This window comes from Streptomyces sp. NPDC087422 (assembly GCF_044744145.1).
Lineage (GTDB): Bacteria > Actinomycetota > Actinomycetes > Streptomycetales > Streptomycetaceae > Actinacidiphila.
This window is the reverse complement of sequence record NZ_JBIUXT010000004.1, coordinates 57672-115342: the sequence shown is the minus strand read 5'-3', so window position 1 is coordinate 115342 and position 57671 is coordinate 57672. Positions and strand designations below refer to the sequence as shown.

Genomic DNA, 57671 nt, shown 5'->3' with positions numbered 1-57671 from the left:
GCGGCGTTCACCGGCGTCTCCATGTTGAAGTGCGAGGGCACGTGCCGCCACGCCTGCACGGTGATCCCGGCGACCTCCAGGACGCAGTCGGCCGCGAAGAGGGCGAGCAGCGTGGAGCGGGTCCGCTCGCCGATCCGCACGTACGAGGTCACCCGGGCGAGCGCGATCAGGGTCAGGCCGAAGGACACCCCGAAGGTGAAGGGCTTGCGCCAGGAGACCGGGCCGTCCCACGGTCCGCCGTCCACCGCGAAGACCCCCAGGTGGAACAGGCCCGACACGATGAGCGCGGCGCCGACCGCGTACGCCGCTCGCTCGGCGCCGCGTGCGGGGAGGCGGGCGGGCGGCGGGACGACTGCTGCTGCCGTGGCGGACATGGCGCGGGACTCCTGACCGAGGGGGCCCCGGCGGTGCTCCCGGCCGGGGAGTCCCGGACGCGGCGCGGCCGGGACGCGCTCACGGTAGGCGGCGGGCGGGGCGCGCCGCGTCGTCGCGCGGGAGGCGGTCGCGCTGCTCCCGGTGGAGTACGCGCCCGCCTTCAGGACCCGCGCACCGCTGATCGGCCGTCAGAAGGGTCCGGCGGTCGGGTGGTTCCGGGCGTGCCGCGATTGGGCTGGTCGCAGAACGGTCATAGCATCTGAAAATATGCTTAAAGGTCTCCCCGGGTCGCGCAGGCGACAGGGGCGGTAGGAGCGAGGGCGAGGAGTGCCATGACCCAGCAGACGGGCGGCCGGATCGCGGAACCGCGCGACGGCGCCGACTCCGCGGAAGCGGCGGACGGCGGCGGACGCACGCGCCGCAGACGACTGCTGCCGTGGAAGCACAAACGGGATCTGACCCCGACGCAGCTCCGCCGCCGCCGGCTGGTCACCCGCGGCGCGCTCGGCGTCTGCGTGGTGTGCGTCGGCACCGTGGGCTGGTCGGTCGGCCAGGCGCTGACCTACCCCGGCAAGGACAGCAACGTGGCCAGGCTCGCCGAGTGGGCCCGCGACCACGAGCTGGGCTTCGTGGTCAACAAGCTGGAGGACGTCCAGTACAAGATGAACCCGCCCAAGGTCGGCGGCTCGCTGTCGGCCGACGCGCTGGCCCGGATGAAGGCCACCGCGCCCGCCACCACCGCCGCGGGCACCGCCCCGGAGGGGGCGCCCGCGGCCCCCGCGGCGCCGGTCATCCCGCTGCGCGCCCCGATGCGCCCGCTGGTCACCCCCGGCCTGCCGGGCGAGGGCGTCTTCCGTACCCTGTCCAGCGCCCACGGCCAGCCGATCGTCCAGGGGACGTACGTCAGGCCGGACGGCGACCACACCTCGTACGAGGCGGCCGTCGCCTGGATCAGCGGCAAGCACGCGCGCTTCCAGCTCCACCCCGGATTCCGTGAGCCCGGCGGCACCTTCTCCGTACCGCCCAACATCCCCAAGGGACAGCGCACCGGTCTGGTCGCCACCTGGAACGGCGGCTTCCGGGTCACCGACGGCGGCTCGCGCGGCGGCTTCTACCTCAACGGACAGACGGCGGGCGACCTGCGCGACGGCACCGCGTCCGAGGTCTTCTACAAGGACGGCTCGATCCGCATCGGGGTCTGGGGCCGCGATGTACACATGACCAAGGACGTCGTCGGCGTACGCCAGTGCCTGGAGCTGATGGTCGACGACGGCCGGGTGGTGCCCGACATCGGCGACGACTCCAAGTGGGGTGTCACCGACCAGAGCAAGATGTTCGTCGAGCGCTCGGGCGTCGGCATCACCGCGCAGGGCGACATCATCATGGTGGTCGGCCAGGCCCTGTCCGCGCGGACCCTCGCCGAACTGATGCAGCACGCCGGGGCGGTCCGCGCCATGCCGCTGGACATGAACCGCGCGTGGCCGTCCTTCATGTCCTACGACAGCGGCAAGAATCCGACGGACCCGAAACCCACCAACATCCTCGACTTCGAGGACCCGCCGGACCGCTACTACACCCAGGCCACCCGCGACTTCGTGGCCGTCTACGCCCGCTGACCGTACGCAAGGCGGCGGCCCGTCGGCACGGCCCGCGCGGCCGGGTACGGCGCTACGCCATCTGGTCGGCCGCCGCCGCCTCGGTGAAGGCGCGGATCCTGGCAGTGGCGCGGGACGCCCGCCACACCGGACCCCAGTCCAGCGGCGGCGTGTCGTGGAAGGGGACGTAGACGACGTCGGGGCGGGCGGGGAACCGGGTGGCGTGCGCGCCCACCGGGAAGACCCCCTGGCCCGCCCCGACCAGGGTCAGCACCTCCTGGAAGGTCGCCGCCGAGCGGCCGACCGGGATCGCCAGGCCCGCCGGGGTCTGCTGCGGCGTCCCCGGCTCGCGCCAGTAGTCGGGCAGCGAGCACGGCGCTTGCAGCACCTCGGTGCGCGCCAGATCCTCCACCGAGACCGTGCCGCGCTGGGCGAAAGGATGCGTGGCGGGGACCGCCAGCATGCGCGGCTCCGACAGCAGCACGGGACCGTTGGCCAGATCCGGGCCCGACAGCGGCAGGCAGGCGATCAGCACCTCCAGCGCGTCGGCGCGCAGCCGTTCCAGCGCCTCGGTCATCTGGACCTCGCGGATCTCCACCTCGCAGCCCGGATGCCGGGTACGGAACCGCTCGGTCGCCCTGACCAGCAGCTGACTCGCCGCCGCGCCCACGAAGCCCACCCGCAGCAGCCCGGTCACCCCGCGCCCCTCGGCCACGGCCGTCGCCAGCGCCGCCTCCAGCCGCTCGAACGCGGGCCGCAGGTCGTCGTGGAGGCGCCGCCCGATCGGGGTCAGCACCACGCTGCGGCTGGTGCGCTCGAACAGCGGCGCCCCGACACGGCGTTCGAGCTTGCTGATCACCTGGCTGACCCGGGCCGTGGTCACCCGCAGCCGCATGGCGGTCCGCCCGAAGTGCAGCTCCTCGGCGAGGGTCAGGAACGTCTCCATCTCGTACCGCTCCATGCAGGCCCCCTTCCTGGTGCCGTCGAGGCATGTGTGAGCGCGCTGTTAAATCGTACTTAACGATCATTCCATGAAGTGGAGTTGATCCTCCCGCCCGCGTCAGGGAAGTCGGTTGACACCGGCCGCCCGCGCTGCCTAGCGTCGTGCCCGTATGTGACTGCTATTCAGATGAAAGAACGCCTCGGAGTGAGGCGGAGAGCGGGGACCGTGGCAGAGCAGCAGCAGCGTCGCGTGGTGGTGTCGGGCGGCGGGACCGGAATCGGACGGGCCACCGCGGCGGCCTTCGCCGCCGACGGCGACCGGGTGACCGTCCTCGGCCGCCGCGAGGGCGTCCTGCGCGCCGCCGCCGAGGAACTGAACGAGGAGTACGGCAAGGGGCGCGTCGACCTCTTCGCCGCCGACCTCACCGAGCCGGAACAGGTGCGCGCGGCAGCCGCGTTCATCACCGCCGAGGGCCCCGTGGACGTCATCGTCACCAACGCGGGCGGCAACGCCGCCTTCGACGACGACGGCACCCTGGAGGGCATCGCCGACGGCTACCGGCGCAACTTCGCCGCCAACGTCCTGACGGCCGTCCTGCTCACCGAGGCGCTGCTGCCGTCCGTACGGCGGCCCGGCGGGCGGATCGTCCACCTGTCCTCGATCGCGGCGGTACGCGGCCCCGGCTCGTACGGCGGCGCGAAGGCGGCCGTGCACGCCTACACCTTCGAACTCGCCCAGCGGCTCGGCAAGGACGGCATCACCGTCAACGCGGTGGCGCCCGGCTTCGTCGGCGACACCGAGTTCTTCGGCGACCGCGGCACCCCGGGGTTCATCGCCTCCCGCGTCGCCCAGACGCTGACCGGCAACCCCGGCAGGCCCAGCGAGATCGCCGCCGCGATCAAGCACCTGGCCGCGCCCGAGGCCGCGTACACCACGGGACAGATCCTGCATGTCAACGGCGGTGCGATGCTGGGCCGTTGACCGCTCGGACGCGCCCGGGCGGTCACGCGGCCGAGCGGACGCCCCCGCCGCGTCGAGCCGGGTGTCCGCGCCGTCCAGGATGCGGCGGGCGGTGTCCGCGTACCCACGACGGTCTGGTCGAGCGCCGCCAGCAGCATCCCCGGCATGATCGTGCCGAACACGATGTTGCCGCTGACGCACACTCGGAGCGGGCGGCGCCGCCTCCTCGGTCACGGGACCGGTCTCACCGACGGTACTCGCACCAGCACCCTCACACTGCGCCGCGCACCCCGCACGCGCAGCCGTCCGCCCAGGTGAGCGGGAAACCAGGGGTGACGGGAGCGGACCACGTCGTAGGCTCGGAGGCATGGCTGGTGACGAGGGGAAGCCCGCGGGCGGCGGGAGCGTGCGGGTGGACAGTTGGATCTGGTGCGTCCGGCTGACCAAGACGCGCTCGATCGCCGCCGCGGCGTGCAGGGCCGGACACGTCCGGGTGAACGGCGAGCGCGTGAAGCCCGCCCAGGCCGTACGCGTCGGCGACGAGGTACGGCTGCACCACGCGGGCCGCGAGCGGATCGTGGTCGTCTCCAAGGTGCTGAGCAAGCGGGTCGGCGCGCCCGCGGCGGCCGAGTGCTTCGTGGACAACAGCCCGCCGCCGCCCCCGCGCGAGGACGTCCTGGCGCTGGGCCTGCGCGACCGCGGCACCGGACGGCCGACCAAGCGCGACCGGCGCGAGCTGGAACGGCTGCTGCATGGCAGCGCGCGGCCCGGCGACGGCGGCCGGCCCGGCGGGACCCCGCGTCCGCGCGGCGGCGCCCGGCGTCCCGAGGAGGGGTGAGGGGTGGGCGGTCCCGAGGACGGCTGAGGGTGGGCGGCGTCCCGAGGAGGGGTGAGGGGTTCCCGGCGTCCCGCGGACGGCTGAGCGGCGCCCGTGTGACCCGCGAGTCCTGCGTTGGACCCTGGCTGATGGCTCAGAGCGTCTGAGCGCACTGAGCGGTGCTGGGCGGCTGAGGACCCCGGCGGGTCCGGCCGTACGCCGGATCAGTACGACTGGAGTTCCAGGAGGTTGCCGTCCGGGTCGCGCAGATGCGCGGTCCGCATCGACGGGCCCCACTCGGGGCGGTCGGCCGGGGGAGCGACCGGCCGTCCGCCGTGCCGCAGGCACAGCTCGTACCCGGCGGTGACGTCCGGCACCCGGCTGACCAGCACGGCCCGGTCCTGGGCGGGCGGCGGGTCGGCGGACAGGTCGGTGCCGCCCGTCACCTCGGCCATCGCGGCCCGGTCGAAGAGGGAGAGGACGCCCTCGGCGCCGACGTCCCAGCTCGCGTAGGGGCCGCTCTCGCCGCCGCGGGTCAGCGCGGCGCCGACGAGACCGGGGAGCACGGCGTCGTAGAAGCGGAAGGTGTCGGCGAACCGGCCGACGAGCAGGCGCGGGTGGAGCGCGTCCATCGGGAGACCTCACTCGGTGCGTACGGGATGATGAGTGACGGGATCATAGGTACTGACCCATCATTGGTGTCAGCCTACAATGAGGTCCATGAACGGAACACCGCCCACCCTCGCCGCCCTCACGACGTATCTGCTGTCGAAGACCGGCAAGGCCGCGCGCGGCAGGCTGGCCGCCGAACTGTCCGACGAGGGTCTGCGGCTGTGGCACATGGCGGTGCTCGCCGCGCTCGCCGACTTCGGCCCGCAGGTGCAGCGGGAGCTGGCAGGGCGGCTGGGCGTCGACCCCAGCGACATGGTGAAGGTCGTCGACGAACTGGCCGCGTCCGGCTGCGTCGAGCGCGCCCGCGACACGGCCGACCGCCGCCGGGTCCGCGTCGCCCTCACCCCGGCGGGCCGCGACCGCCTCGCCGCGCTCACCGCCCGCGCCGAGGCCGTACAGGACGACGTGCTCGCCCCGCTCGACGCGCGCGAACGGGCCCAATTGCACGCCCTGTTGCTGCGGGTGCACGACGGGCTGCCCGCCGGGGGACGGTGAAACCGCGGCAACGGCGGGGCTGGGGAGTGCCGGGAGCGGCCCTCGCCCCCGTAAACTTGCGGTGCTAGTTTACGGGGGCGGTACGTACCCACACCCGGGGCCGCCCGACCCGCACCATCGGGTCCCGCCAGGAGGAGCACGCGATGCGACCTGTCCACTTCGCCGCCGCCCGCCGCACCCCCATCGGGAAGCTGCGGGGAGCGCTCTCCACGGTCCGCCCCGACGACCTGGCGGCGACCGTGCTGCGCGGTCTGCTGGACGGCGTGCCCGCGCTCGACCCCGCCAGGATCGACGACGTCTACTGGGGCGCGGCGAATCAGTCGGGCGAGGACAACCGCAATGTGGCGCGGATGGCCGTGCTGCTCGCGGGCCTGCCGGACAGCGTGCCCGGCGCCACCGTCAACCGGCTCTGCGCGTCCGGGCTCGAAGCCGTCACCGCCGCCGCCCGTATGATCGCGGCGGGCGAGGCCGACATCGTGGTCGCGGGCGGCTCCGAGTCGATGAGCCGCGCCCCCTTCGTCCTGCCCCGCCCCGACGACGCGCTGCCGCACACGATGCCGACGTACGACACCCGGCTCGGCTGGCGGCTCACCAACGACCGGATGCGCGAACTGCACGGCGTGCTGGCGATGGGGGAGACGGCGGAGGAGGTCGCCACGCGGTACGGCGTCAGCCGCGCCGACCAGGACGCCTTCGCGCTGCGCAGCCACCGCAATGCCGCCGCGGCCCGTGGGAAGGGCCTCTTCGACGCCGAGATCCTGCCCGTCACCCGGCCCGACGGCGTGGTCGTCACGCGGGACGAGTGCATCCGCGAGGACACCACGGCCGAGCGGCTGGCCGCGCTCAAGCCGGTCTTCCGCAAGGACGGCACCGGGACGGTCACCGCGGGCAACGCCTCGCCGATGAACGACGGCGCCGCCGGACTGCTGCTGGTCAGCGAGGAGGCGCTGCGCGACCTCGGACTCGAATCCCTCGGCCGGTACGCGGCCGGGGCCAGCGCCGGAGTGCACCCGGACGTCATGGGCGTCGGGCCGGTCCCGGCGACCCGGCGCGTGCTCGCCCGGCTCGGCAGGACCGTCGACAGCGTCGAGGAGGCCGAGTTCAACGAGGCGTTCGCCGCCCAGGCGCTGGCCTCCGTGCGCGAACTCGGCGTCGACCCCGAACTGGTCAACCCCGACGGCGGCGCCATCGCCCTCGGCCACCCGCTCGGCTGCTCGGGCGCCCGTATCCTCACCACCTTGCTGCACCGGATGAACCGCACCGGCGCCCGCCGGGGCCTGGCCACCATGTGCGTCGGGGTCGGCCAGGGCACGGCGGTGCTGATCGACCGCGACTGAGCCGCGACTGAGCGGTGACGTACGCGCGACGGACTCGCGCTCGATCCGTGTCGGTGCGACGGTGCCGCCGCCCGGGCGAAACGGCGGCGAGGGTGACGGGAACCACCTCCGTGACACCCGCCCGCGGACCCGAAAGCCCGGTGCCGTCCGCCGCCGTCTGGGACAATCGATCGCGTGCCTACACCACTTAGCGGACGAGTTGACGCACGTTGACCGGCCCCGACAGCGGGGCGCAGCTACTCGCGATCAGTGACCTGCACGTCGGTTACGCGGCCAACCGCCTCATCGTGGAGCAGTTGCGGCCGGGGACGGACGAGGACTGGCTGATCGTCGCCGGAGACGTCGCCGAGAACTCCGAGGACATCATCTGGGCGCTGAGCACGCTCAAGCAGCACTTCTCCACCGTCATCTGGCTGCCGGGCAACCACGAGCTGTGGACCCCGCCGGACGACCCGGTGCAACTGCGCGGCGAGGCCCGCTACCGCCACCTGGTCGAGGAGATCCGCCGCCTCGGCGTCATCACGCCCGAGGACCCGTACCTCTTGTGGGAGGGCGAGCGAGGGCCGGTCGCGGTCGTGCCGATGTTCCTGCTGTACGACTACACGTGGCGCGACGGCACGCCCGGTGCCACCACCAAGGAAGAGGCGCTGGCGCACTCGCGGGACCTCGGCGTGATCTGCAACGACGAGCGGTTCCTGCACCCCGACCCGCTGCCGGGCCTCGATGACTGGTGCCGGGTCCGGGTGGCCGAGACCGAGGCGCGCCTGGAGGCGCTGGACCCGGCGCTGCCGACGGTGCTGGCCAACCACTTCCCGCTGCACCGCGACCCGACGCGCATCCTGCGCTACCCGTCGTTCGCGCTGTGGTGCGGCACCGAGCGCACCGAGCAGTGGCACACCCGCTTCCGGGCCGCCGAGGTCGTCTACGGGCATCTGCACATCCCGCGCGTGATGTGGCGCGACGGCGTCCGCTTCACGGAGGTCTCGCTCGGCTACCCGCGCGAGTGGGGGCGCCGCGACACCGGGCCCGCGGGGCCGCGGCGGATACTGGCCGGACGTCAGGGCGTCCGCCGGTGATCGAGCACCTGCTGCCCGCCGCCGTCCGCTCACGGGCCGTGTACGGCGCGGAGCTCGACAGTGCGCCGCTCTTCCCCGAGGAGGCCGCGGCCGTCGCCAAGGCGGTCGCCAAGCGCCGCGCCGAGTACGCGGCGGGCCGCGCCTGCGCCCGCGCCGCGCTGGCCGGGCTCGGGATCGCGCCGGGGCCGATCCCGCGCGACCCCGACCGGGGCGCGCCGGTCTGGCCGGCCGGCGTCGTCGGCAGCATCACCCACTGCGACGGCTACCGTGCCGCGGCGGTCGCCCGTACCTCCGACGTCCACACCCTCGGCATCGACGCGGAGCCCCACGGACCGCTGCCCGAGGGGGTGCTCAAGGTCGTCACCGCCACCGACGCGGAGGCCGCCGCGCTGGAGCGGCTGGGCGAGGAAGCACCCGAAATCCACTGGGACCGGCTGCTGTTCAGCGCCAAGGAGACCGTCTACAAGGCGTGGTATCCCTTCCACCGCAAGATGCTCGGCTTCGAGGAGGCCGAACTCCTCTTCACCCGCGACCCCGACGCCCCCGACCGCGGCGGCTACACCGCCCGCCTCCTGATCCCCGGCCCCCTCCTCGCCGAGGACATCGGCCCCGACATCTTCACCGGCCGCTGGACCACCCGCAACGGCCTCGTCACCACGGCGATCGTCGTCCCCAACCCAACCGCTACGCCTGCCGCTTGACCCCCGCGACACCCCGGCCCCAGCACCTCGCGCACCGGACCCGTGCGCGGCCTGGCGGCCCAGCCCAGAATTCCGCCAAGGCGCCCCGTCCGCCGAGCCAGCGCCGCAACCCGCCGAACCCCCGACCCAATCCGCCCAACGGCCTCCGCCGCCAGGCGCACCGCCGCTGAGTTCCGTACGACAGCCGCCGGGTGGCCGAGTCCCAGCAGACGCTCAACGGGCTGCGCCGTCCGGCGGATTCGTGGTGGACGCGAGCGCCGTCCGGCGCGGGGGCGGGCCAGATTGGCCCGCTGGCCGGTGCCGTGACGTGGCCTGCGGCGGAGTGTCGGTACCGAACGCCGGTGGGCGTTCAACGGGCTGCGCCGTCGGGCGGATTCGTGGCGGGCGCGGGCGTCGGCCACTGCGGGGGCGGGCCGGACTGGCCCACCGACCGGTGCCGTCATGCGGCCTGCGGCGGAGTGTCCGTGCGACGGGTGCCGGGCGGCGAAGTCCGGGCAGACGCCAAACGACCTGCACCGTCAGGCGCCGCGTGGCGGAGTGTCGGTACCGAGCGCCGGTGGGCGTTCAACGGGCTGCGCCGTCGGGCGGAATCGCGGCGGGCGCGGGCGCCGGCCGCTGCGGGGGGTGGGGGCGGGCGCGGTTGATGACCTCCGCCGTCAGGCGGATTCGCGGGGGATCAGGGTTGTTTTGAAGATCGCTGAGCGGGTCTGCTGAGCGGGGTCGTCGATGAGGGCCATCAGGAGCTTCGCCATTTCCGCCGCCATGTCCTCGACCGGCTGGCGGATGGTGGTGAGCAGGGGGCGGGAGGACAGGGCGGCGCTGCTGTCGTCGAAGCCGATGACGGCCACGTCGTCGGGCACGCGGCGGCCGTGGTCGCGCAGGACGAGAAGGGCGCCCTGGGCCATGAGGTCGTTGGCGACGAACACGCCGTCGGTGTCGGGTTGTTCAGACAGCAACTGCTTCATCGCCCGCTCGCCGCCCTCCTGCGTGAAGCTGCCCTCGACGCTGGGGACGTACGCGTAGCCGTGCTCGGCCATCGCCTCGCGGAAGCCCGCGAGGCGGTCCTGGCCCGCGGGGGAGTCGGCCGGGCCCGCGATCGTGGTGATCCGGCGGCAGCCGCGGGCCAGCAGGTGCTCGGCGGCGAGCTTCGCGCCCGCCTGCTGCGCGACGTCCACGAAGCTGATCGGGATCGGCGTGGCCGGCCGGGCGAACAGCACGGTCGGCAGCCCGGCCTCGGTGAGCAGGGACGGCAGCGGGTCGCCCGGCGCGATCGACACCAGCACCACGCCGTCGATGTGCTCCTGCCGCAGATTCGGCACCAGCGAGCGCCGCGCCTTCTCGGAGTCGGCGAGCATCAGCAAGGGGTGCACGCCGCGCGGGCGCAGCACCGTGAGCAGGCCGCCCACTATCCGGCCGAAGAACGGGTCGCTGAAGACCTGCCCGAGGAAGGGGTCGTCGGCCGCGTGGTGGTCGGGCACGGAGAAGACCAGCGCGACCGAGTCCGTACGCCGGGTGACCAGCGACCTGGCCGCGCGATTGGGGATGTACCCGGTCGCCTCGACCGCCTCCTGGACGACCTTCTGGATCTCCGGATCGACATTGCGCGTCCCGTTGACCACCCGGGACACCGTCGCCCGCGACACCCCGGCGGACCGCGCGACGTCTTCCAGTGTGGGCAGGCGGGGCCCGGCAGGACGGCTGCTCGTCATGGTCCAGTTATACCACGCACGGAGAGCGCTCTCCCTAAGTCCTGGTCGGACAACACGCAGATGGGGCGGGGTACGGCGGCCCCCCACAGGCCCGCCGCGCCCCGCCCCGGTCTCAACCGCGCGCCCCGGTCACCCGGGTCACGCGTACACCCCGAACTCGTACAGCGAGTACCCGTAGGCCGTGCCGCGCTGCGTCAGATTCAGCCGCACATAGCGGCCGGACCCGTTGACGTCGAACGTCTCCACGCCGCCGGTCGCGGTGGTCGTGCTGTAGATGTCCGTCCACGTGTTGCCGTCGTTGGACACCTGCACCTGGTACGACTTCCCGTAGGCGGACTCCCAGCCGAGTTGGATGTGCTTGATCGCGGTGGTCTGCCCGAGGTCGACCCGCAGCCACTGCGCGTCGGTCCAGTCGGTCGCCCACCGGGTGTCCCAGCGCCCGTCCGTGGTGTTCGACGGCGGGAACGGCGCCCCGTTGCCGGTCTGCTGGTACGAGGACGCGGTCGTCGGCTTGCCGAGCGCCACGTTCGTACCGCCGACCGTCGGCGCCACCACGCGGAACGACTTGGTCTCGATACCCACGTTCCCGTGCCCGTCGAAGGCGTACACGTACACCTTCCACACCCCGAGCGTCTTGGGCGCGGTCACCGTGAACCTGCCGTCGCCGGTCTGCGTGAACGTGACCTGTTGCAGACCGGTCCCGCTGTCCACGTACTTGGTGGAGTACATGAGCTGATACCGGATCAGATCGCCGTCCGGATCGGTCGCCGACGCCGAGACGTCGAAGGTGCCGCCTGCCGGGACGGAACCGCTGTTGCCGACCGTCATCGAGCTGATCACCGGCGGGGTGTTGGCCTGCGGCGTGCCGCCGTAGTCCTTCGCCACCGAGTAGTACATCATCCGGTTCCAGCTCGCCGGGCGGACGTTGAACCACACGCCGCCGAAGTCGTTCTCGTTGCCGTAGTGGAAGATCGTGGCGCCGAGCGCCACCCCGGTGTGGCCCGAGATGCAGTTCCACGCGGACAGGTACGCGTCCCGCTTCTGGATGTCCGTCGGCTCGGTGGGCACCCCGTTCGCGTCGTTCGGCACCTCCCACTCACCGGCCTCGCCGGTCTCGGTGACGATGTACGGCTTGGTGTAACCGCCGTTGATCCAGTCCTGCTTCACATTGCAGACCGCACCGTAGGAGTTGACCGCGTAGAGGTCGAGCGACGGCGTGTACTGCTTGTAGTACGGCCACGCGCCGGTCCACGCGTCCGTCGACGTCACCGGGTGGTTCGGGTCGATCGCGTGGATCGCCTGCGTCACCTGCTCGACGAACTTCGCGTAGGCGATGCGCTGTTGCTCGATCGCGGCGCCCGAGTAGTGGTCCTGCGTGGTGAGGATGACCTCGTTGCCGACGTCCCACATCAGCACGCCCGGGTGGTTCTTGTACGTCGTCACCCAGTTCTTGATGTCGTTGAGCGTGTTGGTCTTGTACGCCGTGTCGTTGACGTAGTCCGCGCCTTGGTTGAGCCAGAAGCCGTTGACCACCTTCAGACCGAACTGCGCGGCGGCGTCCAGCAGCGGCTTGGTGCCCGCGTCGGTGCCCCAGGTGCGCACGGTGTTGACGCCCATCGCCTTCAGGTCACGCATGTGCGCGTTCGCCGTGTCGTTGGACGGACCCCAGGTCATGCCCTTGACGGTGTACGGCGCCCCGTTGACGGTCAGCTTCCAGTTGCCCTGGCCGCCCGTGACGTGCACGTCGCTGGCGCCGGTCGGCACCGGCGGGTCGGTGAGCGGGGTCGGCACGGTGCCCGCGGCGATCTGGGAGACCGTCACGTTGTCGATGCTCAGCGCGCCGCCGGAGGAGGTGTCGGCGGCCGGAGAGGTGCAGCCGCAGACGGAGTTGGGGTAGGAGCCGCCGATCCGGAGGCTGAAGTCCACGAAGACGCCGTGGTGCACGGCCGCCTCCCAGGTCGCGACGCCGACCTGCGACTCGCTGACCTGCCAGATCTGCTTGCCGTCGAGGTAGTAGCGGATCTGCTCGTCGGACTTCGTGCGGTCGATGATCTCGGAGTACGTGTGGTAGCCGGTCTGGCAGCCGGAGCAGGTGGCCAGGCCGCTGGTCTTGCCGTTGTACTCGTCGCAGTTGCCGCCGGGCGCGGTGCCGCAGTGCAGCGTCGCCGAGAGCTGCGAGCGGCCGTTGACGTTCTCCATGATGTCGCTCTCGCCGACGGCCGGCCACGCGCCGGGGTTGCCCCGGAAGGCGGCGCCCATCGCGCGGAAGGACGGCCAGTAGCCCAGCGCCTTGGCCGGATTCGGCTGCTTGAGCGTGGCGGAGATCTGGAGCTGGCCGCCCGCGGGCGCCGCGAAGTCGGTCCGCTTGGACTCGATCCGGCCGGACGTCCAGGCCGTACCCGACTTCAGGGCCGTCAGGTTGAGGTGGCCGTTGCCGTCGAGGCCCACGTTCGCGGGGGAGTTGGTGGCGGTGTCGACCTCGCCGGTGCCCCAGTTGGCGGGGCCGCCGGGGTAGGCGGTGCCGGTGTCCGTGATCCAGTTGGCGGCGCTGGGCGAGGTGCCGGCCGCGCCGGTGAAGTCGTCGCTCCACACCGTGGTCCAGTTGCCGGGCGGCGGCGTGCCCGTACCGCCGTTGCCACCGCCGGTCGTACCGCCCGTGCCGCCGGAGCCCGCGGTGCCGTACACCTGGAACTCCCACAGCGAGTAGCCGTAGCCGTTGTTGCGCACGGTGCCGTTGATCCGGACGTACCGGCCGGTGCCGCTGACCGTGAGGGTCTGGGTGCCGCCGGTGCCGGTGGTCGTGGAGTAGATCGTCGTCCAGCCGCCGGTGCCGGTGTCGGAGACCTGGATCTGGTACGCCGTCGCGTAGTTCTCCCAGTTCAGCACGACCTTGCTGACGGTGGAGGTGGCGCCGAGGTCGACCTGGAGCCACTGCGGGTCGCTCCAGGCGCTGGCCCAGCGGGTGCCGGCGTCGCCGTCGACCGCGGCGGAGGCCGGGTAACCGGCGCCCTCGATGCTGGACGCGGTGGCGGGCTTGCCCTGCGAGAGCAGGGTGTCGGCGGCGTGCGCGGCCGTGGTGGGGACGGCGAGCGCGTACAGCGCGAGGCCCATGGCGAGGAGCACCAGAAGGGCCGCGCGCAGCGACGGTGGAAGGGATCTGAACCGGGCGGTCGGTGAGTGTGAGGCTCTCATGCCGATTCTCCTGCGGGGGGAGGTGAGGGAGGGAGGGTGCGGCTCTCCGGGACGGCGGGTTCCGGGGCATGGAGCATTCGGGAGAGCGCTCTCTCAGTGGGCAGATGGTTGCGTCCCGGTTTCCGGGGTGTCAAGGCATCGGACACGAGATGACGACATGTCCCGATCGTTATGCCCTCTAACATCCTGAATCGGCAGGTCTGTTCACCGTCGGAACGTGCGTATCCGGTGCGGATCGGAGTACCGGGTCTTGACACACGCCCGTGCGGGGCGTGAATGTACCGGCATTGGGAGAGCGCTCTCCAAGCGTTCTTTTCCTGCCTGCCCCGGGGTCCCTCCGGCCGCCCCGCCCGTCCGCCCAGAGACCGAGAAATCCGAGGAAGTCCCCATGAGCGACACAGGAAACAGACGCAGGACGTGGCTCGCGGGAGGGGGCGCCGTACTGGCCGCCGCGCTCCTGGCCACCGGCTGCGGAAGCGACTCGACGTCCAAGTCCGGTTCCGGCGACGACGCCAACGCCAAGACCACGCTCACCGTGAACCTGTTCTCGGACTTCGGCTACAAGGACCTCTACGCCCAGTACCACAAGCTCCACCCGAACATCACGATCAAGGAGAACCGCGCCGACCTGGGCGCCCACCACCAGAACCTGCACGCGCACCTGGTCGCGGGCAGCGGCACCGCCGACATCGAGGCGATCGAGATCGGCCAGGTCGCGGGCTTCCAGTCCGAGGCGAGCAAATTCGTCAACTTCCTGGACGAGGGCGTCGACAAGAACCAGTGGGTGCCGTCCAAGACCGCCCCCGCCTCCAGCCGGGACGGCTCCTCGCTCTTCGGCCTCGGCACCGACATGGGCGGCATGGCGCTCTGCTACCGCGCCGACCTCTTCCAGAAGGCCGGGCTGCCCACCGACCGGCAGGCCGTCTCCTCGCTGGTGTCGAGCTGGGAGTCCTACTTCTCCACCGGCAAGCAGTTCCTCGCCAAGAGCCCGGACAAGAAGGTCAAGTGGTTCGACGCGGGCAGCAATGTCTTCTCCGCGATGACCGCCCAGGCGCCGCAGGCGTTCTACGACGCGGACGGCAAGGTCGTCGCCGCGTCCAACCCGGCGGTCAAGCAGGCGTTCGACACGGTCGCGGGTGCCATCAAGGACGGTGAGTCTGCCGGTATCGCCGCCTTCACCCCCGCCTGGGACACCGGCTTCCGCAAGAGTCAGTTCGCCACCGTGACCTGCCCGGCCTGGATGAGCTACGAGTTCAAGGCCAACCCGCCCGCCGACGGCGGCAAGTGGGACATCGCCACCATCCCCGGCGGCGGCGGCAACTGGGGCGGCTCCTATCTGACGGTGCCCAAGCAGGGCAAGCACACCAAGGCCGCCGTCGAGCTGGCCAAGTGGCTCACCGCGCCCACCCAGGAAGCCTGGCTCTTCAAGAACAAGGGCTTCTTCCCCTCCGACCAGGCGCTGTGGACCTCGCCCGACATCGCGAACCTGACCGACCCGATGTTCAACGGCGCGCCCACCGGCAAGATCTTCTCCGACTCCGCGAAGAACCTGAAGCCGCAGCCGCTCGGCCCGCACGGCGCCGACATCGGCAACATCTACGGCAACGCCCTGGTCTCGGTCGAACAGGGCAAGGCGAGCGTGGACAAGGCGTGGAGCAACGCCAACGCCGAGATCAAGAACATCGGCGAGTAGTGCCCGGCCGGCGGGCACGGGTGCCGGGCGCCGCTCGCGCCGCCCATGACCCGCCGGTCCCGGCACCACCCTTCCGGCGTCCCGGAGCCGGGCCCCGAGCCCGGACTCCCGGACCGAAGTGGCCGCCGGATCGCGGCGGGCGGCCACCGGATCCCGCCGTCCGCGCGGACCGCTGTCCCGAGCGGGCCGCGCGGACGGTGGGGCACGACGGGAGCCGGCCCCGAACGTGAGGTCCTCAGATCCTCCGGTTCCCTGACCGCCCCGAGGTTCCCGTTCCGGGCCGCTCGCGCCACTCGACGGGCCGGCGGGGGTTGCGCACCCTTCCCACTCCCCGCCCACCGCGTACCCCCCGCCGGCCACCAACCAGGAGCAGATGCATGGCCGTCTCGACCGGCACCCCGCCCGCCGCCTCGCAGGACAATCCCTCGCCCGGAAAGACGGCGCCCGACTTCGCCCCCGCCAAGGGGGCCCGCTGGCACCGGGCCGAGCGGCGCCTGTCGCCGTACTTCTACATCTCGCCGTTCTTCCTCGTCTTCGGCGTCTTCGGCCTGTTCCCGCTGCTCTACACGGCGTATGTGTCGCTCACCGCCTGGCGGGCCGACACCGACGGCAGCAGGCACACCTTCGTCGGCCTCGACAACTACCGCACCCTGCTGCACGACCAGTTCTTCTGGAACGCGCTGCGCAACACCCTCGGCATCGGCGTGCTCTCCACCGTCCCGCAACTGCTGCTCGCGCTGGGCCTGGCCCACCTGCTCAACTACCGCCTGCGGGGCCGCACTTTCATCCGGATGGGCGTGCTGCTGCCCAACGTCACCTCGGTCGCGGCCGTCACGATCATCTTCGTCCAGCTCTTCGGCCGCGACTTCGGCCTGGTCAACTGGTTCCTCGGCCTCTTCGGCGTCCCGCACACCGACTGGCAGGCGGGCACCTGGTCCTCCTGGATCGGCATCTCCACCATCGTCACCTGGCGCTGGACCGGCTACAACGCGCTGATCTACCTCGCCGCGATGCAGGCCGTCCCCTTCGAGCTGTACGAGGCCGCCGCGATCGACGGGGCCAGCCGGTGGCGGCAGTTCAGGTCCATCACCATCCCGGTGCTGCGCCCCACCATCTTGTTCACCGTCATCACCTCGACCATCGGCGCGCTCCAGATGTTCGGCGAGCCACTGCTGTTCAGCGCCAGCCAGACCCCGATGGCGGGCGGCTCGCAGCACCAGTTCCAGACGATGGCGCTGTACTCGTACGACCAGTTCTGGGGGAAGTTCAAATACGGCTACGGCGCCGCGATCTCCTGGGCGATGTTCCTGGTCATCGTCGTGATCGTCGCCGTCAACTTCCTTCTGGCCCGCCGCATGAAGGGAGTCGAGGCCGCATGACCACCCTGCCGCTCACCAAGCGCCCCCGCCGCCGGTCCGGCCGGGACCGTCAGCTCTCGGCCGGCAAGGGCGTCTACGTGGCGCTCGCCGTCGTCGTCGGACTCTCGGTCTTCCCGCTGTACTGGACGCTGGTCGCCGCCTCGCGGGACAACGCCGCGCTCAGCCAGGTGCCGCCCGCGCTGCTGCCCGGCAGTCACCTCCTGGCCAACCTGCGCCGGGCGTTCGACCAGGCCGACATGCAACTGGCCCTGGTCAACTCGCTGATCGTGGCCGGCACGGTCACCGTCTCGGTGGTGCTGACCTCCACGCTCGCCGGATTCGCCTTCGCCAAGCTGCGGTTCCCCGGCCGGAGTCCGCTGCTGGGCTCCGTGGTGGCGACGATGATGGTCCCCACCCAGCTCGGCATCATCCCGCTCTACATCATGATGGCGAACTGGCTGCACTGGGCGAACCACCTCCAGGCGCTCATCGTGCCCGCCGCCGCCAACGCCTTCGGCGTGTTCTTCATGCGGCAGTACCTGGTCACGGCCATCCCCGACGAACTGCTCGACGCGGGCCGGATGGACGGCTGCACGACCCGGGGCCTGTACTGGCACATCGCACTGCCCGCCGCCCGCCCGGCGATGGCGGTGCTCGGCATGCTCACCTTCATGGCCAGTTGGAACGACTTCTACTGGCCCAAAGTGGTCATGACCCAGCAGAACCCCACGGTGCAGCTCTCGCTGTCCGAACTGGCCAGCGGCTACATCCAGGACTACTCCCTGGTGCTCACCGGGGCGCTCGTCTCCAGCCTGCCGATCATCGCGGTCTTCCTGCTGATGGGCCGTCAAATCCTGGACGGCATCATGCAGGGGGCCATGAAGGGATGACCATGATCACTCCCGAGTCCGAGTCCCTGCCCCTTCCCGGGCCCGCGACGCTGTCCGATCCCGCGTCGGGGAACGGGTCGGGGCCCGCGCCGGGGTCCGCGTCACAGCCCGCGTCGGAGGCGGAACCCGCCCCGTCCGACGCGGAGTTGGACGCGCTCGTCGCCAAGCTCGACCTCCCCGCCAAGGTCCGGCTGCTCTCCGGCGCCAGTTCCTTCAGGACGCAGGGCGAACCGGCCGTCGGCCTGCGGGAGATGGGTGTGTCCGACGGGCCCGCGGGCGTACGCGGCGAGCGCTGGGACGAACGCGACACCGCGCTCGTCCTGCCGTCGCCGACCGCGCTCGCGGCGAGCTGGGACGAGGAACTCGTCGCCGAACTGGGCGGTCTGCTCGCCGCGGAGGCCCGCCGCAAGCGGATCGACATCATGCTCGCCCCCACCCTCAACCTGCACAGGACCCCGGCGGCCGGACGGCACTTCGAGTGCTACTCCGAGGACCCGCTGCTCACCGGACGCACGGCCGCCGCGTACATCCGCGGCGTCCAGGCCGGCGGCGTCGCGGCCACCGCCAAGCACTACGTGGCCAACGACTCGGAGACCGAACGCCTGACGCTGGACGCCCGCGTCGACGAACGCACCCTGCGCGAGGTGTACATGGCGCCCTTCGAGGCCGCGGTGCGCGCGGGCGTGTGGGTGGTGATGTCCGCGTACAACGCGGTCAACGGCGTCACCATGTCCGAGAGCCCGCTGCTGGCCGAACCGCTCAAGGGCACCTGGGGCTTCGACGGGGTCGTGGTCTCCGACTGGGGCGCGGTCCGGTCCACCGAGGAGTCGGCGCTCGCCCCGCAGGACCTCGCGATGCCGGGGCCGCACCCGCTGTGGGGCGAGCCGCTGGTGGCGGCGGTCCGCGAGGGCCGGGTGCCCGAGACGGTGATCGACGACAAGGTCCGCCGATTCCTGCGGCTCGCCGCACGGGTCGGTGCGCTGGAGGGCTTCCAGGGGACCTTGTCACCCCTGGAAGCCCACGGCGAAACACGAGCGACCCCTCCGGCGACCGCCGCGCCGGTCGTGTCCGACGACGCCCGCGCCCTGCTGCGCCGCGCGGTCGCCGCCGCGAGCGTCCTGCTGCGCAACGAGGGCGGGCTGCTGCCGCTCGACCCGGCCCCCGGACGAGGGACCGGCCCGGACGGTCCGGACGGCGGGCCGCCGCGGATCGCCGTACTCGGCCCGAACGCCGCCGCCGCGCGCGTTCAGGGCGGCGGCAGCGCGGGCGTCTTCCCGATCGAGGTCGTCTCGCCGCTCGACGGCATCAGGGACGCGGTCGGCGACGGCGCCGAGGTCGTGCACGCCGAGGGCGTCGTCCTCACCACCCGCCCGACCCCGCTGCACAGCGGCAACTCCCGCGACCCGCGCAGCGGCGCACCCGGCGTCCTGGTCCGCTACCTCGCCGCCGACGGCGCCGAGATCCACGCCGAGCACCGGCTCAGCGGCCGGATCCTGGAGTCGGGCGACGCGCCGGAACTCGCCGCCACCGCGGCGGCCGTCGAGGTCAGCGCCCTGGTCACACCGGATGTCACGGGGGAGTGGCGGTTCGCCGTCGTCGGCCTCGGCGCGGTCACACTGCGGGCGGACGGCGAGACGCTGATCGACACCTATGTGCGGCCCGAATCGCGGGACCCCACATATGTCCATGTCACACCGTCCTTCCGGGTGGCGTCCCGGCAGGTGACGGCGGGCGGTGAACTGCTGCTGGTCGCCACCCGGCACTGGGAGGCGGACGACGGCTTCGCGGTCGCGCTGGCCGCCGACCCGCCGCGCCGCGACGAGGACGAGTCGATCGCCGAGGCCGTGGCGCTGGCCCGCGACGCGGACGTGGCCGTCGTGGTCGTCGGCACCACCGACGAGATCGAGAGCGAGGGCTTCGACCGTACGTCGCTCGCGCTCCCCGGCCGCCAGGACGAACTCGTCGCCGCGGTCGCCGCCGCCAACCCCCGTACCGTGGTGATCGTCAACTCCGGCGGACCGGTCGAACTGCCCTGGCGGGAGAGCGTCCCCGCGGTGCTGCTGAGCTGGTTCCCCGGCCAGGAGGCCGGACACGGCCTGGCCGACGTGCTGTTCGGCCACGCCGAGCCCGGCGGCCGGCTGCCCACCACCTGGGCCGGACTCGCCGAGGGCGCGCCCCTGCCGTCCACCACTCCCGCAGACGGTGTGCTGCCGTACGAGGAAGGGCCGTATATCGGCCATCGTGCGTGGCGCAGGGCGGGCGCGGAACCCGCGTACTGGTTCGGTCACGGGCTCGGCTACACCACCTGGGACTACCGGCTGCTGGACGTGCCCGAGGCGGTGGAGGAGACCTCGGGCCATGGTGAAGCCGCAGGTGAGGACGGGGAACGGGACATCGTGGTACGGGTCGCGCTGCGCAACACCGGGGCGCGTGCCGGCCGCGAGGTCGTCCAGGTCTACCTCGGCACCGGGCCCGACGGCGACTATGACAACGGTGGACCGCGACTGGCCGGATTTACCGCGGTCCGGGCCGAGCCCGGTGAGGATGTCGTGGCGGAAGTTCACGTGGCAGCACGGTCGTTCCAGCGGTGGTCACCCGCGGAAGGACGCTGGCGGAGCCGCCCGGCCCCGTACACGCTGTACGCCGGGCCCACGGCCGCCCGGCTGCCGCTCTCCGCGCCACTGGCGTTCTGAGAGAACGCACCGAGACCGGGGCGCCCCCCTCACCTGACAGTCGGGGGCGTCCCCCGGGCACACTCCGGCCCGGTCCTGATCCGGTGGAGCCTGGGGGTTCCTGAGGGATCCTGAGGGGGATTGATTGCCCGGACCGGCGAACCGTAAGGTCAACGCGTCCCGGCAACACATCCGATGTATCGTCTCGCGAGGACGCGCCCCATGCCCATGCAGCCCTGGTTCGCCGACGCCAAGCTCGGCATCTTCATCCACTACGGGATCTACGCCGTCGACGGCGTCCCCGAGTCGTGGTCCTTCTACACCGGGCAGGTCACCCGGGAGCGGTACATGAAGCAGCTCGCGGGGTTCACCGCCGCCGCGTACGAACCGGACGACTGGGCGCGGCTGTTCGCCCGCGCCGGCGCCCGCTACGCCGTGCTGACTGCCCGTCACCACGACGGCGTGGCCCTGTGGGACACCGCCCGCGAGGACGGCCTGTCCGTCACCCGCGACACCCCCGCGGGCCGCGACCTGCTCGGCGGTTACGCCGACGCGCTGCGCGCCGAAGGGCTCAAGGTCGGCTTCTACTACTCGCACTCCGACTGGTCGCACCCCGACTACCCGTCCGTACGGCACCCCGACCCCGACCCGGTCCAGGCCGCCGTCAACGACAACCCGCTCAGCGCCCCCGCGCCGGGCGCGGAGGACCCCGCCGCCTGGCGGCGCTACCTCGGCTACCGCGACGCCCAGGTCGTGGAACTGGCCGAGCGGTACCGCCCCGACCTGCTGTGGTTCGACGGCGAGTGGGAGCGCGCCGAGGAGCAGTGGGGTATCGACACGCTGGCCGACGCCGTCCTCGCGGTCAACCCCGAGACGGTCTTCAACGCCCGGATGTTCAGCCGCGGCGACTACGCGACCCCCGAGCAGGGCGTCCCGCTCCAGGCCCCCGACGGCCCCTGGGAGCTGTGCCTGACCGTCAACGACTCCTGGGGCTACCAGGGCCACGACGACCACCAGAAGTCGGTCGGCCAGCTCGTGCGCTACTTCACCGAGACGATCGGCGCGGGCGGCAACCTGCTGCTGGACGTGGGCCCGCGCGAGGACGGCACGATCACCGCGGAGCAGGCGGCCCGCCTCGAAGGGCTCGGCGACTGGATCGCCCGGCACTCCGCCGCCGTCTACGGCACCGTCGCCGGACTCCCGGCCGGTCACCACTACGGTCCGAGCACCCTCTCCGCCGACCGCCGCACCCTCTACCTGACCTGCTTCGACGCCCCGCGTGAGACGGTCTCACTGCGCGGCCTGCGCAACGCCGTACGCCGCGTGACCGTGGTCGGCACCGGTGCCGAACTCGGCCACGAGGTCACCGGCGGCCTGCACGACGTACCGGGAGTGCTGTGGATCGACGCGCCCTCGGCGGGCGACGTGGACGAGCACGCCACCGTGCTGGCCGTGGAACTGGACGGCGAACTCGACCTCTACCGGGGGACGGGACGGGTGTGAGGAGTGGTCCAAGGACGGCCGCGGGTCGGTGGGAAGGGGTGAGTTAACCCGTAAGCATCCGATGTCTTGGTTCCTGGGGAGTGCTCCCCAAAGCGGAGAGTGGGTGATCTGGCACTATGTGCCCTGTACTGCGCTCTCCCGGGGGTGCCGTGTCCGACCGACATCGTGGAGGGAGCCCGGTGACGCGCGACGTGGGCCGGACGACGAGGGACCTGCGTCGGCACAACCGCACATCGGTGCTGACCCGGCTCTATCTGCACGGCCCCGCCAGCCGCTACGACCTGATGCGCGCCACCGGGCTCAGCTCCGCCACCGTCAGCAACGTCGTCACCGACCTGGTCGCGGACGGCCTCGTCGCCGAGGCGGGACTGCTCGACTCCGACGGCGGCCGTCCCCGCACGCTCCTCGAAGTGCGGCCCGGATACGGGCAGGTGGCCGGGGTCGACATCGGCGAGACCCACGTCCAGGTCGGGCTCTTCGACTGGACGCTCGACACCCTCGCCACCGCCACCTACCCGATGGACACCGGACGGCCCGACCCCGCGGTGCTGGCCGGGCTCGTCACGGCGGGCATCGAGGAAGTCACCGCCAAGGCGGGCGTCGACACCGGCACCCTGCTCGGCGTGGGCGTCGGCGTGCCCGGCGCCGTCCTGCCCGACGGCTCGGTCCACGCGCCGACCCTCGGCTGGTCGGACGTCCCCTTCGACGCGCTGCTCAGGCCGCACATCGCCGCGCCCCTGCACCTCGACAACTGCGCCCGCACGCTCGGCCAGGCCGAGATGTGGCGCGGCGCGGGCCGGGGCGCCGAACGCGCCATCGTCGCGCTGCTCGCGGTCGGCGTCGGCGCCGCCGTCGCCACCGGCTCGCCCGGCGGCGTCACCAGCACCACCAGCGAGTGGGGCCACACCGTCGTCGAGGCGGGCGGCGCCGCGTGCCGCTGCGGCTCCCACGGCTGCCTCGAGGCGTACGTCGGCGCCGACGCCATCCTCGGCCACTACGGGCGCATCCCCGGCGCCCCCGAACTCCCCGGCGTCGGCACCGAGGCGCGCGTCGCCGCGCTCGTCGCCGCCGCCTCCCGGCCGGGCCCGGCCGCCGACACGGTCCGCTGGACCGCGGAGTACCTGGGCATCGGCATCGCCAACCTGATCAATCTGCTCAGCCCCGACCGCGTCATCCTCTCCGGCTGGGTCAGCGGCGCCATGGGCCCGACGATGCTCCCCGCCGTACGCGACGCGATACGCCGCCACACGCTCGACTACCTGGCGGCGGGCACGGCGGTGGAACTTGGCCGCCTGGGCCCGGAGGCGGTGGCACTGGGCGCGGCGACGCTGCCGGTGCACGGGGTGTTGACGGGGGGGTAGGGGGCGGTTCGCGTCTGGTCGGTGGTGCGGGGGCGCTGCGGCGGGGAGCGGTCTTGGGTGAGCTCAGCGTGGCGGCGAACCGTGGGTGGGAGCCGCCTTGCGTTGGCTCACCGTCCTTCCCCTTTTTTGCCGCCCTCTCGCCTCCGGCGGCTTAGATCCGGTGTCGACGGTCGATCGTGCTCGCTCCCTCGTTCCTCGGTCGCTGTGCGCGTTCTCCCTTTCGACACCGGCGCCGCCTTTGGCTCGCTGGCTACCGGCGAACCCCACCGCGCAGCGGTGCCGCAGGGGCGCAGCCCCTCACGCAAACGCACCCCACCGGCGAACCCACCTGCGCAGCGGTGCCGTAGGGGCGCAGCCCCTCGTGCAGGGGCACCCGTGCGGCGAACCGCGGGGCGGGGCGGTGGGCTGGTGGGGAACCGGCTGGGGGATGTGGGGCCCGGGAAAAAGTTGTGTGCGACGGATTGACCGGTGATCGGTCGCTACTTAGTTTAAGTCCAAGAAAAAGGCGGCTCATTTCGGTACCCCCTTCCTTGGAGAACGTATGCCCTCGCATCCCGGAGACGGTCGGCTGTACATCGACGGCGAGTTCGTGGCGGCGGCGTCGCGGAGGAGCGGGGTGGTGGAGGAGAAGGCGACGGGGCGGGAGATCGGGCGGTACGCGCTGGGGGCGGCGGAGGACGTGGACCGGGCGGTGGCGGCGGCGCGGGCGGCGCAGCCGGGGTGGGCGGGGCTGGCGGCGCCGGAACGGGGCCGGTATGTGCGGGAGTTGGGGCGGTATCTGGAGGACCGGTTCGGGGAGCTGGTCGAGCAGAGCATGCGGGAGACGGGCGGGGTGAGGGCGAAGGCCGAGGACGAGGTGGGGACGAGCGTGCGGCAGCTCGCCTTGTCGGCGGTGCAGGTGAGCGAGAACGCGGGGGAGATCCTGCCGCCCTACAAGGCGGGGAAGCTGTCGCTGTCGCGGGTGGTGCCGCTCGGGGTGCTGGGGCTGATCACGCCGTGGAACTACCCGATGAATCTGGCGACGCGGGCGGTGGCGCCGGGGTTGGCGTTCGGGAACACGGTGGTGCTGAAACCGGCGGAGCTGACGCCGGTGATCGGCGGGCAGGTGCTGGCGGAGGCGGCCGAGCATGTGGGGCTGCCGCGCGGGGTGTTGAACGTGGTGACGGGGGAGGGCCCGGAGGCCGGGTGGGCGTTGGCGCGGCATCAGGGGGTGGACATGCTGGACTTCACCGGGTCGCGGGAGGTGGGGCTGGCGATCAGCCGGGCTGCGGCGGGGGAGTTGCGGGACATCCGGCTGGAGTTGGGCGGCAGCAACGCGTTCGTGGTGCTGGACGACGCGGATGTGGAACTGGCCGCGGACTGCGCGATGGTGGCGTCGCTGGAGTTCCAGGGGCAGACGTGCATCAGCGCCAGTCGGCACATCGTGCAGCGGGCCGTCGCGGACGCGTATGTGGAGGCCGTGGTGCGGCGGGCGGCGGCGCTGAAGGTGGGGGACCCGTTCGACGCGGGGAACGCGTTGGGGCCGCTGATCAGCCGAGCGCAGCTCGACCGGCTGCACCGCACGATCGTGGAGCCGTCGCTCGCGATGGGCGCGCGGCTGGTGACCGGCGGCACGTACGAGGGGCTGTTCTACCGGCCGACGGTGCTGACCGGGGTGACGCCGCGGATGCCCGCGTTCCGGGAGGAGGTCTTCGGGCCGGTGATCCCGGTGACGGTGGTCGACACCGAGGAGGAGGCCGTGGCGCTGACCAACGGCCTTCCCATGCTGATGAATTCGGTCTTCACGCGGGATCTGATCCGCGGTCTGTCCGTCGCGGAGCGGCTCGCGGCGGGCGAGGTGCACGTCAACGACGCGCACGCCAGGCACGGCGCGGAGAACCAGATGCCCGGCTTCACGCGGCGGCAGTGGATCGGCCTCCAGCGCACGCCGTTGAACCTTCCCGACTGGGCCACCGCGCCCGCCACCGACGAGAGCTGAGGAACCACCCCATGGGCGTGACACGGACAAGAGCCGCCGTTGTGCTGGTGGCGGCAGGGCTGCTGGTGACGACGGCGGCCTGTGGCGGCGGATCGGACAAGAAGTCCGGCCAGGAGCCGAGCGGAAAGGGCAAGGTCGAACTGTCCTTCTGGGACTGGGACCCGAACATGGACAAGGTCGTCGCCAAGTGGAACACGGCGCACCCCGAGATCCACGTGAAGCTTTCCAACCCGGCGGGCGGTGACCAGTTGGTCGCCAAGATGATCACCGCGCACGAGGCGAAGAACGGTCCGGACATCGCCAAGGTCGAGTACCAGTCGTTGCCCGCGCTGGTCTCCAAGGGCGTCGTGCGGGACATCACCGAGTACACCAAGGACACCGTCGGGAAATTCGACCAACCGACCCTGAGGAGCACGGTGTTCGAGGGCAAGGTGTACGGCGTCCCGCAGGACGTCGCCCCGCTGATGCTCTTCTACCGCGCCGACCTGTTCACGAAGTACGGCCTGGCCGTACCGACGACGTGGGACGCCTACGCGGCGGCGGCCAGGACGCTGCGGGCCAAGGCGCCCAAGGCGTATCTGACCAACTTCGACGCGGCGGACCCCGGTTGGTTCACCGGCCTCGCCCAGCAGGCGGGCGCCGACTGGTGGACCACCAGCGGAACCACCTGGAAGGTCGACATCGCGGGCGCGCCCACGGTGAAGGTCGCGGACTACTGGCAGGGCCTGGTCGACGACGGCGTGATCGCCAAGAATCCGTCGTTCAGCCCGCAGTGGAACAAGCAGATGAACGACGGGACGCTGCTCACCTGGATCTCCGGCGCCTGGGCGCCCGCGCAGATCGGCGGCATCGCGCCCGCCACCAAGGGCAAGTGGGCGGTGGCGCCGCTGCCCGCGTGGACGGCCGGAGACCCCGCCACCGGCATCTGGGGCGGCTCCGCCACCACCGTCACCAGCGACTCCCGGCACCCGGCCGAGGCCGCCGCGTTCGCGTCCTGGCTGAACACCGACGACGCGGCGGTCACCGAGCAGGTCAAGCAGATCAACGTCTATCCCGCCGCCACCGCGGGCCGCTCGCTGCCCGTGCTCCAGGCCGCGCCCGCGTTCTTCCCGAACCAGCCGGACTTCTACGCCCAGGTCAAGAAGGTCGCGCCGGCCGCCCGCAGCTTCCCGATGTGGGGTCCCGACGTCACCGTGACCTTCACCGGCTACACCGACAACTTCAGCAAGGCGCTCCAGGGCGGCGGTTCGTTCAAGGGCGCGCTCGACGCCATGCAGAGCACCACCGTCGCGGACATGAAGAAGCTCGGATTCACGGTCGGCTGATGGAGCGTCAGACGACCACCGCGCGCAGGACCGGCCGGTTCCCGTATCTGCTGGTCATGCCCGCCGTCCTGCTCTTCGCCGCCTTCGTCGTGGCCCCCGGGGTCTACGCGCTGCTGCTCAGCTTCCAGCGCCGCAAGGTCAACGGCGGGTTGCTCGGCGGCGGCACCCACACCGTATGGGCGGGCCTGGCCAACTACCGTGACGTGCTGGGGGATTCCGACCTCTGGTCGGGTGTCACGCGGATGCTGGCGCTCGGCGCGATCACCGTGCCGGGGACGGTGTTCCTCGCGCTGCTGTTCGCGGTGCTGCTCGACATGGAACGCACCCGGCTCAAGCGGATCACCCGGCTGACGATCTTCCTGCCGTACGCGGTCCCCGGCGTGATCGCCTCGCTGATGTGGGGCTTCCTCTACCTGCCCGCCACCAGCCCGATCGGCGGCGACCACGTCGACTTCTTCGGGCGGACCGCGGTCTTCTTCTCGGTCGCCAACGTGGCGGTGTGGGGCGCGGTCGGCTTCAACATGATCGTGATCTACACGGCGCTGCGCGCGCTGCCCGCCGAACTCCACGAGTCGGCGCGGCTGGACGGCGCGACCGAGTGGCAGATCGTGCTGCGGATCAAGGTGCCGCTGGTCATGCCCGCGGTGGTGATGTGCTGCCTGTTCACGGTGCTCGCCGCGCTCCAGGTCTTCAACGAGCCCAACACCCTCAAGCCGCTGTCCAACGCCGTCTCCTCCACCTGGGTGCCGCTGATGAAGATCTACGACGACGCCTTCGGCAACTCCGACATCCACGCGGCGGCGGCCACCTCCGTCGTCCTGACCGTCGCCGCGCTCGCCGTCTCCTTCGTGACCGCGCGCGTCATCCAGTCCCGGGTCCAGCGGGAGGCCAAGTGACCACCGGGACCACCGCGCCCGCGGGCGCCCCGCCGCGCGAGCGCCAGGAGCGCGGCACCCCGGCCCCCCGCCCCCGCATCGCGTTCCTCCCCACCGCCGCGCTCGTCCTCGGCGCGCTCTACTGCGTCGTGCCCACCCTCTGGATCCTGATCGCGGCCACCAAATCCCGCACCAAACTCTTCTCCACCGCCACCTACGTCCCCTCGCCCGACCTCGGACTGCTGCGCAACATCAGGGACTTGACGGACTATCAGCACGGCATCTTCTGGCGCTGGATGCTCAACAGCTTCTTCTACGCGGCGGTCGGCGGCCTGCTCGCCTCCTTCGTCTCCGCCGCGACCGGATACGCGCTGGCCAAATACGCCTTCCGCGGCCGTACCGCGCTGTTCAACACGATCCTCGCCGGAGTGCTGCTGCCGCAGATCGTGCTCGCCGTGCCGCAGTATCTGCTGCTGTCCAAGGCCGGCATGACGGACAGTCTGATCGGCGTGCTGCTCCCGCAGTTGTTCAACCCGTACGGCATCTACCTGTGCCGGATCTACGCCGCCGCCGCGGTGCCCGACTCGCTGCTGGAGGCCGGGCGGATCGACGGCGCGGGCGAGGCCCGGCTGTTCTTCTCCGTGGGGCTGCGGCTGATGGGCCCCGGCCTGGTCACGGTGTTCCTGCTCCAGTTCATCGCGATCTGGAACAACTTCCTGCTGCCGTACGTGATGCTCACCAGCGACGACAAATTCCCGCTCACCGTGGGTCTGTACAGCCTGCTGCGGCACGGCGCCGACGAGGCGTCGCTGTACTCGCTGGTGGTGACCGGCACCCTGCTGTCGGTCGTTCCCGTGATCGCGCTCTTCCTGTCGCTCCAGCGGTTCTGGCGAATCGATCTGGTGACGGGGGCGCTCAAGTAGGGTTCCTGGCTCGCGCCTGTGCCGGGTCCCCGCTCCTGTGCGGGCTTCATTTCTTGAAGCCCGCACAGGGGATTGACGGCGCCGCGCTATGAGGAGTTAATTCCCCTAGCCGTTCATGGGAGCGCTCCCATCCAGCGTCGCCCGGACAGCGCCCGCACTCCGTCCCGCCGTACCGAGGAGTCCACCCGCATGCCCGCACGCGTCCGCGCACGTACCGCCCGTACGCTCGTCACCGCCGCCACGGCCACCGCCGCGCTGGCCGCCGTCGCCGTCGCCCCGGCGCACGCGACGACCGGTCACGGCACGAACCCGGCCCCGCGCCCGCCCGCCGCGCTCTACACCCCGCCCGCCAACGCGGACGGGAACCGGCAGATCCTGGACCTGCTGCGGCACGGGCAGTTCCGGGACGCGGCAGGGGTGTTGGCGATGACCCTGACCCCGCAGGCCGTCTGGTACGGCGACGGGACACCCGCCCAGGTGGAGAGCTCGGTCCACAAGACCGTCACCGACGCCGCCCGCCGCCACGCGCTGCCGGTGCTCGCGCTCTACAACATCCCCGGCCGCGACTGCGCCCAGTACTCGGCGGGCGGCGCCGCCAACACCGCCGAGTACGAGGCGTGGATCGACGCCGTCAAGCGCGGCATCGGGGCGCAGCCCGCCACAGTGATCCTCGAACCCGACTCGCTGGCGCTGCTCCCGTCCGACTGCGGCGCCGACGACGCGCAGGGCACCCTCACGGCCGCGCGCTACGACGAAATCCACTACGCCGTCGAGGCGTTGGAGCCGCAGGCGGGCACCAAGGTCTACCTGGACGCGGGCCACAGCGGCTGGCACAACGTCAACGACATCGTCCCCCGGCTGGTGGAGGCGGGCGTCGGCGACGCCACCGGCTTCTACCTGAACATCTCCAACTACCGCTCGGACAGCGAACTCGCCTGGTACGGCAAGCTCATCTCGTCCTGCCTCGCCTACGCGGCGGGCGGCGGCGACACCGCCGCCTGCCCCAACCAGTACTGGCCGGTCAACGACGCGCAGACCTGGCTGACCGCGAACGTGCACACCGCGCCGTCCGCCATGAAGCACTTCGTCACCGACACCAGCCGCAACGGCCAGGGCCCCTGGACCCCGCCGTCCGGCGTCTACACCGACGCGCAGGACTGGTGCAATCCCCCCGGCCGCGGCCTCGGGGCCAGGCCGACCCTGAACACCGGCGACCCGCTGGCCGACGCGAAGCTCTGGGTGAAGATCCCGGGCGAGTCCGACGGCCAGTGCACCCGCGGCACCGCGGGCCCGAACGACCCGGAACGCGGCTACGCGGACCCGGCGGCGGGCGCGTGGTTCACCCAGCAGGCGCTGGAACTGGTCCGCCGGGCCAACCCGCCGCTGCTGCCGCACTGATGCCGCCGGCCGCCTTCCCCGCCACCGCGCTCTCCCCGCTCGCGGCAGGGCGGGGAAGGCGGCCGTGCGCTTTCCCGTCCCCGCCGGTCCGACCCCCGACCGTCCGACCCCGGCCCACTCGCGCCCATCCGAGCCCCGCACCGCCGCCGCCCGCTCCCGTGGACCGGAAGGCGACCGTCCGCCGGCCGTGGCGTGTGGGGCGCGAGTGACGCTTTCGCCGCCGTGGGCGCTGTGGGGAGTAGAGCCACGTACCGCCCACCGGGAGCGGTCGGCTCGCTGAGCGGAGGCGGTATGCACGGTCCGGCGCGCACACAGTACGGTCCGCCTCCCGGCCGCGCCCGCCGGTTCGCAGGTCCCACGGGCGCGGGCCCGGTACGCCCGCACCCGGAACGACGTACCGCCGAGCCGTCCCGCGCCGGACGGGGTCCGCGGTGACACCTGCCGGGGCCGCGACGCTGTACCAGACGGGACGGCAACCCCGGGGGTCCGGCCGCTCCGGGGGCATGGGCACGATGCGCGGTGCCGCGACGTACGAAGAGGACGCGGTGGTCAGGGCCGGTACGCGACGGCGCGCGGGGACGGACGGCGGGGAACTCGGCCGCGCGGTGACCCGCGCGAGAGCCGGGGACGAGGCCGCGTTCACCGTCGTCTACCGCGAGGTGCAGCCGATGCTGCTCGGCTACCTGCGCGGCCTGGTCGGCGACGACGCCGACGACATCGCCTCCGACACCTGGCACGACATCGTCCGCGACCTGCACGCCTTCCGCGGTGACGGCGCCGCCTTCCGCGGCTGGGCGGCCACCATCGCCAGGCACCGCGCCCTCGACCACGTACGCCGGCTCAAGTCCCGCCCCCGCACCACCGTCCTCGACCCCGCCGCGGCCGAGCCGGTCCCCGTGCCCGACTCCGCGGGCACCGCCCTCGACAATCTGTCCACCGCCCGCGCGCTCGCCCTGATCGCCGCGCTCCCGCGCGACCAGGCCGAGGCCGTCCTGCTCCGCGTCGTGATCGGCCTGAGCGCACCCGCGGCGGCCGACGTCCTCGGCAAACGCCCCGGCGCCGTACGCACCGCCGCCTACCGCGGCCTGCGCCGCCTCGCCCAACAGCTGGGCGCCGGAGCCCGCGAGCCGCGCGGACGCGCGGTGGCGCCCGCGGAATCCGGCGGGGAGGTCGGCACTACGGACGCGGACGTCACGGACCCGGCCGGTATGGGCGCCGGAGGTAAGGACATCGCGCGTGGTGAAACCGCGCGCACGGACATCGCGTGTACGGACTCGGGCGGGCCGGCGGTCGTCGGACGCCGACGGGTCGCGGGCGCGGACGGGCCGGGGCGCGGCGGCGCCGACGAGGTGGTGGGTGACGATGCCGGGGAGGCGTGAGATGGACGACGGACGTGACGTGGGCACCTGGCCGGACCCGGTGACCGCCGAACGGCTGCTGAGCGTCGTCACCAAGGGCGAGTGCCCCGCCGAACCCGGCACCCTCCACGAGGTCGCCGACGCCCGGTTCTTCACACTGCTGCGGCTGCTGACGGCCGCGTCCGGGGACACCGAGGTCGACCCCGAGCGCGAACAGGCCGCGCTGGCCGCCTTCCGGGCCGCGCGCCGTACCGGCGGCGCCGACGAGGGACGGCGGCTGGTGGTGTCGGGACGGTCCGCGAAGGCGCTGGCCGGGGGACTGGTCGCGGTCTTCGCGGTGAGCGGGGTCGCCGTGGCCGCCGGGACCGGCGTGCTGCCCGGACCCTTCCGCGGCGGCGCCTTCCACGCGGGTCCCCTCGCCGCCGGTGGCACCGGCGCGACCGCCGACGGACCGGGCGCCGCCGTACCGCGCACGACCTCCCCGCCCGCGCCCGGCACCGACGCGCCCCGCGGCGCCTCGCCGTCCCCCACCGGGGACGACGGGGGACACCGGCACGGCGACCCGCGCGCCCCGCACCACCCCGGCCCGTACAAGCCGTCGGACAGGAACCACCAGGCCGTGCTCAAGGCGCTGTGCCGCGGCTATACGCAGGCCACCCGGCACGGCGGGCACGCCGATCCGTGGCTGGTCGCCCGGCTCCAGGGGGAGGCGGGCCGCAAGGAGCGGATCGCCGACTACTGCCGCCGGGTGCTCGCGCACGGGCAGTCCGCCCCGGCCGCCACGACCGACCCCGTCGGCACCGACGGCTACACCTGGCCCACCGGGGGCGCGCCGACCGGGCCGGGCGCGTCCGCGCCGCCGTCGCCGGGGGCCACGGCCCCCGGCCAGGACTCCGGCTCGGGCTCGGGGTCGAATTCCGGCTCGGAGCAGGGCTCCGGCGCGGGGTCGAATTCCGGCTCGGACGACTCCTCCGGGCAGGGAAAGAGTGACGAGAACGCGACACACGACCACGGGACGACCGTGAGGTGACCTCCGGAGCGACGATCCGGCACAGTGGACGCCATGCTTACCGGGGTTCCCTCGCCGCACGATCCTCACGTGCGTCACATGCGCCAGATGTTCCTCGCGGTCGTCACCGGAAGCTTCATCTTCCTCATCCCCTGGATCGGCTACCTGCTGGCGAGCCTCCCGAGCCACCGGGTGGTCAGCCAGTGGCGCTTCGCGTGGGTCGGCTTCGACTGCGCGCTGATCCTCGCGATCGGCGTCACCGCGCTGTGCGCCTGGCGGCGGCTCCAGATCTTCATCCCGTGGGCGATCGTCACCGGCACCCTGCTGATCTGCGACGCCTGGTTCGACGTCGTCCTCGACTGGAACAGCGACGACAGGGTCGGCTCGCTGCTCACCGCCGGCCTCGCCGAACTGCCCATGGCCGCGTTGCTGTTGTACGTCGCCCGGAAGATGATCAGACTGACGATCATCATCGCCTGGCAGCGGGCGGGCCGCACCGACCCGGTGCCGCCGCTGTCCCGGCTTTCGCTGCTGATACTGACCGCGCACCAGGACCACGCCGCGCGCCGCGGTGACCACGAGGGAGACCGCCGATGACCACCGCACCGCGGGGCCGCGACGCGACGGACGCCGAGGTACGGGGCGCGGACGCGCCCGGTTTCGAAAGCGCCGGTTTCGAAAGCCCCGGTTCCGCGAGCCCCGACTACGACGTCCTCGTGGTCGGCGGCACCGGCGTGGACACCATCGTGCGGGTCGACGACTTCGCCATCCCCGACAGCGACTCGGTCGGCGTCCCGCCGATCCGCGACTATGTCGCGCACACCGGCAACGGCGTCGCCCTCGGCTTCCACGCGCTCGGCCTGACCACCAAATTCATCGACTTCCTCGGCGACGACGCGCAGGGCCGGATGATCCTGGAGCGGTACGCGTCCGCCGGGCTCGACTTCAGCCATCTGCCCGCGCCCGCGGGCACCCCGCGCAGCGTCAACCTGGTCGACCGCGAAGGGCGGCGCTTCTCCTTCTACGACGGCCGCCACCCGGACGGCCTGCGGCTGCCGAGCGCCTTCTACCTGCCCCACCTGGCCCGCGCCCGCCATGTGCACATCTCCCGATCGCCCCTGGCCCAGGACGTGTTCGCCGACGCCGCCCGGCTGGGCCGCACCGTCTCCACCGACCTGCACGCCTGGGACGGCGAGGACGCCTCCGCCCACCCGTGGGCGTACGGCGCGGATCTCGTCTTCCTCAGCGCCGCCTCGGTGGGCGAGGGGATCGGCGCGGTGATGCTGCGGATCGTCGAGCGGGGCAGGGCCTCGCTGGTCGTCGCCACCGACGGCGCCGCGGGCTGCCACGTCCTGGCCCGCGGCGACGACCGGCCGCGGCACTTCCCCGCCGTCACCCCCGAACGCCCGGTCGTGGACAGCAACGGAGCCGGTGACGCCTTCCTCACCGCCTTCCTGCACGCCCGGTTCGCCGGGCGCGACCTGGCGGAGTGCGTGCTCGCAGGTTCCGTCTCCGGCGCCTACGCCTGCGGGAGCCACGGCACCCACGAGGAGATCATCGGCGCCGCCGACCTCGCCGCGGCCGTCGCCCGCGCGCGTGCCGCGGCCAACGGCGCGGTGGGGGCCGCCCTTTAGCCCGTGCCCGTACGGATCGACGTCCTCAGGCCGCCTCGATCCGCCGTACCGCCGTGTCCAGGGCCGCGTCCTGCGACGCGTAGACCTCGCACACCGGGTCGCCGCTCGGTGTGCGGGTGTGGTCGATCTCCCACAGGCTCACCTCGGTGCCGTCCAGCAGCAGGAACGCGTGCTCGTACAGCGACCACGACACATGGCGGCCCCGGATCAGGGCGCTGCGGCGGGTGACGATGCTGATGTCGTGCGCGATCGCGGCGCGCAGCCTGCCGCGGACGTCCTGGCCGGGCGCGTTGGCGTTGGTCGCGCGGCGCAGCAGCCGCCAGGCGTGCTCGGCGGAGTCGCCCTCGGTGTACGCGCGACGGAAGGCGTCGGGGGTGTCGGCGAGCAGCCCGGTCGCGGTCGCGGACAACGTGTCCTCGTACGGCGACGCGGGCGCGTCCGGGGCGAGGTCGCGCGGTCCCGGGGAGCCGCCGAAGACCGCGTCGACCTCCCACTCGGCGAGCGTCAGGTCCTCGCGTTCGGTGAAGACGGCGCGGTGCACGGCGCCTTCGTCCGGCCCCGCGTTGTGTTCGAGCTCCCACACCACGCGGACGGCGCCGTCCGGCAGCAGGAAGCTGTGCCGGAAGGTGCGCCGGTTCAGCTTGCGCGGCGGGCCCTTGGTGTGACGGCACGACTGGAGGCCGCAGTAGTGCATCAGCGCGGTGCGCACCTCCGCGGCCAGGACGGGTTCCACCCGTTCCCCGTTCTCCGCACGGCGGAGTAACTGGTCGAACTGCTCCGCCGGCCGGCCACCCGACCGTACGGGCTCCGTTCCGTTCCTAGGCTCTGCGTCCATCCGGCCCTCCCGGCTCCGCCTCGCCAACCCCGCGGCGACTCAGGGTAGTAGCGCGGTAGCCGATTGCGCCCGCGAACGCGCAGATTTGCGGCGCATGGTTGGCCCCCGCGCGCCCTCCAGCTGCGTGATCCGCCGTCAGTTCCCGTCGCCGGACGGGCCTTTCGCGGCGCACCACAGGAGCGCGCCGCGCAGGTGGGCGCGGAAGTCCGGGTCGGCGTAGGCCGTCGCGTCGTGGCCCAGCGCCGTGTAGAACGACCGGCCCGCACCCAGGCGACGGCACCACACCAGCGGATGGTCGGCGCCCATCGTGCCGCCGGTGTAGCCCCGCTCGTCCACCGAGGCCAGCACGCGTACGCCCGCGTCCGCGCCGGTGGCCCGGCCGGCATCGCGGGGACCGGCGCGGAAGTTGTACCACTCGTCGGTCCACGTCCAGCGCTCCGGCAGGTGCGCGGTCGCCGGGTGCGTACGGTCCTCGACGGTCACCTCGGCCCGCTGGATCTCCGGGTGCCCGTCGAAGCGGGCGCCGACCAGCTCTTCGTAGTACGGCCAGTGCTCCTCCGCGCAGGCGGCGGCGTGGACGCCGAGGAAACCGCCGCCGTCCGTGACGTAGGCCCGCAGGTGACGACGGGTCAGGTTGTCGAGGACGTCACCGGTGGGAGAGAGGAAGACGACGGCCGCGCAGCCGTCGAGCACGGCTGCCCCCAACTCCGCGCTGTCCTCGGTGTGGTGGACGCGCAGTCCGTGGTCCGCCGCGATCTCGGTGAGGGCGGCGGCCCCGGCCGGTATGGAGTCGTGCCGGTACCCGGCGGTGGCGCTGAAGACGAGGACGCGGTCGGATCCGGGCATGCGGGCGGCTCTCTGCGGGCTGGGGCGGGCTGCGGGGTCAGTCGGAGGGGGAGTCGTGGTCGGTGCGGTCGGGGTGCTCGCGGGCCTGGCCCGGCCCGACGCCGTCACCCGTCGGGAACGGCGTACCGCAGCGGGCGCAGCCGTGGGCCGTCATGTCCTCGCGGAAGGCGCCGCATTCGTCGCAGACGCGGTTCAGCCAGCAGACGGGGTCGCCGCCCTCGGTGTACTCACCGGACTCACGCACGTCGTCCCCACTCCCTGTCGCGTTCCGTTTCCCTGTCCTGGCCCACCTGTTCCGCCTGGACCGCCCGGTCCGCCCGGTCCGTATGCTGCCCGGTTTCGCGCTCGCGTGCGTCCCAGCGGTTCATCGCGCGGCGCAGCGACCGGGATTCGGCGAAGCCGAGGCGGGCCGCGCGCTGGGCGGAGCCGCCGCCCGCGTGCCGGGGATCGGCGGACCGTTCACGGCGTACGGCGTCGAGTTCGGCGCGCCAGGTGGTGCCCGACTCGCCGAGACGGCGCTGGAGGGTGCGCGGGCTGACCGCGAGCCGCCGCGCCGCTTCGGCCAACGAGGGGCGTCCGTCAGGCAGTTGGGTGATGATCGCCTCGCGCAGACCGGGCACGGCAACGCCCTCGGTGTCCGCCCGTGGAACCCGTACGGTCCGCGCGGTACGCATCATGATCGCGGCGAGCGCCGGGTCCGCGGTGACCAACGGGCGTTCCAGATCGGCGCGGTGCAGCGTGATCGCGTCCGCCTCGGCGTCGAAGTCCACCGGCGCGTCGCCGAACGCCTCCCCGTAGCCGCCGTGTCCGCGTGGCCGCCGGTGGGTGAAGGAGACCCGCAGCGGGGTGAGGGCCGTCCCGGTGGCGTGGCGCAGTTGCGAGGTGACCACCGACAGGGCGAACTCCGCGACGACGCCCCGCAGTTCGTCGTCACCGCGCCGCACCGCGTACTCCACGCTCACCTCGTCGCCCGACTCCGTGCTGGTCAGCACCGAATTGCTGCTCACCAGATGGATGTACGAGGCGGCCCTGGCCAGGCCCTCGCCGACGGTGGGCGCGGTGCTCAACAGGTAGTCGAAGAGGTCGAGCAGTCCCGGCCGGTAGCCTGCGGCGGCCAGCAGCCCGGCGTCCGGCCGCTCCGTGCGGGCCAGCACCGCGCCCCAGAGGCGGTAGGTGTTCGCGGACGGCGTCCGCGCGGTCTCCGGCCCGTGCAGGACGTTCGGCAGTCCCGCCGCCCGTACGAGCTGCCGCGCCTGCGCGAGGCTCGGGGTGGCGGCGGTGGCGATGAAGCGCGGCACGACGACGCACTCCGTCAGCCGGTCGTGCTCCGTCAGCCGGTCGGGGGCGGCGGGCCCTGCCGGGCCGACGGACGGTGTCGCGGTGGGGGGCATGACCGGCTCCTCGGGCAGTCGGCTCGTCGGGTCGGGTCGGGTCGGGAGGTGTGCGTGGTGCGTGGTGCGTGGTGCATGCGAAGGGGTTCCGGCAGCTTACGCGGCATGTGGCGCGTTGGGTCCGGTGCGTGGCGCGTTATGCCCTCCCTTGGCACCTCCTGTCCGGGACATGATCGGGGGCACCGGTGCCCCTGGGCATCGTGGGTGTCCCGTGTCGGGGGAGGCGCGGGGGACAACGGGGGACGGCCGGTGCGGATGGGTCTCCATTCGCACCGGCGGCACCCCTTTCCGTGGCCCGGACCGACTCGTCCCGCGCTCCCGGACCGGCTCGCTACGCCTCCGGGTCGAGCCAGTGGGCGCGGCCGATGCTGATGACGCGCATGCGCATCCGGGCGGCGTGGATGATGCGGTCGCGCGCCGCCGGGTCGTCCGCGGGGGCCTCCAGGAAGGCCGCGGCCGTCATCACCATGTGGTCGACGTACAGCTCGGCCAGTACGCGGAGGTCGTCGGCCGGCCAGCCCGCGGAGACGGGCTGCGCGGCGAGTCCCGCGGCCACCTCGTCGGCGAAACCGTTCAGCTCCGCGGCGATGGCCTCGCGGACCCGCGCCACGCCGCCGTGCCGCTCGCGGGCGATGAAGCGGACATGTGCGCGGTGCTCCGCCACGTACGCCGCGGTGAGCGCCACCGTCCGGTCGATGAGTTCCGCGGAATCGGCGCCCTCGGCCAGCACCGCCCGGATCACGGTGTGCAGGCTGCCCAGCGACTCGGCGACCAGGGCGACGCCGAGGTCGGCCATGTCGGGGAAGTGCCGGTAGAAGGCGGCGGGGGAGACGCCGATCTCCCGGGTCAGCTCGCGCAGGCCCAGGCTGCTGAGGTTCTGGTGTTCCAGCAGCCGCAGGCCCGCGTCCAGCAGCGCCTGCCGGGTCTGCTGCTTCTGTGCCTGGCGGACCCCCGGAGTGTGACTCATGTCATTCAGTAAACAACCGTTCTCCGACTTTGGCCAATGCGGGTCGGCGCTACACTGATGAAGTCAGTGAACAAGTGTTATCTGAAACGTCAACTCCCCGGAGGTGGAGCAGACATGAGCCTCGTCGTCCTCCTGCTCGGCATGGGCGTCCTGATGGGCGCCGCGGCCCACACCACGCTGCCGGTCTTCCTCGTCGCCGCGGGCGCCATCGCCGTCTGGCTGTTCGGCTTCGCGGTCCGCGAGGGCATCGCCCGGCACCGCGGCTGAACCCATGCCGACGCGCACCTCGCACTCCGCGTGCGGCACGGGCCCGTACCGGCCCGACACCCCGGCCCACCACGACAGTTCCCGGAAGGAACACCGTGAACACCGCAGCCCACCCGGTCGCGACCGGCACACCGGCCGCGAACACCCGTGACGCCGACGGCATGGCCGTCGCGTCCTTCCTGCTCGGCCTCCCCGGCCTGCTCGTCCTCAACCTCGTGCTCGGCCCGGTCGCCATCGTGCTGGCCCTGGTCGCGATCGGCCGCGGCACCCAGCGCCGCGGGCGCGCGCTGCTCGGCTTCGCCCTCGGCGTCGCCGACCTGCTGGTCGTCCTGGCGCTGACGATCGCCCACCACGGCGTGATCTGGCAGTTCAGCTAGGGACTGTCGATCCGTCGATCCGTCGATCCGTCGAACCGCCGATCCGCCGAACAGAGCGGGCCCTCCCGCAAGGGAAGGGCCCGCTCGGCGTTCGGGGGAGTCCGGTCCAGGACCCGGTTCGGGTCGCGGGCGCTAGCTCAGGTCGATGCCCGGGTAGAGGGGGAAGCCCGCGAGCAGGTCGGCGGCGCGCTTGGCGACCTGCTCCGCCACCGCCGCGTCCAGCACGTGCTTCGCCTTCGACAGGCCGCCGCTCTTCGCGGGCGCGGCCGTCGTACCGGACAGCACCGTGTCGATCAGGCCCGCGATCTCGTCCATCTCGACCGCGCCGAGCCCGCGCGTGGTGAGCGCCGGGGTGCCGATCCGGATGCCGGAGGTGTACCAGGCGCCGTTCGGGTCCTGCGGCACCGAATTGCGGTTGGTGACGATGCCCGCGTCCAGCAGCGCGGCCTCGGCCTGGCGGCCGGTCAGCCCGTAGCCGGAGACGTCGATCAGCACGAGGTGGTTGTCGGTGCCGCCCGTCACCAGCTTCGCGCCGCGGGTCAGCAGCCCCTCGGCGAGGGAGCGCGCGTTGTCGACGACGGCCTGCGCGTAGTCGGCGAACTCCGGCCGCGCCGCCTCCGCGAGCGCCACGGCCTTCGCCGCCATGACGTGCGGCAGCGGGCCGCCCAGCACCATCGGGCAGCCGCGGTCGACGTGCTCGGCCAGCGAGTCGTCGCACAGCACCATGCCGCCGCGCGGGCCGCGCAGCGACTTGTGCGTGGTCGTCGTGACGATGCTCGCGTGCGGCACCGGGTCGAAGTCGCCGGTCAGCACCTTGCCCGCGACCAGACCGGCGAAGTGCGCCATGTCCACCATGAGCGTCGCGCCGACCTCGTCCGCGATCTCCCGCATGAGACGGAAGTTCACCAGCCGGGGGTACGCCGAGTAGCCCGCCACGATGATCATCGGACGGAATTCGCGGGCGGTGGCCCGTACCGCGTCGTAGTCCAGCAGACCGGTCGCCGGGTCGGTGCCGTAACTGCGCTGGTCGAACATCTTGCCCGAGATGTTCGGGCGGAAGCCGTGGGTCAGGTGGCCGCCCGCGTCCAGGGACATGCCGAGCATCCGCTGGTTGCCGAATTCGCGGCGCAGTTCCGCCCAGTCCCGCTCCGACAGGTCGTTGACCTGCCTGACGCCCGCCTTGGCCAGCGCCGGGCTCTCGACCCGCTGCGACAGCACCGCCCAGAAGGCCACCAGATTCGCGTCGATGCCCGAGTGCGGCTGTACGTAGGCGTGGTCGGCGCCGAACACGGTCCGCGCGTGCTCGGCGGCCAGCGACTCGACGGTGTCCACATTGCGGCAGCCCGCGTAGAAACGGCGGCCGACGGTCCCCTCGGCGTACTTGTCGCTGAACCAGTTGCCCATCGCCAGCAGCACGGCGGGCGACGCGTAGTTCTCGCTGGCGATCAGCTTCAGCATCTCGCGCTGGTCCGTCAGCTCGTTCGCGATGGCGTCCGCGACGCGCGGTTCGACCCCGCGGATCACGTCCAGCGCGCTGCGGAAGGCGGTTGAAGCGGTCGAGGCGGTCGAGGCGGTGCTGGCAGACGGCTCGGAAGCGGCCATGGGAGTCCTCCTGATCGGAACGGGACGGCCCAGGCGCACGGCACTTCATCGCTTCCAGCGCGGGCCGCTTCCCGATGGTTGAACCCATCCCAGCGCGCCAGTCACGGCCCGTCGCCGAGCGTACCAAGTCCCTCGGGGGCGCGTACCGCGCGTCGGCCTGGTGAGACGGTTCCGCACACCCCTGCCCGCCCGCGTGCCCGCCCGCCGGCGCCGGGGCCGCTCGCGCGGGGCGTCGAGAGGCGTCTGTTTGGATGGGGGCGAGGCTCCGGTGGCGGGGTCCGGAAGCCGTGGGGAGCAGCATGGATGCCGTCGGATCGCCGGTGAGGACCCGTGTGAGCGAAGGGGGCACGGGGGTGATCGAGCTGGACCGTCCGGGGGCGCTGAACGCGCTGGACCTGACGATGGTCCGGCTGATGACGCAGGCGCTGGAGGGGTGGCGCGACGACGCGTCCGTACGATCGGTCGTGGTGCGCAGCACGTCGCCCAAGGCGTTCTGCTCGGGCGGTGACATCAGGGCCGTACGGGCGGCGGCGCTCGCCGGGGACGAGACGGCGGTGAAGACGTACTTCACGGCCGAGTACGGGCTCAACGCGATGATCGCGCGGTACCCGAAGCCGTACACGGCGCTGATCGACGGTTACGCGATGGGCGGCGGCCTCGGCATCTCGGTGCACGGGTCGGCGCGGGTCGTGACCGAGCGGGCGGCGCTCGCCATGCCGGAGACGGGGATCGGCTTCTTCCCCGACATCGGCGCCAGCTACTTCCTGCCCCGGCTGCCGGGCGCGGTCGGCTGGTATCTCGGGCTGACCGGAGTGCGCGTGTCGGGCGCGGCGGCCGTGGCGTGCGGTCTCGCCACGCATTACGTGCCCGCCGCCGAACTGCCCGCGCTGGAGGCGGCGCTGATCGGCGACGACGGCACGGACCCGGCGGGGGCGCCGTTGGCGCGGTACGTCGGCGCGCCGCCGTCGGAGCTGACGGACCACCTCGCCGCGATCGAGCGCTGCTTCGCGGCCCCCGACCTCGGCGAGGTGTGGGCGCGGCTGGTGGCGGAGGACGAGGACCGCGCGTGGGCGGACGACACGCTGGAGGCGCTGCGCCGCGCGTCGCCCGCGAGCCTGGCGATCACCTTCGACCTGCTGGCGCGCGGCGCCCGCGCGGAGCTTGAGGAGTGCCTGGCGGACGAGCTGGCATGGGCGTGCGCGACGGCGTTCACCCCCGACTTCGCGGAGGGCGTGCGCGCGGCGCTGGTCGACAAGGACCGCAAGCCGACCTGGTCAGCGACCCTATAGCTCATTATGTGAGATGCGGGTGTCATGATGTGGACGACGGGCGTAGCGTGACCGCTGAACTCGCCGTGCCGCGGCGGGAGCTGACGGCCCGAGGGCCGGGGAACGGAGTGCCGCGCCATGCCGAGGGAATGGGACGCCAAGACATACGACTCGCTGCCCCTGCCGCACCTCGGCTGGGGACGGCGCACGCTCGGGCGACTGCCGCTGGCCGGTGACGAGCGGGTGCTCGACGCGGGCTGCGGCACCGGCCGCGACACGGCGGGCCTGCTCGACCTCCTGCCGCGCGGCCGGGTGGTGGCCGTGGACGGCTCCGTCCGCATGCTGGAACAGCTCCGCGAACGCCTCGCCGGACGGCTGGACCGTGTCGAGGTCGTCCACGCCGACCTGACGCGACCGCTGCCGTTCGACGGCGAGGTGGACGCCGTCTTCAGCGTCGCCGCCTTCCACTGGATCGCCGACCACGCGGCGCTCTTCACCTCGCTCGCCGGACGGCTGCGCCCCGGCGGCCGACTGGTCAGCGAATGCGGCGGCCGGGGCAACATCGCGGCCGTCAACGCGGCCGTGGCCGACGTCCTGGGCGGCGCGCCCGACGTCTGGGACTTCGCCGGGGTCGAGGACACCCGGCGGCAGCTCGCCGACGCCGGGTTCACCGGCATCGAGGTCGGCCTCCGGCCGGACCCGGCCCGCTTCGAGCCCGGCGACCAACTGGAGTCCTACCTCGCCACCGTCGTCCTCGGCGCCCACCTCGACGGCATGGCCGACGACGACCGTGAGCCCTTCGTCAAGGCCGTCGCCGCCCGGCTCGCCGAACCGGTCGTGGACTACGTACGCCTGGAGATCGCGGCGACACGGGCGTGAGGGGCGGGGCCCGGCCGGGAGAGGCCACACAGGCCCTGTACGCCTGTTCCGCGCGTGTCTCCCGGCGGCCCCCCTGCCCCGGAGCCGGCGCCCCGCCACCCCCGGGCGGTACGGGACGCGGTCCGGTCGGGGGAGCCGTGAGGGGGCCGGAGCGGCACTCGCGCGCAGGCGCTCGAAGTCGCTGAACCGGTTGAGTTGAGCAGCGTCATGGGGCACCATGGGAGTCCGTCACACAGGGTGCGGCGACGTTTCAGCGTTGTTAAGGTGTGTGCCGATCGCATCCGAGCACGGCCCGCGCGGGCCCTGGCACCTAGAGGCCGAGTGAGCCCTGTGAAGCGTCCCACCATCGCCGACATCGCCGACGCCGCGGGCGTGTCCAAGGGCGCGGTCTCGTACGCGCTGAACGGCAAGGCCGGGGTGTCGGCGCAGACCAGGGCCCGGATTCTGGAGATCGCCGCGCGGATGGGTTGGCATCCGAGCAGCGCCGCCCGCGCGCTGTCCAACAGCCGCAGCGGCGCGATCGGACTCGTCGTGGACCGGCCCGCGTGGGTGCTGGGCATCGAGCCGTTCTTCATGCAGCTCATCTCCGGCGTCGAGGCCGGTCTCGCCGCCACCGGCACGGCGCTGCTGCTCCAGGTCACCGAGGACGCGGACGCCGAGGAGGCCGCGTACCGCCGCTGGTGGGGGGAGCGCCGGGTGGACGGCGTGCTCCTGGTCGACCTGCGCGACGACGACCACCGGCTCGGCCTGCTCAGGGAGTTGGAGCTGCCGGGCGTGGTGGTCGGGCACGCGGCAGGCGTCCCCGGCGTCCCGTCGGTGTGGCTCAACGACGCGGAGGCCGTACGGGAGACGCTGGCGTATCTGGCCGCCATGGGACACCGGAGGATCGCCCGCGTCGCGGGGCCCGCGCATTTCGTGCACACCCGCGAGCGCGGCGAGGCGTTCGACGCGGCGGCGGCCGAACTGGGCCTGACCGGCGTGAGCTGTGTGTACACCGACTACTCCGGCGAGGACGGCGCCCGCGCCACCCGCCGCCTGCTGTCCGGCGCCGACCGGCCGACCGCGATCGTGTACGACAACGACGTGATGGCGGTCGCCGCGCTGAGCGTGACGCAGGAGATGGGCATCCCGGTCCCGGCCGAACTGTCCCTGGTGGCCTGGGACGACAGCGAGCTGTGCCGTCTGGTGCACCCGGCGCTCACCGCCGTCAGCCGGCGCGTGCCCGCGTACGGCGAGCGGGCCGCCGCCGCGCTGCTCGCGCTGGTCGACGGCCAGGAAGTGGCCGACATCCTGCTGGAGGCGCCGGTCCTGGTGCCGCGCGGAAGCACGGCGCCCGCTCGGCGCTGAGGCCGCCCGCTGAGGCTGAGCCCGCCCGCTGGGCGCTGAGACCGCCCGCTGAAGCCGCTCGCTGAGGCGGCCCGCTGAGGCTGAACCCGCTCCCTGAGGCTGAGCCCGCCGGGGGAAAGAGGTGCGTCCCCGGAGCCCGCTCCCGCGCGCCGCCGCGCTTCTTCCCGCGGTCTGGACCAATGCCGCAGGTCACACCGGCCGCCCGCGCGCATTCACCGCCGTTTCATTCCGTTACAGCGATTCAGCCCATGTTCAATCCCTTGACGCCTATAGGGCGCGCGAGTTAAATCACGTCGCGATATAAGTCGTGAAACAAGTGATGAAACAAGTGGGCACCCCACGACTGCCCACTTCGTCATGTCAGGGCCATGCCATCTCAGCCGTAGAAAGGCAACCGGACCCATGAGCGCAGCAACCCGCCCCCACGCGGGCAGACGCCGCTTGCGGCGCACACTCGTCGGGATGCTCGCCGCCGCCGCGGCGGCCGTCACCCCCATGCTGGCCGTTCCGGCCACCGCGCACGCCGCGGGCGAGAGCGTGCAGGTCTATCTGACCACCACCTCCGACTCCGGCGGACGCAACGTCGTCAAGGGCCTCGAACAGCAGACGCCGCTCACCTTCGCGACCGGCACCGGCGGCTCGGGACAGAACGTCACCGTCGACGAGAAGACCACCTACCAGCAGTTCAGCGGCGGCGGCGCCTCGTTCACCGACACCGCGGCCTGGCTGATGAACTCCAGCGGCGCGCTGTCCGCCTCGACCCGCAACACCGTGATGCAGAAGCTGTTCGACCCGGTCAACGGGATCGGCCTCGGCTTCCTGCGCAATCCGATGGGCGCCTCCGACCTGGCCCGCGGCAACTACACGTACGACGACATGCCCGCGGGGCAGACCGACCCGACGCTCGCGCACTTCAGCATCGCCCACGACCTGGCCGACGTCGTGCCGCTCACCAAGCAAGCGCGTCAGCTCAACCCCAACGTCAAGGTGATGGGCACCCCCTGGACCCCGCCGCCGTGGATGAAGGACAACGGCGCCTACAGCCAGGGCTGGTTGCAGTCGCAGTACTACGCCGCGTACGCGCAGTACTTCGTCAAGTACCTCCAGGCGTACCAGGCGCAGGGTGTGCCGATCGACTACGTCACCGTGCAGAACGAGCCCACGTGTTGCGGCGGTTACCCGTCGGCGCAGTGGAACGGCGCGGGGCTGGCGTACTTCACCAAGACCAATCTGCTGCCCGCGCTGCACGCGGCCGGACTGTCCACCAAGGTCCTCGCGCTGGACTGGAACTGGGACACGTACGACAGCTACGCCGCCCCCACCGTCACCGACGCGGCCATCCGCAACGACCCCAACTTCGGCGGTCTGGCCTGGCACGGATACGGCGGTGACGTCAGCGAGCAGACCACCGTCCACAACCAGTACCCGAATCTGCCCGCCTTCGACACCGAGCACTCCGGTGGCACCTGGATCGCCAACCAGCAGAAGGAGGACATGCACAATCTGATCGACTACACCCGCAACTGGGGCCAGAGCTGGGTCAAATGGAGCCTGGCGGTCGACCAGAACATGGGTCCGCACAACGGCGGCTGCGGCACCTGCACCGGCCTGATCACCGTGCACAACGGCGACAGCCGCAGCGGGCAGGTCGACTACACGATCGAGTACTACACGATGGGCCACCTCACGAAATTCGTGAAGCCCGGCGCGTACCGGATCGCCTCCACCGCCAACACCAGCGTGCCGAACGTCGCCTGGCGCAACCCCGACGGGTCCAAGGCGCTCATCGCCTACAACGACACGTCGTCCGCGCAGACGATCCGGGCCAACTGGGGCAACGAGAACTTCTCCTACTCGCTGCCCGCCGGCGCCTCGGCCACCTTCACCTGGAACGGCACCCAGGGCACGGGCAACGGCGGCACCGGCCACACCGGCGCGATCACCGGCTACGGCGGCAAGTGCGCCGACGCCGCCAACGCCAGCAGCGCCAACGGCACCGCCGTGCAGCTCTACGACTGCAACGGCACCACCGCCCAGCAGTGGACCGCCTCCGGCACCACCTTCCAGGTCCTCGGCAAGTGCCTCGACCTGGCCAGCGGCGGCACGGCCAACGGCACCCAGGCGCAGCTCTACGACTGCAACGGCTCCGGCGCCCAGCAATGGACGCACGGCGCCAACAACACCCTGGTCAACCCGCAGTCGGGCAGATGCCTCGACGCCACGGGACCCAGCTCGGCCAACGGCACCCGGCTCCAGATCTGGGACTGCACCGGGGCCGCCAACCAGCAGTGGACCACGCCCGCCGCGTGACCCCTGCCACCACGGGCGGCCCCGGTGGCGCCCCGGTGATGTCCTGACCTCGACGTAGGCTGTCGGCAGCCACCATTCCCGCTGATCAACCGCCGATCAGCCGTCGCCGACGGAAGGCAGCCGCCGTGTTCGCTCTGCACGCCCAGTGGCGAGCGGACCGGCGGCTCGCCTTGTGGACGGAACACACACCGCCGCGCACGGCGGGCGGCACGAGCCCGCCCGCCGCCGGTGACGCACGGGCGGCGGAGCCTGCCCCTCGTAGTCGTCCCAGGACGGCGACGGGCCGGGACGCGGACGGTGGGAATCCGTCGAAGCGGCCCGCCGCCGGTGACGCACGGGCGGCGGAGCCCGCCCCAGGCAGACCTCCCAGGGCGGCTACGGGCCGGGACGCGGACGGGGAGACTCCGGCGGGCGCGCCCGCCACGCACCCCTTTGCCGTGCCCGCCGCCGAGGTCGTACGGCTGCTCTCGACGGGCGGCCCAGGACTGGGCTGGCTCGCGGGTCGCGCCGCGCGCGGGACCGCGGGCCTCGTGCTGCCCACTGCCGCCGGGCGGCCCCGGCCGTCGCCCGAACTGCGGACACCGGCCGCTCCCGGCGATGGTCGCGACGCGCTCGCGCCCTGGACCGTACCGGCCGTCCTGTTCACCCCCGGCCAGGCCGCCCAGCTCCTCGGCGAGCTGTCGCACGCCGACCTGGCCGAGCTGCCCTACGGCGCCTCCGTGCGGTGGCTGGTCGCCGCCCACGACCTGGCGTGGCGGCTGGTCGGCCGGGGCAGGCTGCTGCCCGAACTCGTCCGCGAGGACGGCGTCCCGTACGCCCGGTGGCGCCCGGCGCCCGACGCCGCGGGCCACCAGGAGCTGGCCCGGCTGACCGCGGCCGTCCCGCCGACGCTGACCCTGGGCGCGGCCGACGGCGTACGGTCGGCGGCCGGGCTCGTCACGGACGTCATGGCCGTCCTGGTGGACAGCGAGGCGCGGGCGGCGCTGGAGGACGCGGGGCCGCTGGTGAAGGGCGGGAAGGCGGCCGGAGCGGCCGAGGCGTGGGCGGCGGCGCTCGGCGCGGCGGACGGCCGGATGCGCGCGGCCGACCCGGTCGAGACGGCCCGGCTGGGGGAGCGGCTCGCCGCCTGGCACGCGTCGGCCGCCGCGGACGACCAGCCGCTGCGGCTCTGCTTCCGGCTGACGGAACCGCGCGGCGGCGACCTCGGCGCGGGACCGGGCGACGGGGCGGAGGACGACGGCTGGAGTCTCGACTTCCTCGTCCAGGCCGTCGACGAGCCGTCGCTCACCGTCGAGGCCGCCGAGGTGTGGACGCGCGGCCCCGCGCAGGCCGCGCTGACGCGGTACGCCGACGACCCGCCGCAGACGGTGCTCGCCGCGCTGACCCGCGCCGCCCGCACGTATCAGGCGCTGCGCACCGCGCTGGCCGGTGAGCGCCCGTCCGGGCTGCGGCTCGACCGGGCCGGGGCGCTGGCCTTTCTGCGGGAGGCGGCCCCGGCGCTGACGGAGGCGGGCTTCGGGGTGCTGGTCCCGTCGTGGTGGCAGCGCAAGCCCGCGCTGGGCATGGCGCTGACCGTACGGGAGCCGCAGCCCGGCACCGTCGAGACGTCGAGCATCGCCGACCGGGACGCGATCGTGGCCTTCCGCTGGCGGGTGGCCCTCGGCGACCAGGCGTTGACCGACAAGGAACTCACCGCGCTCGCCGCCGCCCGGCAGCCGCTGGTACGCCTGCGCGGCCAGTGGACCGAGGTCGACCCGGAGCGGATCGCCGCCGTGCTGGCCTTCCTGGAACGCGCGGGCAGCGGCACCATGACCACGGGACAGGCCCTGCGGATCGCCCTCGACCCGACGGCGGCCGAGGCGGGGCTGCCCGTCACCGTGGTCACCGCCGACGACCCCGCGGACCGGCTCAGCGGCCTCGGCGCACTGCTGCGCGGCAGCGCGGAGCACCGCCCGGAACCGGTCGCCGTACCCGCCGACTTCACCGCGACCCTGCGTCCGTACCAGCAACGCGGCCTGGACTGGCTCGCGTTCCTGTCCCGGCTCGGCCTCGGCGCCGTGCTCGCCGACGACATGGGCCTGGGCAAGACCGCCCAGACCCTCGCGCTGCTCGCCGTGGAACGCGAGCGGGAGGGTGACCGGGACCGCGACCGGGACGGCGACCCGGACTGGCGCGACCAGAGCGCGTACGGCCCGACGCTCGTCGTCTGCCCGATGTCGCTGGTCGGCAACTGGCGGCGCGAGACCGCCGCCTTCGCACCCGAGCTGCGGGTGTACGTGCACCATGGCGCGGGGCGGCTGACCGGTACGGAACTGGCCGCGGCGGTAAGAGGCGCCGACCTGGTGATCACCACTTACGGGCTGGTGCAGCGCGACCACGAGGCGCTGGCCGCCGTCACCTGGCGGCGGCTGGTCGTGGACGAGGCGCAGAGCGTCAAGAACAGCGCCACGCACCAGTACCGGGCGCTGCGCGCCCTGCCCGCCCGGCACCGGATCGCCCTCACCGGCACCCCCGTCGAGAACCGCCTCGCCGAACTGCACGCGCTGCTCGACCTGGTGAACCCCGGCCTGTTCGGCACGGCGGGCGCCTTCAAGGAGCGGTACGCGATCCCCGTCGAACGCGACGGCGACGCGGCCGTGGCGGCCGAACTGCGCCGCCGCACCGGGCCGTTCGTGCTGCGGCGGCTCAAGTCCGATCCGGCCATCGCCCGCGAACTGCCCGCGAAGCAGCACATCAAGGTGGTGTGCAATCTGACCGCGGAGCAGGCCGCGCTCTACCGCGCGGTCGTCGCCGACATGCTCGCGCGCATGGACGAGACCCGCGGACTGCGCCGCCGCGCCCACGTACTGGCCGCCCTCGGCAAGCTGAAGCAGGTCTGCAACCACCCCGCCCACTTCCTCGGCGACGGCTCGTCTCTGGACGGCCGTTCCGGCAAACTCGCCCGTCTGGAGGAAACGCTGGAGACCGCGCTCGCCGCGGGCGACAAGACGCTGTGCTTCACCCAATACGCGGCCTTCGGCGCCCTGTTGCGCCCGCATCTGGCCAGGCGGCTCGGCACCGAGGTGCTGTTCCTGCACGGCGGCGACCCGGCGCGGGCCCGCGAGGACATGGTGGCCCGCTTCCAGGAGACGGACGGCCCCGCCGTCTTCCTGCTCTCCCTCAAGGCGGGCGGCACCGGCCTCAACCTCACCGCGGCCAGCCAGGTCGTGCACATCGACCGCTGGTGGAATCCGGCCGTCGAGGACCAGGCCACCGACCGCGCCTTCCGGATCGGCCAGCCCCGCGACGTCCAGGTGCGCACCTTCGTCTGCGCGGGCACCGTCGAGGAGCGCGTCGACGCGATGATCGAAGCCAAGCGCACCCTCGCGGACGCCGCCGTCGGCGCCGTCGGCGCGGGCGACACCGCGGCAGCGAACTGGCTCGCGGAGCTGACCACGGCCGAACTGCGCGACGCCCTGCGGCTGTCGGAGGAAGAGGCGGTGAGCGAGTGACGCGCCTCGGCGGTCGGTGCGAGTGCGGCGTCCCGGCGGACGCCGTGGGCCCCGGTGGGTGTACGGGCGCGGCGGGGACCGTAGCGGGGGTGAGCGAGTGACGCGCCTCTCCGGTCGGTGCGAGTGCGGCGGCCCGGCGGACGCCGTGGGCCCCGGTGGGGGTACGGGCGCGGCGGGGACCGTAGCGGGGGTGAGCGGATGACCGGGGCGGGAAGCGGCGGCCGTACGTGGGCCGCACGGCTGGACGCCCGGCTCGCGGGGCTCGGGTACGCGCGCGGCCCGGCGTCGGGGCGCGTCACCGGACTCGCGGTGGAGCCGGGGCTGGTCACCGCCCGGGTACGGGACGGCGCGCCGACGCCGTGGACGGTGCGGATCGAACTGCCGGTGCTGACCGACGCCGAGTGGCGGCGGGCCGAGCGGGCCCTCGTCGCCGACTCCGACGCGCGTGAGCAACTCCTGGACGGCGAGCTGCCGCCGGACGCCGACGCCCTCTTCGCCAGGGCCGGGCTGCCGCTGCTCCCGGCCGGGGACGGCGAGCCGGTCCTGGGGTGCGACTGCCCGGACTGGGCGCTGCCCTGCGCCCACCTCACCGCCGTACTCGCCGCGCTCGGCGCCGCCTTCGACGACGAACCGTTCCTGCTCACCACCTGGCGCGGCCGGGACCGCCGCGCCGTCCTGGACGCCGTACGCAACGGCCCGCCGCCCGTACCCCTCGACGACGACCCGGCCCCGGACGCCGGCTCGGCCCCCGACGGCGGCTTCTGGGACTGCGGCGACCTCCCCGACCGCCGCGCAGCCGCCCCGGCACCGGCCGTCGCCGAACTGGGCCGTCCGGCGGTCAGCGTCCGCGGCCGGACCCTCACCGACACCCTCGCGCCCGCCTACGAGGCGTTCCTGACCTGGTGACCGCGCCCCGGTGGGCGCTTCGGTGGGCGGTCCGACCCGACCCGCTGAGCGCGCGCCCCGGCGACCGTTCCGACGACCGCCGCGGCGCCATGGCGGGAACCCGCCGATGACCTCGGCTTCCGCGCCGTCCGCCGCGCCCATGCGCGGCACTCTCCGGAGCTAATCCCGCGGCGGTGGAGAGTCACCCGACCGGGGACATGGCGACAGTCACGGTCTGCGCGCCGTTCACCGTACGCGGGCAGACTCCAGGCGTGGCCGGACCCCCAAGGCAGCCGGGAAAAGGGGCCCTTGACGGACCCTCGCCGTCGCGGCGCGCGGGTCCGACGATTGACCCGGGTGGCCCTGTGCCGGTACGACGCCGCCCCGGAAGGCACCTAGTCTGGACAAACCGTCCCACTTCCCGCACTGCTACGCGCACCGTCCCCCGGCGGCCCCGGCCGTCGTACCGCATGCGACGAGGAGTCACCGTGTCCATCGCCCGTGACGAGGGTGCGCTCTGGCAGCGCAATTCGGTGCGGTCCGCCGCCATGCTGCTGCCGGTGGCCGCGGTCGCGGCGCTCGCCGTCAGCAAGTGGCCGATGATCGGAGACAGCGCCGGGCGGCTGGGCCAGGCGGACGCCGAGTGGATGGCCGTCGCGGTCTTCGCCGCGTGCATGACGTGGGTCTGCTCGGCCGTCGCCCAGCAGGGCGCGGTCGTCATGTCGCTGCCGCCCGGCCGGCTGCTGGCCGCGCAGTTCGCGGCCTCGGCGGCCAACCACGTCCTGCCCGCGGGCGTCGGCGGCAACGCCGTCAATCTGCGCTTCCTCGTGCGGCACGGCATGACGCCGACACGGTCGCTCGCGGCGCTCGCCGTCCGCGCCTCGGCCGCCGCCATCGGCCGGGTGACGCTGCTGCTCGTCCTGCTCGCGCTCTTCCCCGACGCTCTGCAAGTGCACCGGCTGGCCCCCGACGGATTCGTGCTGCCCGCCGACCCCATGGTGATCGGCGCGGTCGCGCTGGTGCTGGTCGTGCTGGCGTTCGTGGCCTCGCGGTACGCGGGCCGCGCGCGCGACCGGGCCCGCTGCTTCCTGGCGTCGGTGGCCGACGACGTACGGACCCTGCACCGCGACCGGGCGCGCGTGGCGTGCCTGTGGGGCGGCTCGCTGGCCTTCCCCGCCATGCACGCGTCGGTGGTCGTCGCCGTGGTCAAGGCGGTCCACGCCCCGGTGCCGGTCAGCGGCATCCTGGTGGCGTACTTCTTCGCGAGCACCGCGGCGGGCTGGCTGCCGACCCCGGCGGGGCTCGGGTCGCTGGACGCGGCGCTCGCCCTCGCGCTGGTCACGGCCGGGGCCTCCGCCGTCGCCGCGACCTCCGCCGTGCTCGGCTATCGCCTGGTCACCACCTGGCTGCCGCTCATCCCCGGCGTCGTCGTGCTCGCCGTGCTCGTCAAGCGCCGCGAACTTTAAGGTACGTACCTTTGCCGGAAGCCTTGACTCCCCTCAGTCCCGCCATTTAAATCACGTCCTGAACTAAGACGTAAGGGAAGTCTCCCAGGGTGCCCCGCACCTCACTGTCTGTCAGGAGCATGCCCAAAACCGTTTTCTGACGACCCGACCGAGGAGTCCGGCAATGTCGGCATCACCCCCCACCCGACGCATACGCCCCCTCGCGCTGCTGGCCGCCGCAGGACTGCTGCTGTGCGGCTGGCTGCAACAGACCGCGTCCCCGCAAGCCACCGCGAGCAGGCTCGACACCGCCTCGGTGGCGGCCACCGCCACCTTCACCGACGACTTCAACGGCCCCGCGGGAAGCGCGGTCGACAGCTCCAAGTGGGGCTACGAGACCGGTGACAACGTCAACAACCACGAGCGCCAGTACTACACCAGCGGTACCCACAACGCGGCGCTCGACGGCCAGGGCAACCTCGTCATCACCGCCCGCAAGGAGAATCCGGCCAACTACCAGTGCTGGTACGGGTCCTGCCAGTACACCTCCGCGCGGCTGTCCACCCCGCAGAAGTTCACCCAGACGTACGGCCACTTCGAGACCCGGATGAAGCTGCCGCGCGGCCAGGGCATGTGGCCCGCCTTCTGGATGCTCGGCAACGACATCGGCTCGGTCGGCTGGCCCAACAGCGGCGAGATCGACATCATGGAGAACGTCGGCTTCGAGCCCGGCAGCGTGCACGGCACCATCCACGGCCCCGGCTACTCCGGTTCGGCCGGCATCGGCGCCGGATACACCCTCCCCGGCGGACAGAGCTTCTCCGACGCCTTCCACACCTTCGCCATCGACTGGGCGCCGAACTCCATCAAGTGGTCCGTGGACGGCAACGTCTACCAGACCCGTACGTCCGCCGACCTCGGCGGCAACCGCTGGGTGTTCGACCACCCCTTCTACCTGCTGCTCAACCTCGCGGTCGGCGGCTACTGGCCCGGCGACCCCAACTCCAGCACCACTTTCCCGCAGCAGCTCGTCGTGGACTACGTGCACGTCACCACCAGCGACAGCTCGGGACCGGGCACCGGCACGGGACACGCCATCACCGGCCTCGGCGGCAAGTGCGTCGACGTGGCCTCGGGCAGCAGCGCCAACGGCGCCGCCGTGCAGCTCTACGACTGCAACGGCTCGGCCGCGCAGTCCTGGACGGTCGGCTCCGACGGCACCATCCGCGCCCTCGGCAAGTGCATGGACATCACCGCGGCCGGGACCGCCAACGGCACCCCGATCCAGCTCTACGACTGCAACGGCACCAACGCGCAGAAGTGGACCGTGAGCGCCGCCCACGACATCGTCAACCCGGCCTCCAACAGATGCCTGGACGCCTCCGGCAACAGCTCCGCCAACGGCACCCGGCTCCAGATCTGGGACTGCGCGGGCACCGCCAACCAGAAGTGGACCGTGACCGGCTGATGAGAGGAATCCGGCAGATGCGAAAGACCACCACACTCCTGGCCACCGCCGCGCTCGCCGCGGGAGCCCTGACCGCCCTCGGGATCAGCCAGGCGTCCGGCGCCGACGCCACCGGCGCCGTCACCGGCTACGGCGGCAAGTGCGTCGACGTGGCCTCGGGCAGCAACGCCAACGGGGCCGCCGTGCAACTCTACGACTGCAACGGCAGCGCCGCCCAGGCGTGGACCGTCTCCTCCGACGGCACCCTGCGCGCCCTCGGCAAGTGCATGGACGTGACCGCCGCGGGCACCGCCAACGGCACCCAGATCCAGCTCTACGACTGCAACGGCACCAACGCGCAGAAGTGGACGTCGAGCAACGGCACGCTGGTCAACGCCGGTTCAGGCCGCTGTCTGGACGCGACGGGCCCCAGCTCCGCCAACGGCACCCGGCTCCAGATCTGGGACTGCGCGGGCTCCGCCAACCAGAAGTGGACGCTGCCCACCGGCGGCGGCACCCCGCCGACCACCCCGCCGCCGTCCGGCGGCACCGGCGTCCAGGCCGTCGCGCCGTACCTCTACAACGGCTGGGGCAACCCGCCGGACCCGACGACGATCATGAACGCGACCGGCGTCAAGTGGTTCACGCTCGCCTTCGTGCTCAGCAACGGCACCTGCAACCCGCAGTGGGACGGCGGCCGGGCGCTGACCGGCGGCGTCGACCAGAACACCATCAACAAGATCAGGGCGGCGGGCGGCGACGTCGTCCCGTCCTTCGGCGGCTACAGCGGCAACAAGCTGGAAGAGTCCTGCACCAGCGCGAGCGCGCTCGCGGGCGCCTACCAGAAGGTCATCAACGCCTACGGCCTCAAGGCCATCGACATCGACATCGAGGCCAGCGCCTACAGCAACGGCACCGTCCAGCAGCGCACGGTCGACGCGCTCAAGACCATCAAGGCCAACAACCCCGGCATCGTCGAGTACGTCACCATCGGCACCGGGCAGAGCGGCCCCGACACCGGCCTGATCAACAAGGCCGCCGCCTCCGGGCTGACCGTCGACAGTTGGACGATCATGCCGTTCGACTTCGGCGGCGCGGGCCAGAACATGGGCAACCTCACCACCAAGGCCACCGACGGCCTGAAGAACGCCCTCAAGAACGCGTACGGCTACACCGACGACCAGGCGTACCGGCACAGCGGCATCTCGTCGATGAACGGCATCACCGACAACAGCGAGACCGTCACCGTCGCCGACTTCCGCACGATCCTCGCCTACGCCCAGCAGCACCACCTGGCCCGGCTGACCTTCTGGTCCGCCAACCGGGACCGGGCCTGCCCCGGCGGCTACCCGAACGACGACACCTGCTCCGGCGTCTCCCAGCAGGCGTGGGACTTCACCCGCACCTTCGCGCAGTACGGCGGGTGACACCGCCCGAGTGACCCGGGTGGTACCCCCGCCGTGACGGCGGGGACGCCACCCCCCGATGGCTCTCCGCTCCCCGGCCGTGTAGGCATGGTTCCCGCGATGCACCATGCGACGGCCGGGGAGCGGAGGCATGTTCCGATGACAGATCCGATGCCGCACACGGACGGCCCGGAGGCGGGCGGCGGCCCCGGTTCCGAGCCCGACCCCGGTTCAGGGCCCGGTCCCGGCCGCGTCATGGTCGTGGACGACGACGCGGCGATCCGCCGCTCACTCGGCCGCGCCCTGCGGCTGCGCGGCTTCGCCGTCACCGAGGCCGACGGCGGCGCCGCCGCGCTCGACCTGCTGAGCCGTACCCCGCCCGACATCCTCGTCCTGGACATATCGATGCCCGACGTGGACGGCATCGAGGTCTGCCGGACCCTGCGGGCCGGCGGCGACGACCTGCCGGTGCTGGTGCTCTCCGCGCTCGACGAGGTCGCCGACCGGGTCGCGGGACTCCAGGCGGGCGCCGACGACTACCTCGTCAAACCCTTCGCACTCGAAGAACTCGTCCTGCGGCTGCACGCCCTGCTGCGCCGCCGGCCGCCACGCCCCGACGGCCAGGTCCGCGCCTGCGGCCTCGTCCTCGACCCGGCCGCCCGCACCGCCGCCCGCGAGGGCCGGGCGCTGGAGCTGACCCGCAGGGAGTTCGAACTCCTGGAGATCCTCGCCCGCAACGCCGGTCTCGTGCTCACCCGCGACCAACTCCTCGACCGGGTCTGGGGATACGACTTCGAGGTCCGCACCGACGCCGTCGACACCTTCGTCAGCTATCTGCGCAAGAAGCTGGAGGCGGGCGGCAGGCCCCGCATCCTGCACACCGTGCGGGGCGTGGGATTCGTCCTGCGGGCCGACGGACGCGAACAGCGGCGAGCCGGGGTACGGGACGGCGTGTCGTGAGGCTGTCCACCCGGATCGCGCTGGCGATCACCGTCCTCGTACCGCTGCTCGTCCTCGCCTCCGGCTGGATCATGGTCCGGCTGGTCGGCCACGACGTCCACGCGCAGGCCGACGCGCACCTGCGGGACCGGGCCGCCGCCGTCCGCACCGACGCCCGCAATCTGCTGCGGGCCATGGCGAACGACCGGTCGGCCGAGGTCGAACAGGCCCGTCAGCGCAAGCTGTTCGCCGCCGCGCTCGACGTCGGCATCCGCGTGACCGGCACCGAGGGCACCGTCACCGAAGGCCCGCAGCCCGCCGACGGCCGACCGCTGCCCGCCGCGGCGGACGCCGTACGGCCCGTCACCTTCCGTGCGGACGGCAGCAGTTGGCGGGTGCTCGCCGTACCGCTGTCCGTTGTGCGACCCGCCGCGACCGGCACCCTGTGGCTGTTCTCGCCGGACACCGCGGGCCAGGAGCAGATCAGCCGGGTGCGCCGCAGGATCGTCACCGTCGCGCTGCTCACCGCGCCGGTCGCGGGCGCCGCCGCCTGGCTCGCCGTCACCCGCGCGGCGCTCCCGCTGCGGCGGCTCCAGCGCCGCGCCGGGGGCATCGACCCGCGCACCAGCGCCGCCCGCCTCGACCACAGGCCGACCCGTGTCACCGAGGTCGACGAACTCGCGCGCACGCTCCAGACCGTCCTCGCGCGCTACGACGAACAGGCCGCCCGTACGGCCGAGGCGCTGGCCACCGCGCGTTCCTTCTCCGCCGCCGCCTCCCACGAACTGCGCAACCCCCTGATGAGCATGCGCATCAACCTCGACGTCCTGGACGGCCGCCCCGAGCCCGACCCCGCGGAACGCGCCGAGATCATCGCCGACCTGCGCGGCGAACACACCAGGCTGCTCGGCCTGTTGGTGATGCTGCGCGCCCTCGCCCAGGGCGACCTGGTCGAGGCCGACGCCTTCGTGCCGGTCGACCTCGCCGACGTGCTGGACGCCGCCGTGGCCGACCTGCGGCGCGAACGCCCCGACGTACGCGTGGAGTTGACCGCGCGGCCGGGCCTGCGCGTGTACGGCTGGCCGCAGGGGCTGCGCTCGGCGGTCGACAATCTGCTGGTCAACGCGGCGGTGCACGGCGCGAGTCGGGACGGGGACGGGCGCGGCGGCGGTACGGGGAGCGGAGGCGGGGCGCTGATCGAGGTGACGCTCGCACCGGGGGCCGACCCGGCGGGCCCCTCTGTCGTACTGACCGTGGACGACCACGGGCCCGGAGTGCCGCCCGCCGCCCGGCGGGAGATCTTCCAGCGCTTCCGCCGCCGCCCCGACAGCCCTGGCTCCGGGCTCGGCCTCGCCCTGGTCGGGCAGCAGATCGCCCTGCACGGCGGGCGGATCACCGTCGGCGACCGGCCGGGCGGTCCCGGCGCGCGCTTCACCGTGGTGCTGCCGCTCGGCGCGTCGGAGCGCCCGCTGCCCGGCGGCCGGGACTGGCTGGCGGGCGCGTCGACGGGGGAGCGGCCCTAGGGCCGCGGACCGCACCGGGCACCGCCTGCCTCGGGTTCCGCGCGGGGGTCACCGGTCGGACCGGGCCACGTGCAAGGTTCCCGGGGCGCACGGCAGTTGCGGTCCGGCCGGTCGTCGCGGGCCTGTCGCGCGGTCACAAGGTTTCCACAAAGACGGTTCCTAACCTCCGGCTCTGACGGGCACCGCGACCGGTGCCGAAACCTTCAGGGAGGAACCCATGCGCCCCACTCGCACCGCCGTGGCGACAGCCGCCGCGCTCGCCGCCCTGCTCGCCGCGGCCGGCACCGCCGTCGCGGACGCCACGAGCCCGTCGGCCGCACCGTCTGCCGACCCGTCCTCGGCACCCGCGGCCGACCCGTCCGCCGCGCCGTCGACGGACCCGTCCGCCGGGTCCAGGACCCCGAAGGTCCACAAGGCGCCGACCGGGGACGGCGCCCGCGCCCTGTGCAAGCGGGTGCCGAAGATCGACGCCCGTATCGACCGCGCGCTCGCCCGGCTCAACGGCCCCGCCACGGAACGCGGTTCCGTCGCCCGGCTCCAGAAGCGGGTCGACAACGCGAACACGGCCGGTGACACGGCGGTGGCCACGTATCTCAA

At 72.9% G+C, this 57671-nt stretch carries 46 protein-coding genes, 1 pseudogene and 1 riboswitch (2 of these 48 cut by a window edge); of the genes and pseudogenes, 36 read left to right on the top strand and 11 right to left on the bottom strand.

Annotation, left to right across the window (positions count from 1 at the left end; genetic code table 11):
• On the bottom strand, positions 1-374 hold the start of the coding sequence (locus ACIO6U_RS14045; RefSeq protein WP_401718739.1) for a hypothetical protein. Its footprint begins 409 nt before the window's first position; only the first 374 of its 783 coding nucleotides appear in the window; its start codon is at positions 372-374; its stop codon lies off the left edge, out of view.
• Between the two features lie 333 nt (positions 375-707).
• Between ACIO6U_RS14045 and ACIO6U_RS14040 the strand changes: the two genes are divergently transcribed.
• Complete coding sequence (locus ACIO6U_RS14040) at positions 708-1991, top strand: phosphodiester glycosidase family protein (RefSeq protein ID WP_401718736.1); 1284 nt, start codon at positions 708-710, stop codon at positions 1989-1991.
• A 52-nt stretch (positions 1992-2043) separates the two neighbouring features.
• Here ACIO6U_RS14040 and ACIO6U_RS14035 read toward each other — a convergent pair whose 3' ends face one another.
• A complete protein-coding gene (locus ACIO6U_RS14035) occupies positions 2044-2931 on the bottom strand; it encodes a LysR family transcriptional regulator (protein WP_355341738.1) in 888 nt (295 codons plus the stop codon).
• Positions 2932-3138: 207 nt separating this feature from the next.
• Here ACIO6U_RS14035 and ACIO6U_RS14030 point away from each other — a divergent pair, with 207 nt between their 5' ends.
• Positions 3139-3894 carry an SDR family oxidoreductase gene (locus ACIO6U_RS14030; RefSeq protein ID WP_391045812.1) on the top strand — a complete coding sequence of 252 codons (756 nt, stop codon included), beginning with the start codon at positions 3139-3141 and terminating at the stop codon, positions 3892-3894.
• 346 nt (positions 3895-4240) lie between these two features.
• Positions 4241-4711, top strand: a complete 471-nt coding sequence (locus tag ACIO6U_RS14025; RefSeq protein ID WP_391045811.1) for a S4 domain-containing protein — start codon at positions 4241-4243, stop codon at positions 4709-4711.
• Between the two features lie 203 nt (positions 4712-4914).
• Here the strand turns inward: ACIO6U_RS14025 and ACIO6U_RS14020 are convergent, their stop codons facing one another.
• Complete coding sequence (locus ACIO6U_RS14020; RefSeq protein WP_401718732.1) at positions 4915-5322, bottom strand: VOC family protein; 408 nt, start codon at positions 5320-5322, stop codon at positions 4915-4917.
• An 88-nt stretch (positions 5323-5410) separates the two neighbouring features.
• Here ACIO6U_RS14020 and ACIO6U_RS14015 point away from each other — a divergent pair, with 88 nt between their 5' ends.
• From ACIO6U_RS14015 to ACIO6U_RS14000, 4 genes are all read left to right on the top strand, one after another.
• Positions 5411-5857, top strand: a complete 447-nt coding sequence (locus ACIO6U_RS14015) for a MarR family transcriptional regulator (protein WP_391163189.1) — start codon at positions 5411-5413, stop codon at positions 5855-5857.
• A gap of 143 nt (positions 5858-6000) precedes the next feature.
• Positions 6001-7194 carry a thiolase family protein gene (locus ACIO6U_RS14010; RefSeq protein WP_401718729.1) on the top strand — a complete coding sequence of 398 codons (1194 nt, stop codon included), beginning with the start codon at positions 6001-6003 and terminating at the stop codon, positions 7192-7194.
• Between the two features lie 209 nt (positions 7195-7403).
• A complete protein-coding gene (locus ACIO6U_RS14005; protein WP_391163192.1) occupies positions 7404-8270 on the top strand; it encodes a metallophosphoesterase in 867 nt (288 codons plus the stop codon).
• On the top strand, positions 8267-8971 hold the full coding sequence (locus tag ACIO6U_RS14000) for a 4'-phosphopantetheinyl transferase (RefSeq protein ID WP_401718726.1): 705 nt from the start codon (positions 8267-8269) through the stop codon (positions 8969-8971). Before ACIO6U_RS14005 ends, ACIO6U_RS14000 begins: the two co-directional genes overlap by 4 nt.
• A gap of 656 nt (positions 8972-9627) precedes the next feature.
• Here ACIO6U_RS14000 and ACIO6U_RS13995 read toward each other — a convergent pair.
• Both ACIO6U_RS13995 and ACIO6U_RS13990 read right to left on the bottom strand, forming a co-directional pair.
• Positions 9628-10680, bottom strand: a complete 1053-nt coding sequence (locus ACIO6U_RS13995; RefSeq protein WP_391045798.1) for a substrate-binding domain-containing protein — start codon at positions 10678-10680, stop codon at positions 9628-9630.
• Between the two features lie 138 nt (positions 10681-10818).
• Positions 10819-13872, bottom strand: a complete 3054-nt coding sequence (locus tag ACIO6U_RS13990) for a discoidin domain-containing protein (RefSeq protein ID WP_401718723.1) — start codon at positions 13870-13872, stop codon at positions 10819-10821.
• Positions 13873-14260: 388 nt separating this feature from the next.
• Here ACIO6U_RS13990 and ACIO6U_RS13985 point away from each other — a divergent pair, with 388 nt between their 5' ends.
• The 15 genes and pseudogenes from ACIO6U_RS13985 (at position 14261) to ACIO6U_RS13915 (ending at position 33849) form a co-directional block, all read left to right on the top strand.
• The gene (locus ACIO6U_RS13985) at positions 14261-15565 is read left to right on the top strand and encodes an extracellular solute-binding protein (RefSeq protein WP_401718720.1); all 1305 of its coding nucleotides are present in this window, start codon (positions 14261-14263) and stop codon (positions 15563-15565) included.
• Positions 15566-15942: 377 nt separating this feature from the next.
• Positions 15943-16944, top strand: coding sequence for a sugar ABC transporter permease (locus ACIO6U_RS13980; protein WP_355346817.1), 1002 nt, complete (start codon positions 15943-15945; stop codon positions 16942-16944).
• Positions 16941-17813 carry a carbohydrate ABC transporter permease gene (locus tag ACIO6U_RS13975; protein ID WP_401308285.1) on the top strand — a complete coding sequence of 291 codons (873 nt, stop codon included), beginning with the start codon at positions 16941-16943 and terminating at the stop codon, positions 17811-17813. The genes ACIO6U_RS13980 and ACIO6U_RS13975 overlap by 4 nt, the downstream gene beginning before the upstream one ends.
• 2 nt (positions 17814-17815) lie before the next feature.
• On the top strand, positions 17816-20506 hold the full coding sequence (locus tag ACIO6U_RS13970) for a glycoside hydrolase family 3 C-terminal domain-containing protein (protein WP_401718716.1): 2691 nt from the start codon (positions 17816-17818) through the stop codon (positions 20504-20506).
• A 201-nt stretch (positions 20507-20707) separates the two neighbouring features.
• Entirely contained in the window at positions 20708-21988 is a 1281-nt protein-coding gene (locus ACIO6U_RS13965; RefSeq protein WP_401718714.1) for an alpha-L-fucosidase, read from the top strand.
• 179 nt (positions 21989-22167) lie between these two features.
• Positions 22168-23349 (top strand): ROK family transcriptional regulator, encoded by a 1182-nt coding sequence (locus ACIO6U_RS13960; RefSeq protein WP_401718711.1) that lies wholly within the window; start codon positions 22168-22170, stop codon positions 23347-23349.
• 541 nt (positions 23350-23890) lie between these two features.
• Complete coding sequence (locus ACIO6U_RS13955) at positions 23891-25327, top strand: aldehyde dehydrogenase family protein (RefSeq protein WP_401718708.1); 1437 nt, start codon at positions 23891-23893, stop codon at positions 25325-25327.
• Between the two features lie 11 nt (positions 25328-25338).
• A complete protein-coding gene (locus tag ACIO6U_RS13950) occupies positions 25339-26652 on the top strand; it encodes an ABC transporter substrate-binding protein (RefSeq protein ID WP_401718705.1) in 1314 nt (437 codons plus the stop codon).
• Positions 26652-27548 carry a carbohydrate ABC transporter permease gene (locus ACIO6U_RS13945; protein WP_401718702.1) on the top strand — a complete coding sequence of 299 codons (897 nt, stop codon included), beginning with the start codon at positions 26652-26654 and terminating at the stop codon, positions 27546-27548. The genes ACIO6U_RS13950 and ACIO6U_RS13945 overlap by 1 nt, the downstream gene beginning before the upstream one ends.
• Positions 27545-28450 carry a carbohydrate ABC transporter permease gene (locus ACIO6U_RS13940; protein WP_401718699.1) on the top strand — a complete coding sequence of 302 codons (906 nt, stop codon included), beginning with the start codon at positions 27545-27547 and terminating at the stop codon, positions 28448-28450. The genes ACIO6U_RS13945 and ACIO6U_RS13940 overlap by 4 nt, the downstream gene beginning before the upstream one ends.
• Positions 28451-28639: 189 nt before the next feature.
• Positions 28640-29848 carry a glycoside hydrolase family 6 protein gene (locus tag ACIO6U_RS13935; protein ID WP_355346796.1) on the top strand — a complete coding sequence of 403 codons (1209 nt, stop codon included), beginning with the start codon at positions 28640-28642 and terminating at the stop codon, positions 29846-29848.
• 512 nt (positions 29849-30360) lie between these two features.
• Positions 30361-30963, top strand: a pseudogene (locus tag ACIO6U_RS13930) (RNA polymerase sigma factor); the annotation flags it as partial.
• Between the two features lie 265 nt (positions 30964-31228).
• Positions 31229-32236 (top strand): hypothetical protein, encoded by a 1008-nt coding sequence (locus ACIO6U_RS13925; protein ID WP_401718696.1) that lies wholly within the window; start codon positions 31229-31231, stop codon positions 32234-32236.
• 69 nt (positions 32237-32305) lie between these two features.
• A complete protein-coding gene (locus ACIO6U_RS13920; protein WP_355346790.1) occupies positions 32306-32812 on the top strand; it encodes a hypothetical protein in 507 nt (168 codons plus the stop codon).
• Positions 32809-33849: a carbohydrate kinase family protein gene (locus ACIO6U_RS13915; RefSeq protein WP_401718693.1), complete on the top strand. Its 1041-nt coding sequence runs from the start codon at positions 32809-32811 to the stop codon at positions 33847-33849. The genes ACIO6U_RS13920 and ACIO6U_RS13915 overlap by 4 nt, the downstream gene beginning before the upstream one ends.
• A gap of 25 nt (positions 33850-33874) precedes the next feature.
• Here ACIO6U_RS13915 and ACIO6U_RS13910 read toward each other — a convergent pair whose 3' ends face one another.
• The 5 genes from ACIO6U_RS13910 to ACIO6U_RS13890 all read right to left on the bottom strand — a co-directional run bounded on the left by ACIO6U_RS13910 (position 33875) and on the right by ACIO6U_RS13890 (position 37888).
• Positions 33875-34684, bottom strand: a complete 810-nt coding sequence (locus ACIO6U_RS13910; protein ID WP_401718690.1) for a DUF6227 family protein — start codon at positions 34682-34684, stop codon at positions 33875-33877.
• Between the two features lie 135 nt (positions 34685-34819).
• A complete protein-coding gene (locus ACIO6U_RS13905) occupies positions 34820-35530 on the bottom strand; it encodes a ThuA domain-containing protein (RefSeq protein WP_401718687.1) in 711 nt (236 codons plus the stop codon).
• A 37-nt stretch (positions 35531-35567) separates the two neighbouring features.
• A complete protein-coding gene (locus ACIO6U_RS13900) occupies positions 35568-35774 on the bottom strand; it encodes a hypothetical protein (protein ID WP_401718684.1) in 207 nt (68 codons plus the stop codon).
• Positions 35767-36921, bottom strand: a complete 1155-nt coding sequence (locus tag ACIO6U_RS13895; protein WP_401718681.1) for an AraC family transcriptional regulator ligand-binding domain-containing protein — start codon at positions 36919-36921, stop codon at positions 35767-35769. The genes ACIO6U_RS13900 and ACIO6U_RS13895 overlap by 8 nt, the downstream gene beginning before the upstream one ends.
• A gap of 331 nt (positions 36922-37252) precedes the next feature.
• The gene (locus ACIO6U_RS13890; RefSeq protein ID WP_401718678.1) at positions 37253-37888 is read right to left on the bottom strand and encodes a TetR family transcriptional regulator; all 636 of its coding nucleotides are present in this window, start codon (positions 37886-37888) and stop codon (positions 37253-37255) included.
• A gap of 114 nt (positions 37889-38002) precedes the next feature.
• On the opposite strand from ACIO6U_RS13890, the gene ACIO6U_RS13885 reads away from it, so the two are divergent.
• A complete protein-coding gene (locus ACIO6U_RS13885; protein WP_355346770.1) occupies positions 38003-38155 on the top strand; it encodes a hypothetical protein in 153 nt (50 codons plus the stop codon).
• A 161-nt stretch (positions 38156-38316) separates the two neighbouring features.
• Complete coding sequence (locus ACIO6U_RS13880; RefSeq protein ID WP_401719723.1) at positions 38317-38532, top strand: DUF4190 domain-containing protein; 216 nt, start codon at positions 38317-38319, stop codon at positions 38530-38532.
• Between the two features lie 132 nt (positions 38533-38664).
• Here ACIO6U_RS13880 and ACIO6U_RS13875 read toward each other — a convergent pair whose 3' ends face one another.
• Positions 38665-40134 (bottom strand): glycine hydroxymethyltransferase, encoded by a 1470-nt coding sequence (locus ACIO6U_RS13875; protein ID WP_401718675.1) that lies wholly within the window; start codon positions 40132-40134, stop codon positions 38665-38667.
• 20 nt (positions 40135-40154) lie between these two features.
• A riboswitch (ZMP/ZTP riboswitch) is annotated at positions 40155-40249 on the bottom strand.
• A 217-nt stretch (positions 40250-40466) separates the two neighbouring features.
• Here ACIO6U_RS13875 and ACIO6U_RS13870 point away from each other — a divergent pair.
• The 12 genes from ACIO6U_RS13870 to ACIO6U_RS13815 form a co-directional block, all read left to right on the top strand.
• On the top strand, positions 40467-41423 hold the full coding sequence (locus ACIO6U_RS13870) for an enoyl-CoA hydratase/isomerase family protein (RefSeq protein ID WP_401718672.1): 957 nt from the start codon (positions 40467-40469) through the stop codon (positions 41421-41423).
• 117 nt (positions 41424-41540) lie between these two features.
• Entirely contained in the window at positions 41541-42281 is a 741-nt protein-coding gene (locus tag ACIO6U_RS13865) for a methyltransferase domain-containing protein (protein ID WP_391045759.1), read from the top strand.
• Between the two features lie 330 nt (positions 42282-42611).
• On the top strand, positions 42612-43628 hold the full coding sequence (locus tag ACIO6U_RS13860; RefSeq protein ID WP_355346758.1) for a LacI family DNA-binding transcriptional regulator: 1017 nt from the start codon (positions 42612-42614) through the stop codon (positions 43626-43628).
• Positions 43629-44030: 402 nt separating this feature from the next.
• Entirely contained in the window at positions 44031-45938 is a 1908-nt protein-coding gene (locus tag ACIO6U_RS13855; protein WP_391163216.1) for a ricin-type beta-trefoil lectin domain protein, read from the top strand.
• Positions 45939-46375: 437 nt separating this feature from the next.
• A complete protein-coding gene (locus ACIO6U_RS13850; protein ID WP_401718668.1) occupies positions 46376-49429 on the top strand; it encodes a DEAD/DEAH box helicase in 3054 nt (1017 codons plus the stop codon).
• Between the two features lie 198 nt (positions 49430-49627).
• Positions 49628-50335 carry a hypothetical protein gene (locus ACIO6U_RS13845; RefSeq protein WP_401718665.1) on the top strand — a complete coding sequence of 236 codons (708 nt, stop codon included), beginning with the start codon at positions 49628-49630 and terminating at the stop codon, positions 50333-50335.
• A gap of 467 nt (positions 50336-50802) precedes the next feature.
• The gene (locus tag ACIO6U_RS13840) at positions 50803-51780 is read left to right on the top strand and encodes a lysylphosphatidylglycerol synthase domain-containing protein (protein WP_401308238.1); all 978 of its coding nucleotides are present in this window, start codon (positions 50803-50805) and stop codon (positions 51778-51780) included.
• A gap of 163 nt (positions 51781-51943) precedes the next feature.
• On the top strand, positions 51944-53227 hold the full coding sequence (locus ACIO6U_RS13835) for an RICIN domain-containing protein (RefSeq protein WP_355346746.1): 1284 nt from the start codon (positions 51944-51946) through the stop codon (positions 53225-53227).
• 17 nt (positions 53228-53244) lie between these two features.
• Positions 53245-54633: a ricin-type beta-trefoil lectin domain protein gene (locus ACIO6U_RS13830; RefSeq protein WP_401718661.1), complete on the top strand. Its 1389-nt coding sequence runs from the start codon at positions 53245-53247 to the stop codon at positions 54631-54633.
• Positions 54634-54867: 234 nt separating this feature from the next.
• Complete coding sequence (locus ACIO6U_RS13825) at positions 54868-55572, top strand: response regulator transcription factor (RefSeq protein WP_401719720.1); 705 nt, start codon at positions 54868-54870, stop codon at positions 55570-55572.
• Positions 55569-57074 carry a sensor histidine kinase gene (locus tag ACIO6U_RS13820; protein WP_401718658.1) on the top strand — a complete coding sequence of 502 codons (1506 nt, stop codon included), beginning with the start codon at positions 55569-55571 and terminating at the stop codon, positions 57072-57074. Before ACIO6U_RS13825 ends, ACIO6U_RS13820 begins: the two co-directional genes overlap by 4 nt.
• Before the next feature lie 217 nt (positions 57075-57291).
• On the top strand, positions 57292-57671 hold the 5' portion of the coding sequence (locus ACIO6U_RS13815) for a hypothetical protein (RefSeq protein WP_401718656.1). It continues 121 nt past the right edge of the window; 380 of the gene's 501 nt are visible here — the first part of the coding sequence; it begins with the start codon at positions 57292-57294; its stop codon lies off the right edge, out of view.

Coding starts and splice junctions, on each gene's coding strand:
- ACIO6U_RS14040 (WP_401718736.1), top strand. CDS start 708: ATGACCCAGCAGACGGGCGGCCGGATCGCGGAACCGCGCGACGGCGCC.
- ACIO6U_RS14035 (WP_355341738.1), bottom strand. CDS start 2,931: ATGGAGCGGTACGAGATGGAGACGTTCCTGACCCTCGCCGAGGAGCTG.
- ACIO6U_RS14025 (WP_391045811.1), top strand. CDS start 4,241: ATGGCTGGTGACGAGGGGAAGCCCGCGGGCGGCGGGAGCGTGCGGGTG.
- ACIO6U_RS14020 (WP_401718732.1), bottom strand. CDS start 5,322: ATGGACGCGCTCCACCCGCGCCTGCTCGTCGGCCGGTTCGCCGACACC.
- ACIO6U_RS14015 (WP_391163189.1), top strand. CDS start 5,411: ATGAACGGAACACCGCCCACCCTCGCCGCCCTCACGACGTATCTGCTG.
- ACIO6U_RS14010 (WP_401718729.1), top strand. CDS start 6,001: ATGCGACCTGTCCACTTCGCCGCCGCCCGCCGCACCCCCATCGGGAAG.
- ACIO6U_RS13995 (WP_391045798.1), bottom strand. CDS start 10,680: ATGACGAGCAGCCGTCCTGCCGGGCCCCGCCTGCCCACACTGGAAGAC.
- ACIO6U_RS13990 (WP_401718723.1), bottom strand. CDS start 13,872: ATGAGAGCCTCACACTCACCGACCGCCCGGTTCAGATCCCTTCCACCG.
- ACIO6U_RS13985 (WP_401718720.1), top strand. CDS start 14,261: ATGAGCGACACAGGAAACAGACGCAGGACGTGGCTCGCGGGAGGGGGC.
- ACIO6U_RS13980 (WP_355346817.1), top strand. CDS start 15,943: ATGGCCGTCTCGACCGGCACCCCGCCCGCCGCCTCGCAGGACAATCCC.
- ACIO6U_RS13975 (WP_401308285.1), top strand. CDS start 16,941: ATGACCACCCTGCCGCTCACCAAGCGCCCCCGCCGCCGGTCCGGCCGG.
- ACIO6U_RS13970 (WP_401718716.1), top strand. CDS start 17,816: ATGATCACTCCCGAGTCCGAGTCCCTGCCCCTTCCCGGGCCCGCGACG.
- ACIO6U_RS13965 (WP_401718714.1), top strand. CDS start 20,708: ATGCCCATGCAGCCCTGGTTCGCCGACGCCAAGCTCGGCATCTTCATC.
- ACIO6U_RS13955 (WP_401718708.1), top strand. CDS start 23,891: ATGCCCTCGCATCCCGGAGACGGTCGGCTGTACATCGACGGCGAGTTC.
- ACIO6U_RS13950 (WP_401718705.1), top strand. CDS start 25,339: ATGGGCGTGACACGGACAAGAGCCGCCGTTGTGCTGGTGGCGGCAGGG.
- ACIO6U_RS13945 (WP_401718702.1), top strand. CDS start 26,652: ATGGAGCGTCAGACGACCACCGCGCGCAGGACCGGCCGGTTCCCGTAT.
- ACIO6U_RS13935 (WP_355346796.1), top strand. CDS start 28,640: ATGCCCGCACGCGTCCGCGCACGTACCGCCCGTACGCTCGTCACCGCC.
- ACIO6U_RS13925 (WP_401718696.1), top strand. CDS start 31,229: ATGGACGACGGACGTGACGTGGGCACCTGGCCGGACCCGGTGACCGCC.
- ACIO6U_RS13915 (WP_401718693.1), top strand. CDS start 32,809: ATGACCACCGCACCGCGGGGCCGCGACGCGACGGACGCCGAGGTACGG.
- ACIO6U_RS13910 (WP_401718690.1), bottom strand. CDS start 34,684: ATGGACGCAGAGCCTAGGAACGGAACGGAGCCCGTACGGTCGGGTGGC.
- ACIO6U_RS13905 (WP_401718687.1), bottom strand. CDS start 35,530: ATGCCCGGATCCGACCGCGTCCTCGTCTTCAGCGCCACCGCCGGGTAC.
- ACIO6U_RS13895 (WP_401718681.1), bottom strand. CDS start 36,921: ATGCCCCCCACCGCGACACCGTCCGTCGGCCCGGCAGGGCCCGCCGCC.
- ACIO6U_RS13890 (WP_401718678.1), bottom strand. CDS start 37,888: ATGAGTCACACTCCGGGGGTCCGCCAGGCACAGAAGCAGCAGACCCGG.
- ACIO6U_RS13885 (WP_355346770.1), top strand. CDS start 38,003: ATGAGCCTCGTCGTCCTCCTGCTCGGCATGGGCGTCCTGATGGGCGCC.
- ACIO6U_RS13880 (WP_401719723.1), top strand. CDS start 38,317: ATGGCCGTCGCGTCCTTCCTGCTCGGCCTCCCCGGCCTGCTCGTCCTC.
- ACIO6U_RS13875 (WP_401718675.1), bottom strand. CDS start 40,134: ATGGCCGCTTCCGAGCCGTCTGCCAGCACCGCCTCGACCGCCTCGACC.
- ACIO6U_RS13865 (WP_391045759.1), top strand. CDS start 41,541: ATGCCGAGGGAATGGGACGCCAAGACATACGACTCGCTGCCCCTGCCG.
- ACIO6U_RS13855 (WP_391163216.1), top strand. CDS start 44,031: ATGAGCGCAGCAACCCGCCCCCACGCGGGCAGACGCCGCTTGCGGCGC.
- ACIO6U_RS13845 (WP_401718665.1), top strand. CDS start 49,628: ATGACCGGGGCGGGAAGCGGCGGCCGTACGTGGGCCGCACGGCTGGAC.
- ACIO6U_RS13835 (WP_355346746.1), top strand. CDS start 51,944: ATGTCGGCATCACCCCCCACCCGACGCATACGCCCCCTCGCGCTGCTG.
- ACIO6U_RS13830 (WP_401718661.1), top strand. CDS start 53,245: ATGCGAAAGACCACCACACTCCTGGCCACCGCCGCGCTCGCCGCGGGA.
- ACIO6U_RS13825 (WP_401719720.1), top strand. CDS start 54,868: ATGGTCGTGGACGACGACGCGGCGATCCGCCGCTCACTCGGCCGCGCC.